Raw genomic sequence first — 56,782 nt, 5'->3', positions numbered from 1 at the left:
ATGCGCCGAGTGTTGGCCGGTTCTACGCTGCCCCAAATTCGCGTCGAGCGCTGAGCCCGAGAGCCGTCACGCGAGAATATCGCGCATCTGGTGGGCACGGCGCGCTCCTGCACACCGGTACCCCACCGCCACTGATCGACGCCGAGGTCGCACCCGTCGAGGGACGCTACGCCGCGCTGCTTGACACCCCCTGAGTGCGCAACGCGCAGCCAAGCGCATCGGCTGCCTGCTCGGTACAGACGCCGGCGGTGACGGCGAGTGGCGCGTCCGTACCGGTGACTACCGCATCGTCTACGAGATTCGCGACCAGGTTCTCTTGGTCTTGGTGCTCGCCGTCGGACACTGCCGCGAGATCTACCAGCGCCGCTAGGGATCTCGGCCGGCTCTGTAGGAAACGCAGCGGGATCCGGTCGCCGCTGGCCGCGCGGACAGACCGCGATCCTCTCGCCGACTTCGATTGCGCTCAGTGATCGCCGGGGACGAGTTCCGGTGCCTAGGTGACTAAGGACCACGGACGAACGAAGAACCGAGGTGGACACCTGATGAGCACTTCCCAAGCAAGCGATCCGACCCCTTACTCCGGGCCTGGCGTGGTCACCTTCACCGCCGAGGGCGAACGAGCCCTGGACGACCTGGCCAGGCGCCTGGTGGACGAGTTCGACGGCACCACCGAGAGCATCGTCTCGCTCCTCGAGCGGGTCCTCACGACCGATGTCGCCGACTTGGCGGCTGCCCTCGACATCGCCGACCCTGGCCCCCGGAGCCAAGAGCGGCGCGAGCTGCTCGATGGGGTCAACGTCGACGAGACCACCCCGAGGCAGAGCCCGGACGAAGCCGCTAGACGCCGGCTAGGGGCTCACGCGGCCGAGTTCCTGCGGCGCACGCCCACGAGGGGTCGCGAGGTGGCAGGCCCCGACCGCTGAGTCCCGCCTGGACTCCGGCTGGTGTCCAGCTCTGCCCACTCGTCCAGATGCCAGCCGTGCCCGGCAGGAGTCGAGAGTCTGCCCGCACCAGGAACCTGCTCACCGGGCGGATGCGGGGCAGGCTGGTCCGAGCTCGTCGACGGAGCGCAGTCTCTCTAGGAGCCAACCCCTCGCCCAACGGGGCCGGGAGCCGCGCGTCGGCCAGCTGGTCCAGCAGCGCCTCGTCATCGCAAGAGGGATGGCAGGCGCCCTCGTCGGAGCGCTGTGGCGATCGACTACCCCAAGGCGGCCTCCGGGCGTCGGTAAGCCTCAACGTCGGCCGGAGCGTAGAACCACGCCGCCATCGCCACCCGCTGGGCGCACGCAGTCCGGACAGAAGTTTGCGGTGCAGTGATCGCTCCCGAACCGATGTGACCCCTTGGTGACCACAACACAGGCAGGACCCGTGATCGGTCGACCGAAGGAGCAACAGCCGTGGACGACGCCCAGGCACAGGGGCAGCCGGAGCCCCAGCCGTCTGCAGCGGCCCCGAAGACTGCAGCGCCATCGACAGAGGAGAGGTCGCTCGGTGACCGTGTGCGCGAGGTCCGAGAGCACCTTGAACAGGCGAGCGCTGCCCTGGCCGCTCTGGACCGGCTGCTGCCCGCCAGCACCCAGCCCGTCGACGAGCCCGAGGACCAGGCCGATAACCGGTGCCAGTTGTGACCACGTCGGTGCCGCGCGAGCTCGAGGCGGTCGACGCGGTGTTCGCGGCCGAGCAAGCGGTTCAGCGGGCCCGCCGCGTCGTTGAGGAGTTCCAGGAGGTCGTCACCTCAGCACTCCGGGTGCTCGACGACGCCGAGCTCGACTCGGCCAAGTCGCGCCTGAGCGATCGCGGAGGCTTCTACTTGGAGGCGGCCGCCGAGCACCTCGGCAGGCTCCAGACCCGCTGCAACGAGCTCCCGAACCTGGCCACCGAGCTCGACACCCATCTCGGCCGTGCCGCGGCTGCGGTCGACGAGGCCCGCGCTCGGCTGGCCGAGGTCGACACCAGCGATCCTGCGTTGGCCGCCGGCGTCGAGCAGCTTCAGCCGCGGGTCGCGATTCTGGGCGAGGTCGTCAACCTGGCCCGGCCGATCGCCCGCCTCGCCAGCGAGCACGTCGAGAGTGCACGCCAGGCGAGCCGTGAGGTCACGGCGCCCGGCCTGCTCGAGCCGCAGACCCTCGAGCGCAGCCTGCGGGCCGCCGGCAGCCAGCTGGACCGAGCCGACGAGGACGTACGCCTGCTGGAGACCGTCGTCGAGCGTGCGGCCAGCCAGGCCCATGAGTCGGTCGGGATTGCCACAGAGATCTCAGACAACGCCCGGGCGCGTATGGACGCCCACCGCGATCACCCCGGTGGCCATCCGGCGAGCCACAGCCCGGCCGCCGGCGGACTCTCCCGCTGATACCCGCTGACACCCGCTGCCCTCGCCGACGAGACAACCCGCGAGACCGAGAACACGGAAGAGAGCACGGCCATGACCCAGCACGAGTTCGGCGCCGCCACGGCCCCGGCCGGCTCCCCCGACCATGGCGGCCGACCCCTGGCGGCCACGGTGCTGGCGGCCGCGGGCTGCGGTGACCGTTCCGCGATCGCGGAGCTGACCGCCGCGCTCGACGTCGAGCAGCTCCGGAGCCTGGTCGCCACGCTGGCGGTGCAGGTCGACCAGGTGATGCCCGCCGCGGCCGCGAGCGGCCCGGCCGCGGTCTGTGAGCTGGCGATCAACGCCTCGGCCCCGCTGTTTGGGGTCACCCCGGAAGACATCCGAAGCCCCCAGCGCAGCCGCCCGATCTCCGATGCACGCGCGGTCGCGATGACCGCCGCCCGCGAGAACGGCCTGTCGCTCCCCGCGATCGCCGAGCAGTTCGGCAAGGACCACGGATCAGTTATCCATGCCGTACGCCGCACCCAGCAACGGCCGCGCCTGGCAGACGCGGCCGCCCGGGTCACCCAGCACGTCAGCGACCGCTACACCGAACGCCTGCCCCGCATCCAAGAGACGGCCGCGCCCGTTCCTCAGTCGACGTTCGAGCCGCACGACCTGGTCGACCACGCCGTGGTCGCAACAGCGCGGGCCTTCGACACGACACCCGAGACGCTGATCGGCGCCGACCGGACTCGCGCGACCGCCGATGCCCGCGGGGTCGCGATGACCGCTGCGCGGATGCGTGGGCAGAGCCTTCCCCAGATCGCCCGCCACTTCGACCGCGATCACACCACCGTCCTGCACGCGACTCGGCGGATCGAGAAGACACCTCCGTTGCGCGACCTCGCCGCGAAGATCGCCGGAGAGCTGCCCGATGAGCCTTCCGAGGCCGGAAACAACACCCGTACGGCGGCCGGGCTGGAGACGGTCGGTGCCGTCTCCAGCGAGCCGGCCGGGCCACGCTCACCTGGTGCGCAGCACGAACGCAGGCAGACGCCCGCAAGCACGGCCGATCGCCACCCGCAGGTGGCCCGGTGAGAGCCCGCCACCCAATCGCGCTCGCAGCGACGCTCGCCGTGGCGGCCGCCGCCAGCGCGGTGCTGGCCGGCACCTCACTCGCCGCGCTCCTCAGCGACCCCGGCTCGAGCGACTACCACCCCGCAGCCGCCGGCACGCCAGCCGCCTCGTCAATGGTCACCGCGCGAGTCACCGACGTCGTCGACGGCGACACCGTGCGCGTCCAGACACGCGGCGGCCGCGACCTCGGCCGAGTCCGCCTGCTCGGGATCGACGCCCCCGAGATCGCCCACGGCAGCAAAGCGGCCGACTGCTACGGCGACACCGCGACCGAACTCCTGGCCCGTCTGACACCGCCAGGCGCCACAGTGACTCTCACCGCCGACCCCCGGCAGTCCGACCGCGACGTCTACGGCCGGCTATTGCGCTACGTCGACCACCAGGGCGAGGACCTCTCCACGACGATGCTCGCCGTCGGCGCCGCCAGGCTCTACGACTCCGAACTACCCCTCGTGCGGGCCTCGGAGCACCAGTTGGCGTCCCAGGCCGCCCAGGACGACGCACGGGGGCTGTGGGACGCCTGCTGAGGCACACACAGGTCCGAGACAAGTGGTCGCACGTGATCGCTCCCACCGCCCTGGGGGACCTAGGAGACCAGTACCGGCTGGCCCGTCCAGGTGCCGGCCACAACTCCAGGCACGGAGGGCGGAACATAATGAGCGACGACTCAGCTCGTCACGAGGCCGAGCTGGAGGAAGCGGCCCGCAGGAGCTCAGCGGAGATCAGCGCCGGCGAGGCAGCCGCGGAGCGAGCCGACGGCATGGACGAGGACCGCTCCCCTGACGCCGAGATCGCCGAGGTGCAGCGCTCGGGCCGGCAGCACGACTACACCGACACCGCCGCCTACCACCAGCAGCAGCCCGCCAGCTTCGACCGGCGTCGCCGCGGCGGCCCGCGCCGCTAGGAGACCGCCATGCTGACCACCGCTCACCTGGCGCCGTCTCAGACCACGGCCACCCGCCCGTGCCTCCCCGCCCGGCTCAGCCGGTCCGGACGGTCCCGCACCAGGTGGGTGGAATGTTCCCACACCCTCTCCGGGCTGCCGTGCATGAACCACCAGCCTCACGCCGGCGACGGCCGCGGCTGCGTCCACTACTCGACCTCAGGCGTGCCCGACCGCCACGACTACGGGGACGACGAGTAGCCGAGCCCACCAGGATTCGAGAGGGGCGGAAGGAAGAGCCCGCCACCGTCGGTGTGCTCGCGCATACCGAACCGCTCCCGATACCAAGCCCGCAATTGGAAGGTGCGGGGCCAAGCGATGATGCAACTCTCGCCGAGCACGCCACTGCGCTCGGCAAGGAGCTGGTCCAACAGCGCCGTCCCGTGTCCGGACCGGTGGGGCCACGCAGCAAGAGCACCGAGCCTCCATACTGGAGCGCCGGGATGCTCGCCACCAAGCGACGACGCCAGCGCGCGCATCCTGCGCGGGGAGCCTGAGGCCCACACCGGGGCCACCACCAGCGCTCCCACCAGCGTAGGAATGCTCATGATCACTACGGCAACAGCGGCGCTGACTTGGGGGCCAATCCCCAAACGTAGAGCCGCCACTGCGCAACCAGTCGCCACGGCTCCCCAAGCAGATACAACGACCGCGATCGCGGCTAGACCTGCAAGCGCCGGCCACCGCAGCTCGGCGAGCCCGCGGCGCCGGTCCACACGTTCTAACGCAACCAGGGCGTGTCCATCGAGCGCAATCAGTTGACGAGCGGCCCGCAGGCTTACCAGCGAAGGCAGCCACACCACGACCGAGCAGACTCCGGCAGCAACTGCGAACCCGACATGCCCTCGACCAGGGGCGTACGCGCGGGCTGCGACCCACACCAGGCGCGGAACTTCATGCCAGCTCGGCTCCAGCGTCGCGCGTAGCCCCGCGGGCAGCGCCGATGTTCGAGCAGACGTCACAGAGCTTCTCCGCTTCAGTTCAACGAGAGCGACGTCAGGGGCAGCTGCGTCGCCAACGGCACTGACGGGCCCGGCACGGGCGGCGGTGGCTGCTGCTCGAGGTGGCGGAGCCGCTCCACGGTGGTCGGGTGCTCGTAGCGGGTCAGGAACCGGGCGAGCACGCCGCCCATGCGCTGGTCGACAACGAACTGGTCCCCGATCGCCTCGGTGCGCGCCTGCAGCGCTCGCCCGGCCGCCGGCACCAGATAGGTCAGGGCGATCACGGCGCCGCCTAGCAACCCGACAGCTGCTCGTCCCTCGACCACCGACTGCAGCACGCAGATCACCGCGACCACACCGCGCAGCGCCCAGGCCATCCCCATGAACGGCAGCCATGCGAACGCCGCACCCACCCCTCGGAAGACCATGACAACCGCGCGCCACGGGCTCGTGGCCACCAGGCCCGCGAGCTCGGCGCGAGGACGCCGCGCACGCCGCGCCGCGACTGCTTGCGCTACCAGCGCCACGACCTCGTCGGCGGACACCCAGCCGCGGTACACGGCCTCGACCAACCCAGGAGTCAGCACCAGCGAGCGTCGGCCGAGAACCGTCACCGCCGGCGTCGAGGCACGTTGGCGACGGCGCACCAGCAACTCGAGGTCGGTCACCCCGACCCGTGCCAGGCCGTCGACGACGACCCCCATCACCTGCCGCTCCCCCGCGGTCGCGGCCCGGGCGACGGTCAGCAGCTCAACCGTGGGCTCCTCAAGTCGACCACTGGCCAGCGCCACCAGCACGGCCGTCACCGCCAGCACCAGCGGCAGCGACAAGGACGGTGGCACGAGCGCCACGACCAACATGAACAGCACGAAGCTGACCAGCGCAGCCGGCCAAAACGTCGTCGCCTTCAAGACCGTCATCGGGATCTTCATCATCATCAGCCTCCTGTCGCCCGTGGCCTGCCGCCACTAGTGCTTATTGGCCGACTTGTCATGTCGGTGATCGTCCGACGACCTCGGCGCGACCTAGGCGACCGTGACCAGTTTGTGCCCAGCCACCGACATCAACCCGGTTATCCACAGGCCCGATTTGCTGGCCGGCGCCGGGGCCTCCCGACGTGGCTTGATGAGGACGGCGGCTCGCCCGGGCCGCCGACCCACACGAGTTCCGGAGGCACGGCCATGAACCCCAGCAAGAACCCCACGAGTCCGGTCCTGGGCCAGGTCCTCGAGCGCGGCTCCGATGAGACTCCTCAGGAGGTCCGGCGCCGCCTGGACTCGATGTCGCAGCTGCTCCACCAGGCCGCCAGAACCGTCTGGGCCCGCGCGGGCGAGGACGGCCCGACCTCGCCCCTGCACTCCCTCGGCCTTGGCATCTACCTCGCCCACGGCCAGACCCAGCTGCTCCTCCCCGAGGACCTCAGTGACGTCGAGTCAGACCATCAGTCAGGCCTCGAGATCGACTTAGACGAGCTCGACGAGCGCACCGCGGTGCAGCTGCTCACCGAGGTCGAGGAGCTGAGCCGGCCGCTGCCCGTGTGGCGCGCCGACCTGGTCCACGGCTCGCAGCTGGTAGTCGACGTGTGCGACCTGCTCCGAGAGGCACAGCACCTTGACTGCTGACCCGCGTCCACCCACCCCAGCTCCCTCCAGGGCCACCGCCGGCGGCGTCACGTTCGCCGCGGTCGAGGCGGAGCTATTCGACGCCGACGCAGTTCCCTTCACGACCGGCGACATCCGCACCGTGGGCGAGATGCTCACCGACGTCGACCACCAGGCGCGGCTCCTGCTACTCGACGTCGACGGAGACCACGCCGGCGGACTGGTGCGGGGCTGGCCGGCCCTCGTGACGGCCGCCAACGAACTCTGGGCAGCCCTGCCCCGCACCGGCTACGCCGACGAGCCGCACAGCCGGCCCATGGAGCGCCTGGTCGCCCACGCCGCCACCATCGACAACAGCCTCAGCGCCGGGTGGCCCGGCCGCGGAGACCCTGACCACCGCGTCGCGCACATGGCCGAGACGCTGCAAGCCGCAGGCAACCTGGTCCGCCGCTACGGGCCCGAGATCACCGGCCACGGCGCCGCGCTGCGCCAGGACCTCCAAGCAGCCCGGTCCAGGACCATGCACTCGCTCTACGTCGCCGCGCACGCCGGCAACGTCGCCCTGCACGCTCACGGCCACGATTTGTACCGCGAGGCCCGTCAGGCCGGCCGCAAGGTATCGCTGTCCACGGTCCACTCCCCGCACGTCGTCGCACCTACCGCGACGTGGGTCGGCCGATTCGCCACCGCGGAGGCGATCGCCGGTCGCTACCTCGCCGGCGGCCTCGTCGCCGGCGTCGCCGGCGAGGCGCGCCGCCCCACAGACGATCACAGCCGAATCCCACGCGCCCTGGCCGCCTGGGACATCCAGGCCCACCGAACCCTGGCCGCCCGATCCTCGGCCTCCGACAACGTCATCGTGAGCCGCACCCAAGCCCTCATCGCCGGCGTCGGACTACTCATGGTCGACGCCGACACGCACAACCGTGCAGCCACGGCCTCCGCCGCCCGCCCAGCGAGAGACCGGCTCACCGCGTCGATCGACGCAGTCGGCCGAGCCTGGAATAACCTGGCCAGCCGATGGGACGACCTTCCCGCCCCCACCGATCGACCCGACCCCAAGCTGCTCCGCGCGTCGGCCGAGCTCCGTGCCGCCTACCGCGAGATCACCCACGACACCACCACGACGATGTCCCCGGACGCGATCGCCCAGCACCCCGGCCTCGAGCGTGCACTAAGCGCAACACTGGCCGCGATCGAGAGCGCCCCAGAGCTAGCCGACGTCCTCGCCGAGAAGGCCAGCCAGCCCCGCCTCGTCGGCCGCTCACGCGCGCTCTCCCACCGCGCCCACAACGACATCGAGGCCGGCCTGGCCACACCAGACCCCTCCGGCGACGTCGTCTGGGTCTCCCCCGCCGATATCCGCGCCAAGCGCATGGTCGACCTCCCACGCCCGGTCGAGGAGACTCTGAGAGCTTCCACCGATCAGGCTCGGCGAGCGAGTGCGAAAGCCGCGTCGAGCGCAACCTGCAGCCCTCTTGATTGGCCCGTTGCCGGCGGCCGCGACCTCGAGCTGCGGCAGAGCGTTGGCCGGCTTCTTCCCGTCCAGACGAATCGGGGACCCAATGATCGCTCCGAGCAATCTCGCGCACCTAGGTGACCGTCAGACAACGAGAAACCCTTCTGCAGCGCTTGGGTCCGGACGCAACCGGAGTGAGGGACTGAACACCATGGCACGACCAACTGCAGCTCAAAGGCAGGCACAAGCTCGACTTGATGCACGAGAGACGTCGGTCGCGGCGAGAACAGAGCAGGCTCACTCCGCACAAACCCCGGGACCGACCGGCACGCTCAGCCGGCTCGCGACTTCCCCGACGACTGGTCGCATGTACGACCCGCTCTTGACCGTCGACCAGGTATCGGACTGGCTCGGCGTCCCGAAGGGCACGCTGTACCAATGGCGCAGCCGAAGCAGAGGACCGCGCGCGATTAAGGTCGGCAACGGGATCCGTTACCGGCGCAGCGAGATCGAGACCTACCTCGACCTCCACACCGACGCGCGCCCCGCCTGATCTCGTTAGAATCAGGAACCACCACCGGCTCGGAGGAGTCTCATGTCTCGATACTCATCTGCCCTGGAAATCAACTCGTCGCTTGTGCGTAAGGCCGACCTGTGAGCGGTCGGCCACCGCTGCCCCCTGGGACCTGGGGGAAGATCAGCGTGACGCGGACCACGACCGGGACCTACCAAGCCGAGGCTCGCTATGCCCTCTTCAGTGGGCGCGTAGCCAAACAGCGCGCTCGCGCTCACAGCGAGTCGGCCGCCCGAACCGCGCTCGTCCAAAAGCTGCAGGACCTAAAGGGCTCCGATGTCGGGGACGGCGAACTGACCGGACAGAAGTCGATCACCGAGCTGGCGACCTTCTGGCTGAAGGAGAAGGAGGTCGATAACAACGTCAGCGCCAACTCACTGCGCGCCTACCGGAGCGTGGTGAACAACCAGGTGCTCCCGGCCATCGGACAACGGAGAATCGCCGACTGCCGCACTAGTGTCATCGACCGAGTCATCAAAGACCGAGCCGCGACGGGCGCCGACGTGACAAAGCTGCGCAACGCGCTGCACCAGATGTTCGGCGTGGCAGTCCGGCATGACGCCATCCCAGCGAACCCCGTCAAAGAGGTCGCTCGGATCTCACGGCCGCGGAGGGAGATCACCTACCTCGACTTCGAGCAGGTCAACGAGGTCCGTGCGCTCATCGACACCGAGATGAATCGCAAGCGACCAGGCCCGCGAATGACAGCCGACCTCCGCGACATCGTCGACGTGATGCTCGCCACCGGATGCCGCATCGGAGAAGCCGCCGGCTTCATCTACCCCGAGATCGACCTCTCTTCGCAGACCCCCACCCTGACAGTGTCGGGCACAATCGTCACCGAGACCGGTAAGGGAACATTCCGCCAACCATGGACGAAGTCGGACGCGGGCTACCGGACCCTGTTTCTCCCCCCATTCGCCGTCGACATCTTGATGCGCCGGATGGTCGACAGTCCCGCGAACAAGAACGGCGCCGTCTTTACGACCCGCAACGGGACGTGGCGCCAAGTCTCCAACTGGGAACGGCTTTGGAACCGGGTAGTCGACGACACCGCCTACGACTGGGTCACCTTCCACACCTTCCGCAAGTCGGTCGCAACACTGATCGACCAGACGGTCGACTCGAAGGCGGCACAAGCGCAACTGGGTCACGCCAACGAGGACATCACCCTGGAGCACTACATCCACAAAGCCAAGGTGGCGCCCGACCTCACCGACTACCTCGAGCGGTTCCGGCCGCCCACGACGCCGGCGTCGTGACGCGGCGTCGGAGTCGCCGACGGCAGAGTGCCCTCGCCAACTTCACGGCGAGTGCGGCTGCGTCTTGCTCCCGTGGCGACGCGTCCATGCGACCACGCAGTGAGTCTTGTTAGCGGCAACTGTTCGAGTTCGGCGACCCAGCCTTCGCTGGGCTCCCTCAGCGGAGCGGCAGGTAGTCAGCCCGGCTCTGTCACTCCGGCCGGCTCGCTGGCGCCGGCGATCAGGATGAGCTCGTCGGTGATCACCGACCGCAGAACTCTCTCCGGGATCTCGATAACGCCGGGCATCGTCCGACTGGCGGCAACGCGCTCATAGGCGAGGTCGGCGAAAGTCGACTCGTTGTGCGTGACCACTATGCGGTCCTCCGCGTCAGCCCGCTAAAGGACCTGCAGGTGTCGACGGTCGCGCAGACCGACCTCCTGGAAGGTGACGATGTCGAGATCTAGCTCGCGCCGCTTGATGCCCGGGAGTGTCTTTGTGGTCAAGGTTCTCGTCAGCGAGGAACCTGATCGTCATCCGTTCGGTCGGTCGAGAAGCTTGGCGCGCGCGGCCTCTCCCCGGGGCGCAAACATGTCTCAACTCCGGCTCGCTGTGCACCGCGCTGCTGGGCGCGCAACGCGGTAGGCCTTGACCTCGTCGGGGTGACGCACGCGTCGACGGCGACAGGCGGATGCGTCAGTACTCCCCGTGGTGCAGCGGCCAAGCGCCCACCAAAAGCGCCCAATTTCCGCCCACTTACTGATTCAGGTCAGAAACCTGAAAGGCCCCCTGTCCAGCTTCTTGGCTGGTCAGAGGGCCTTTCCTAGTAGCGGGGGCAGGATTTGAACCTGCGACCTCTGGGTTATGAGCCCAGCGAGCTACCGAGCTGCTCCACCCCGCGTCGGTGATCACCAACTTACACAAGGCCCCGGGGCGCCTCCAAATCGGATGCGCCCCGGGGTCCGTGAGGTGGGTCTCAGCCCTCGCCGTCCGACTCCTCGGCGGTGCCGTCGCCGGCCCCGTCGCCCGTCTCGTCGCCCGTCTCGTCGGCGGTCTCGTCAGCGGTGCCGGTCAGCGCCAGCGCGTCGGCGATCGCGTCCTGGGCGATGGACACCTGGCGCTGGTACTCACCCAGGTCACGGTCGGCGATGGCCTCGTCGGCCGCGTTGAACGCGGTCTCGGCGCGCTGCAGCAGCCGGTCGATCTGCTCGGGCACGGTCCCGCTGGGAGCCTCGCCCCCGGTCTCGCCGCCGTCGCCGCCGCCGTTGTTCCCCCCGTTGCCGCCGTCGCCGGTGTTGCTCGGGGTCACGCCGGAGGAGCGGATCAGGTCCTCGAGCGAGTCGCGCAGCGTCGTGCCCAGCCCGATGTTGTCGCCGTACTTGGTCAGCACGTAGCGCAGGATCGGGAAGCTGGCGTCCGAGAGCTCACGCAGCGCGTAGACCGGCTGGACGTACATCAGCCCGTCGTTGACCGGCAGCGTCAGCAGGTTGCCGCGGATCACCCGGGCGCCCGAACGGTTGAACTGGGCGATGGCGTCGGCGACGTCCTGGTCGGAGGAGAACTGGTTGGCCACGAGCGCAGGACCCGGGGTCTGCTCGTTGGGCAGCTCCAGCACGCTCATCTCGCCGTACTGCTCGCTGGTCGCATCGGAGTTCACCGACACGAACGAGGCCAGGTTGTTCTTCTGGTAGGGCACGTAGACCGAGGTCAGTGCGAAGCTCTCGTCGCTGCCCTCCGCGGCCGGGTTGTCGACGAAGAGGCGGTACGGCGCCTGGAAGGTCCCGCTGACGTCGGGGTCCTCGGGCACCTCCCACCGGTTGTTGCTCTGGTACCAGTCACCGGGGTCGGTGACGTGGTAGCGGGCGAACTGGTAGCGCTGCGCCTTGAAGAAGTCCTCGGGGTAGCGCAGGTGGCTCATCAGCTCCTCGCTGATCTCCTCGCGCGGCTCGACCGTGCCCGGGAAGGCGCCCCGCCAGGCCTTGAGGATCGGGTCCTCGGTGTCCCACTCGTAGAGCGTGACGTTGCCGGTGTAGGCGTCGACGGTGGCCTTGACCGCGTTGCGCATGTAGTTGATCTCGTCGGTCGGCAGCGTCTGCAGGCCGGCGGTCTCCTGGGCCAGGGCGTCGTCGGTCATCTCCTCGAACGACTCCCGCTCCGAGCCGGGGTAGCGGTCGGTGACGGTGTAGCCGTCGAGGATCCAGACGATCCGCCCGTCCACCACGGCCGGGTAGGGGTCGGAGTCGACCGTCAGCCAGGGCGCGACCTTCTCGACGCGCTGGCTGGGGTTGCGGTCGTAGAGCACCTTCGAGCCGGAGTTGACCCGCTCGGAGAGCACGAAGTTCGGCTCCCCGAACTTGATGGCGAACATCAGCTTGTTGAAGAACCCGCCGACCGGCGCGTCGCCGTCACCCTGGTACGTCGTGACCGTGGCGTCGTCCTCGGCACCCACGACGGGCAGGTTGAGCTCCACGTCCGGGTCACCCTCCTCCGCCTTGCCGACCACCGAGTACGTCGGGCTCTGCTCGCCGTAGTAGACGCTCTGCTCGAAGCCGCCGGTGGCCTCCAGGAGGTCCTGCTCGTTGCTCTGGGTGCCCTGCGCCCACTCGATGCCGACCTCGTTGGCGCCGGCGTCCTCGGTGTCGACCTGCTCGCTGTCGGAGCGGTCGCGCTGGTTGGCGTAGGCGGCGATGATGCCGTTGCCGTGGGTGTAGACGGTGGCCAGGTTGGCCCAGTTCTGCTCCGGCACGCCCTCGGGGTTCAGCTCGCGCACGCCGAGCACCAGGGCGCGCTCGGTGCCGTCGATGTCGTAGCGGTCGACGTCGAGGACGTCGGCCACGGAGTAGTAGGCGCGCACCTGCTGGGTCTGCTCGAAGGCCGGGCGCACCACCTGCGGGTCGACCAGCGGGATCGACTTGGTCTCGCCGTCGAGCTGGGCCAGCGACGAGCCCAGGGTGTTGTCGGGCGAGAACGGCTCGACCTCCACGTCCTCGAGGTCGTAGGCCGCCCTGGTCGCCTCGATGTTGCGGGCGATGTAGTCGCGCTCGCGGTTGGGCTCGGAGGGGTTGACCTGGAACTGCTGGACGATGCCGGGCCAGATGACGCCCAGCAGGATCGCCGAGAGCGCGAGCAGCGCGATGCCGACCGAGGGCAGCATCCAGGTGCGGCGCCACACGTTGAGGAAGAACAGCACCGCGCAGATGACCGAGATGCCCAGCAGGATGTTCTTGGCCGGCAGCACCGCGTTGTCGTCGGTGTAGGTGATGCCGGTGATCAGCGCCCCGGACTGGCTGACCAGGTCGAAGCGGTCGAGCCAGTAGTCAGCGCCCTTGGCCAGCACGAAGAGGCCCAGCAGCAGCGAGAGCTGCGCCTGCGCGGCCCCGCTCAGCCGCTCCCCCGGCGACTGCAGCGAGATGCCGCCGTAGAGGTAGTGGGTCAGCGCCGCGGCCAGCAGCGAGACCACGAAGACCGCCATGGCGAAGTCGACCAGGAAGTGCAGCCAGGGCAGGTCGAAGACGAAGAAGCCGATGTCGCGGCCGAACTGCGCGTCCTGGGTGCCGAACTCGCTGCCGTTGCGCCACAGCAGGTAGGTGCGCCAGGCGCCGGCGCCCGAGGTGCCGGAGAAGAGGGCGAGGACCACGGCCACGCCCAGCACCACCCAGCGCCGGATCGGGGTGATCGCGTCGCGGTAGCGACCCATCCCGTTGGTGTCGCCCATGCCGGCGAAGACCGGGCGCAGCCGGTAGGCCAGCACCACGTTGAGCGCGACGACGGCCGCCATCACCAGGCCGAAGACCGCGAACAGCGCCACCCGGGTCCACAGCATCGTGGAGAAGACGCTGCCGTAGCCGCCGGAGGTGTACCAGAGGCGGTCGGTGTAGAAGCCCGAGAACGTCGTCAGCGCGAAGAACAGCGCGATGAGGACGCCGGCGGTGATCACCAGGGCGCGCGAGCGCCCGTTGGTCGCAGGTGCCTGGGGGGCGGCTGCCGGCGGCTCGGGGCCGAAGGTCTCGCTCACGGGTGGTGCCTCTCGTCGTTCATCTGGTGGGTCGTCACTGGTCGTCGTCGGTGAGGGTGGCGTCCAGCAGCTCCAGGAGCGCCGGCACGAGCTCGGCCCCGCCGACCACCTTGGTGTCGTCGTCGTGGCTGCGGAAGCGCATGGCGCAGTAGCGCGAGCCCTCGCGGGTCACCCCGGCCACCATCCGCAGCTCCTGGCGCGCCGGGTGCTCGCGGGCGTACGCCGCCGCCTCGTCGGGGTCCTCGGGCAGCTCGGCGTCGGCCTCGGGCGGCAGCACGAGCCGCTCGACGACCGCGGCGCAGCCGGTGACCTGGGCGGGCCAGGTGATGGTCTCGAGGACCCGCTCCAGCTGCTGGGAGGGGTCGAGCTGGTCCTGCTCGACCGAGGTCAGCGAGCCGCGCTCGGAGGAGTCGTCGAGGCCCATCGCGGCGGCCAGCTGGGGCTCGTGGGCCACCAGCTGGGCGGTGTCGACGAGCGCGAAGAGCCGGGCCGGCTGGTCCCAGCCGGCTTCGCTCGCGTGCTTCTCGATCTCGAGCACCGCCGCGGCCAGCGCGGGGTCGACGTCGAGGTCGGCCAGCTGGTCCGGGGGAACCGGGGTCTCGTCCACGGGCGTCTCGTCCACAGGGTCGGTCATCAGTCCTCGCAGCTCGGAAGGTCGGCGTCGGGGTCGTCGGCCCAGGCCTGGACCGCGCCCAGGGCGCTCTCGAAGGTCTCGGCGCGCACCAGGCGCGGGCTGCCGTCGTCGACACCCAGCGCCTCGTCGCAGTCGTCGGGGGGCACCAGGAAGAGCTCGGCGCCGTCGCGCTCGGCACCCGCGATCTTCTGCTGGATGCCGCCGATCGGGCCCACGGCCCCCTCGAGGTCGAGGGTGCCGGTGCCGGCCACGGTGCCGCCCCCGGTCAGGGAGCCCTCGGTGAGGGTGTCGTAGATGCCCAGCGCGAACATCAGCCCGGCGCTGGGCCCACCGATGTTGGGGTCGATGTTGACCGAGACGTCGAAGGGGTAGCGGAAGCCCTGGCCGGGGGTGAACCCGACGCGCTGCACGCCGTCCTCGGGGTCCTCCTCGGGGGTCAGCTCGACGTCTCGTCGCTCGTTGTCCCGCTCGACCTGCAGGGTCACCGACTCCCCCGAGGGCGTGTCGCGGATGGCGTCGACCAGCATCTGCGGCGACTCCACCGCCCGGCCGTCGACGCGCAGCACGACGTCGCGCACCTCGAGCTCGCCGTCGGCGGGGCTGTCGGGCACGACGTAGGCGACCTGCAGCGCCGACTCGACCTCGTAGTCGAGGGCCTCCAGGGCGTTGGCGATCGCCACGTCCTGCGAGGTCACCATCGACACCGCCCCCTGGCGCTCGTCCTCCTCGGCGGTGACGTCGTCGGGGTGCACGTAGTCGTAGGGCAGCACCGCCTCCTCCTCGTCGAACCACGCCCACATCAGCTCGGGCAGCGAGAGCCGCTTGCCCACCGGGCTGACGCTGACGGTGGTCAGGCGCAGCTCACCGGCGTCGCGGTAGGACTTCACGCCCCGCACCCGGATCGTCTCGGAGCCGTCGGGCTGGTCGAGCACGTCGACGGTCGGGCCGGGCTGGTAGGTGGCGTAGGGCAGGGAGGTGAACCAGGCCGCGACGAACAGCGCGAGCACCAACGGCGCCGCGACGAGGGCGGCGATCAGTCGCTGGCTCATGGCCACACCATCTCATCACGCCCCAAGAGCGCTGGTCAGCAGGTCATGAGGCCTTGCGAGCCCGGGAGGGGCGCACGGCGATGCCGGTGCTGCGGTCGCGCTCGGGGCGGGGGGCGGCGTAGCGCAGCGGCGTCTCCCTGGCCATCCCCTTGGCCAGGCGGCGCACCATCACCTCGCGGTCGACCTCCCGCGGGTCGCGCCCGGCCCAGCCGACCCAGCACATCGCCGCGACCGTGACCAGCACGGCCGGCAGCAGCCACAGCAGGATCTCCACCCCCCCAGGCTAGGGACCCCGCTCGGCTCCCCCCGGCTGCCACGCCGACCGTCGGTCGAGCAGCGAGGGCCGAAGGCTCGAGCGTCGCCGAGACCCCGCAACCGATCGGCGTACGCAGGGCGCGTCCCTCACCGGGTCTCGGCGACGCTCCTCGCTGGCGCTCGTCACTGCTCGACCGACGGAGGGTCAGGGGGTGCCGACCCACTCGTCCTGGCCGTCGGTGAAGCGCTGGTGCTTCCAGATCGGCACCTCGGACTTGAGGGTGTCGATGAGGTCGCGGGAGGCGGCGAAGGCCTGGCCGCGGTGGCTGGCGACGGTGGCCACCACGACGGCGACGTCGCCGATGGCCAGCGAGCCGGTGCGGTGCAGGGCGGCGACGCCCTGCACGTCGTGGTCGGCCGCGACCTGCTCGCACACCTGGCGCAGCCGGTCCAGGGCGGTGGGGTGGGCGGAGTAGTCGAGACCCACGACGCCCTTGCCGCCGTCGTGGTCGCGCACCCGGCCCACGAAGAGGGTCAGGCCGCCGGCGGCGTCGTCGTCGAGCGCGGCCAGCACCTCCTCGACCTCGAGCGGGGTCTCGCGCAGGTCGACGAGGCGGACGACAGGGGGCGTGCTGCTGGTCACGACCCGAGCCTACGGCGTGCCGGCGTGCCCCCACCGGGGCCTGCCGGCCTTGGGCGCCCCGGCGTAGCCTGGCCCCATGACTGACAAGCCTGCGGACGGCCCCGGAGACGGCGACGACGAGCAGCAGAACCCCTTCAAGGGCACGCCGTTCGAGCACCTCTTCGGTGCCGGCGGCCCGATGGGCGCCATGGGCGGCGCCGGCGGGCAGATGCCCGACCTGAGCGCGATGTTCGGCGGCAAGATGCCCGACCTCAACCAGATCATGAGCCAGATCCAGTCGCTGATGCAGCCCTACGACGGCCCGGTCAACTGGGACCTCGCGGTCGACACCGCCCGCAAGACCGTGGCCCAGCAGCCCGACCCCAGCCCGTCGCAGCGCCAGAAGGACGCGGTCGCCGACGCCCTGGGGCTGGCCGACCACTGGCTCGACGCCGCCACCGACCTGCCCTCGGCGATCACCAGCACCAGCGCCTGGAGCCGCGCCGAGTGGGTCGTGGGCACCCAGGAGGTCTGGCGCGGCCTGGTCGAGCCGGTCGCCGCGCAGTCCACCCAGTCGCTCTCGGGCGCCCTGCCCGAGGAGGCGCAGGCCATGGGCGGCCCGCTGCTGGGCATGCTCGGCACCTTCATGGGCTCGATGCTGGCCACCCAGGCCGGCTCGGGCATCGGCACCCTGGCCTCCGAGGTGCTCTCCGTCTCCGACGTCGGGCTGCCGCTCGCGCCCGCCGGCCGTGCGGCGCTGCTGCCGGCCAACATCGAGGCGTTCGCCGAGGGCCTCGACGTGGGCTACGACGACGTGCTGCTCTACCTGGCCCTGCGCGAGGCCGCCCACCAGCGCCTCTATGGCAGCGTGCCGTGGCTGCGCGAGCACGTGCTCGGTGCGGTCAAGGACTACGGGCGCGGCATCGACATCAACACCGAGGCCATCCAGGAGCGCCTCGAGGAGCAGATGCGCGGCGTCGACCCCAGCAACCCCGAGTCGGTGCAGCAGCTGCTCGAGGGCGGGCTCTTCGACCTGCCCAAGTCGCCGCTGCAGGTGGCCGCGCTCGAGCGCCTCGAGATCGTGCTCGCCCTCGTCGAGGGCTGGGTCGACGAGGTGGTGGGCCAGGCCACCGAGGCCAAGATGCCGGCCGCTGCCAAGCTGCAGGAGGCCGTACGCCGCCGCCGCGCCGCCGGCGGCCCCGCCGAGGAGACCTTCGCGGCGCTGGTCGGCCTCGAGCTGCGGCCGCGCCGGCTGCGCGACGCCTCCACCCTGTGGGGCTCGCTGCGCACCCGCCAGGGCCCCGAGGCCCGTGACGGCGTGTGGACCCACCCCGACCTGCTGCCGACCTCGGCCGACCTCGACGACCCGCTCGGCTTCCGCGACGAGGCGAGCGCGCCCGAGGCGCTGAGCGAGGCCGACTTCGACGCCGAGCTGGCCAAGCTGCTCGGTGGCGAGAAGTCGGACGACGAGCCGGACGACGAGCAGCGCGGCGACCAGCCCGAGTGAGCCTCCACGCCGACGCGCTGGCGCTGCTCTCGGGCTGGTCGGCCCCCGACGCCGGCCAGGAGGAGCTGCGTGAGCGCTACGTCGCGCAGCTGCGCGCCGACCCCGACGCGCTGCGCCGCGAGGGGCGCCCCGACCACCTGACGGCCAGCACCCTGGTGCTCAGCGCCGACCGCCAACGGGTGCTGCTGACCCTGCACGCCAAGGCGCGGCGCTGGTTCCAGCTCGGCGGGCACTGCGAGGACGCCGACCCGAGCCTGGCCGCGGCCGCGCTGCGCGAGGCCACCGAGGAGTCCGGGCTGGGCGACCTGCGCCTCGACCCGGTCCCGGTGCAGCTCAGCGCCCACCCGGTCCCCTTCTGCGGCGGCCCGTCCGAGCGCCCGGTGCACCACCTCGACGTACGGTTCGTGGCGCTCGCCGCCGACGAGCAGCACGCGCTCAGCGAGGAGTCCCTCGACCTGCGGTGGTGGCCGGTCGACGCGCTGCCCGACCCCGAGGCCGACCTGGTCGAGCTGGTGCGGCTGGCCCGTGCGCGCCTGGGCGCTCAGTCGGGCTCGTCGCCCTCGTCGCGCGCCGCCGACCAGCCCATCAGGTAGCCCTTCGCGCGCTCGGCCTGCGGGTAGTTGTCGACCCAGGCCCAGAACCGCTCGTTGTGGTGGGTCTCCACCAGGTGCGCCAGCTCGTGCACGATGACGTAGTCGACGACCCACTGCGGCATGTGCTGCAGCCGCGAGGAGATCCTGATGGTCCGCTCCCCCGGCGTGCACGACCCCCAGCGCGTCGACTGGTTCTCCACCCAGCGCACCGACTCGGGCACCGCGAGCCCGCCGAGGTAGCGGTCCGACAGGTTGCGCGCGCGATCCATCAGGTCGTCGTCGCTGGGCCGGCGCCGCTGCTCGGAGCGCTCGATGCGCGCCACCATGGTCGCGACCCAGTCGGCCTCCTCGGCGCGGGTCAGCGAGGCCGGCACCAGCACCACGATCCGGCCGCCGTCGCGGTACGCCGACACGGTGCGGCGGCGTCGGGCCGAGCGGCGTACCTCGACCTCGGGCGGGCAGGACGGGACCGACCCCGAGCGCGGGTCGTCGTCTGGCCGGGAGTCCGGCAGGACCGCCATGCCCCGAAGGTTAGCTGCTCGCCCACTCCAGGAGGCGCTGCTTGGGCCAGGTGTTGACGATCCGCTCCGGATCGATCCCGGCCGCCTCGGCGCGCTGGGCGCCGTAGGCCAGGAAGTCGAGCTGTCCCGGGGCGTGGGCGTCGGTGTCGATGGAGAACAGGCAGCCCAGGTCGCGGGCCAGCTCGAGGAGCCGGGTCGGGGGGTCGCGCCGCTCGGGGCGGGAGTTGATCTCGACGGCGGTGCCGCTCTCGGCGCAGGCCTCGAAGACCGCGCGCGCGTCGAAGGTCGACTCGGCGCGGGTGCCGCGTCCGCCGGTGACCAGGCGGCCGGTGCAGTGGCCCAGCACGTCGACGCGCGGGTTGCGCACCGCTGCCACCATCCGGCGCGTCATCGCCTCGGGCTCCATCTTCAGCTTGGAGTGCACGCTGGCCACCCGCACGTCGAGGCGGTCGAGCATCTCGTCGCTCTGGTCGAGCGAGCCGTCGTCGAGGATGTCGACCTCGATGCCCTTGAGCAGCGTGAAGCCGGTGCCGGCCAGGTGGTCGTTGACCGCGTCGACCACGTCGAGCTGGCGGGCGAGCCGCTCGGCGGAGAGCCCACGGGCGACCTTGAGGCGGGGCGAGTGGTCGGTGAGCACCTGGTACTCCCGGCCGAGCTCGATGGCGCTGAAGGCCATCTCCTCGATCGGCGAGCCCCCGTCGGACCAGTCGGAGTGCGAGTGCAGGTCGCCGCGCAGCAGCGCGTGCAGCTCCTCGCCGCCCTCCACCAGCGGCCCGCCGTGCTCGGCCTCGGCCCGCACCAGCCGGTCGGGACGCTGCCCGCGCACCGCCTGCTCGATGACCGTCGCGGTGCTGGCACCCACGCCGTCGACGCGGCGCAGGGTGCCGTCGGCGACCGCGGCGGCCACCGCGTCCTCGCCCATCGGCAGGATCGCCGCGGCCGCGCCGCGGTACGCCTTGACCTTGTAGGTGTCCTCGCGACCACGCTCGAGCAGGAAGGCGATCCGGCGCAGCGCGGCGACCGGTCCTTCGTCGTACGGCTCCTGGCTGGTCTGGTCGGCCACACCGGGCAGCCTAGGTGCCGTAGGGTCGTGGCGGCCCGGCGGCACCCGCCGCGGCGACCCGAGTCAGACAACGAGGAGGCCGTCATGGCGGAGACCTGGAGCGGCGAGTTCTACTGCGTGAAGTGCAAGGAGAAGCGCGAGGCGGAGGGCGAGGTCAAGGTCAACGACAAGGGCACCCGCATGGCCAAGGCCGTGTGCCCGGTCTGCGGCACCAACCTCAACCGCATCCTCGGGAAGGCCTGACCCAGACCGGCCCAGACCGGCCCAGACCGGCCCAGACCGGCCCTGTGGAGAGCCGGGGCGGCGCCGGCGCGGAGTCGGTAGGAATGGCACATGAGCCTGCCACCGGTACTGCCATCGGTACTGCCCGCGCGGCCCCGGCTGCTGCCCGGCGTCGGCGTCTACCGCCGCGACGACCGGCACCTCCAGGTCGGACTGGCCGCGCCGCGGCGCGTGGTGCTGGAGGACCACCCCGAGGTGCGCACCCTGCTGCGCTCGCTCGAGGCCCCCGGGCCGGGTGCCGCTCCGCCGCCCTGTCCACGCCGGGCGAGCGCGCTGGCGCTGCTGGCCGCGGCCGGGCTGCTGGTCGACGCCGACGAGCTCGCCGCCGGCCTGCGGGAGGCGCGGGAGGGCGGCGGACCCGACGCGGCCGGGGTGGCCGCGTCGTTCTGCGAGGCCCCGGTCGACGCACCCCGGCGCCTGCGCGAGCGCGCGCGGGTCCGGGTGCAGGTGCTGGGCGAGCCGGGCACCTGCGCCGAGGTCGTCGCAGTGCTGCGCGAGTCGGGCGTCGGGGTGTGCTCCCCCGGCGGCGGGCCGCCGACCCTGGCCCTGCTGGTCGGCTCCGAGCCCGACCGTGAGCTGGTCGACGACCTGGTGCGCGAGCAGGTGGCACACCTCCTGGTGACCGCGCACCTCGAGACCTACGTGGTCGGGCCGTTCGTGGTGCCGGGGCGCACGGCCTGCCTGCGCTGCCTCGACGCGCACGCCGGCGACCGCGACCCGCGCCGGGCGGTCGTGCTGGCCCAGCACGCCCAGCGCGCGCGGGCGCCTGCTGCTGCTCCCGAGCCCAGCGACCCCGTGCTGCGGCGGCTGGCGGTGGCGTGGGCGGTGCGTGACGTGGTGCGCCACCTCGACGGGCAGCGGCCCTCGACCTGGTCGGCGACCACGGCCCTGGGCCCCGACCTGGTGCCGGTCCGCTCGGCCCTGCTGCGCCACCCGCACTGCGGCTGCGCGTGGGACGAGCTGTCCTCGGCCTGAGCGGCCCTGCTCACCACCACTCGGAGTCGAGCTTGCCCTCCATGGCGCGCAGATGCTCGCGCGAGCAGGTGTCGCAGAAGACGCGGGTGCGCCCACGCTCGACGGCGGTCGACCACGACAAGGTGGCGGCCTCGTCGTCCTCCTGCCGGCCGCAGAAGTCACACGTGCGCATGGCCTCCACCCTAGGTGGCGCGACGCGGACGCGCAGGAGCCGGGCACGACAGGTGTCGTGCCCGGCTCCGTGCTGCTACAGCGCCCGGGCGAGGGCCAGGCGCGCCTGCTGGGCGGCGGCCTCGGCCTTGCGGCTCAGTCGCTGGGCCCGGGCCAGCTGGTGGCCGCGGCGAAGGGAATGCGCCTCTCCCAGGCGCGCGGCCATTTGTGCGCGGGCCAGATCTTCGTTCATCAAGCTCATGTCGTTGCTCCGGTTCGTGTGCGTGGTCATGGTGTCTCTGTCTCCCAGACGAGGTGGTGGCGCTCAGAGCGCCCGGGCGAAGGCGGTGCGGGCCTGGGCCGCGGCACGCTCAGCACGTCGGCTGAAGCGGTGCGCGCGAGCCAGCTCGTGATGGCGTCGCCGTCGTCCTGCCTCGTCGAGCCGGGCGCTGATCTGCGCCGCGGCGAGGGTGTCTGGCTGGATGTGCATGGTGGTCGTCTCTCTGTGACTGGTGCATGGGTGCTGCGGGAAAGGGTGCTGCTGGGGGCTCAGGCCGCCTGCTCGTCCTTGCGGGGCCTGCCTCGGGGCCGCTTGCGCGGGATCACGACGCCTTGGAGGAAGAGCTCACCGCCCCACACGCCCCAGGGCTCACGCCGTTCGAGGGCCCCGGCCAGGCACAGCTGGCGCACGGGGCAGTCGAGACAGAGCGCCTTGGCACGCTCGACGTCCTGGGGGGACTCGGCGAACCAGAGCTCGGGGTTGGCGACCCGGCAGGGCATCTGCTCGGCGGGCAGGGCCTCGGCGACGCGGTCGAGAACGCTGATGGTCATGGATGTCACCTCCTTGTCGACCTGGTAGCGGGTGGGAAACAACTGGGTGGGCCGCTGGTGGCAAAGACAAAGGCCGCGGATCCCGGTTTCGGGTTCCGCGGCCTGGAGGCTCTCGACGACTGCTCTCAGCAGGTCGGTGGTCTCCAGGCAGAGGTCCCCCGGGCGGCGGCGAAGCCGGCCTGGCCCTTCACGGCGCCGATGACGCCACGACGGTCACGATCGACGACGTGACCGGACGTGGGCAGGAGGGTGCCGTACGGGCGCGCAGTCGTCGCGGCGGTCATGGCCGTCATCGCGATCTGAGTGCTGAACATCTGCTCCACCTCCTCGTGGTCTCGTGCGCGGGCGTCGTCACTGCCCAGGTGCGCGTTTGCTGGTGCTGAGTAAACTAGCCGCCCCCTCGTGTAAGGGGCAAACCATTTATTGACTATTTCTCGAGAACTTTCTGCGGACCCCGTCAGCAGGGCGTGAAACGCCCGCTCAGCCCACGAGGCCGAGCACGTCCTCGCCGTAGCGGTCAAGCTTCTGGCGCCCGATCCCGCTGATGCGCAGCAGCGCCTCGGGGGTCTGCGGCTTCTGCTCGGCGATCAGCTCGAGGGTGGCGTCGGAGAAGACCACGAAGGCCGGCACCTTCTCCTCGCCGGCGCGCTCCTTGCGCCACTCGCGCAGCCGCTCGTAGAGCTCCTCGTCGTAGGAGGCCGGGCAGTCCTCGCACCGCGCCCGCTTCTTGTCGGCCGGGGTGCGCAGCGGGGTCCCGCACTCGCGGCAGCTCATCGCGCGACCGGCCCGCGTCGACCCCGCGGGCCGCGGTCGGGCCTCGTCGGGCAGCAGCGGGTCGAGGAACCGCGAGGGCTTGCGGGAGCCCCGGCCGCCGGGGTTGCGCGCCAGCGACCACGAGCACGAGAGCTCGAGCCGTGCGCGGGTCATGCCGACGTAGAGCAGCCGGCGCTCCTCCTCGACCGCCGCCGGGGTGTCGGCGTAGGTGATGGGCAGGGTGCCGTCCTGCAGCCCGCAGAGGAAGACGTGGTCCCACTCCAGGCCCTTCGCGGCGTGGAAGGTGGCCAGGGTGACGCCCTCGGCCACCGGGGCGTGCTGCTCGGCGGCGCGGCGGTCGAGGTCGTCGACGAAGGCGCCGGCGGGGTCGGCGTGGCCCTTGCCCTCCCCTGCCGCGAACTCCTCGGCCTGGTCGACCAGCGCCTGCCAGGACTCCCAGCGGTCCCGGGTCTGGCCCCGCCCGGTCGGCGGCGCCGAGGTCCAGCCCATCCCGGCCAGCGTCGAGCGCACGAGCTCGACGAGCTCCTCCCCCTCGCCGCTGCGCGCGGCGCCGCGGATGCGGGTCACCGCCTCGCGCACCTCGGGGCGGTCGAAGAAGCGGGCCGCGCCCCGGATCACGTAGGGGATCTTGCGCGCGGCCAGCGCCTCCTCGAAGGTCTCGGACTGGGCGTTGATGCGGAACAGGATGGCGACCTCGCCCAGGGAGGTGCCCGCTTCGCGCAGCTGCAGGATCCGCGCGGCGACCGCCTCGGCCTCGGCGACCTCGTCGGAGGCCGAGCGGTAGTCGACCGCGCGGCCCGAGGGGCGCTGGGAGCGCAGCGAGACGCTGGTGGTGGCCGAGCCCTCGAGGAGCGCGTTGGCCGCGGAGACGACCTCGGGGGTCGAGCGGTAGTTGCGGACCAGCTCGACCGACGTGGTGCCGGCGTGCTTGGTGGGGAAGTCGCGCAGGTAGTCGGCGTCGGCCCCGGCGAAGGAGTAGATGGTCTGCGCGGGGTCGCCGACCACGCACAGCTCGTCGCGCCCGCCGAGCCACAGGTCCAGCAGCGCCGACTGCAGCGGCGAGACGTCCTGGAACTCGTCGACGACGAAGTACTTGTACTGACGGCGAACCTGCGCGGCCACCCGCTCGTCCTCGGCGAGCATCCCGGCGGTCAGCAGCAGGATGTCCTCCATGTCCATGCGGCCCTCGCCGCGCTTGACGTCCTCGTAGGCGGCGAAGACCCGCGCGACGGTCTCGGCGTCGTGACCGGTGACGCTGCGCCCGCGTCGGGTGGCGACCCGGGCGTAGTCGTCGGGGTGGACGTTGCTGACCTTGGCCCACTCGACCTCGGAGGCCAGGTCGCGCAGCAGCGCCTGGTCGACCCGCAGCCGCTGGCGGCGCGCGGCGCCGGCCAGCAGCGGGATCTTCGACTCCGTCAGGCGGGGCAGCTCGGTGCCGTGCACGTGGGGCCAGAAGTAGCGCAGCTGGCGCAGCGCGGCGGCGTGGAAGGTGCGCGCCTGCACCGCACCGGCGCCCATCGAGCGCAGCCGCTGGCGCATCTCGCCGGCCGCGCGGGTCGTGAAGGTGACCGCGAGGACCTCGGTGGGGGTGTAGACCCCCGAGGCGACGCCGTAGGCGATGCGGTGGGTGATCGCCCGGGTCTTGCCGGTGCCGGCACCGGCCAGCACCCGCACCGGGCCGCGCAGCGCCTCCGCGACCTGGCGCTGCTCGGGGTCGAGCGCGGTGAGCAGGGCGTCGGGGTCGGGCATCAGGGGGAACAACTCCGCTTCGGACGTGGTTGGTGTGGGGACCGATCACACCCTAGATGCCGGAGGCGACAGCCCGAGATGAGCACCGAAGCACCTGTGGAGACCACCCCCACGACCGGGTTCACGATGTACAGCACCCCGTGGTGCGGCTACTGCCACCGCCTGAAGTCGCAGCTCGACCGCGAGGGCATCCCCTTCACCATCGTCGACATCGAGCAGGACCCCGCGGCCGCCGACGTCGTCATGGAGGTCAACAACGGCAACCAGACGGTGCCGACGCTGGTCTTCTCCGACGGCAGCGCGATGACCAACCCCTCCCTGGTGCAGGTCAAGGACAAGCTGGCTGCCCTGGCCTGACCGCGCGGCCAGGCCGGGCGCGCCTCACCAGTGGCCGGGCAGCGGGCCGCCGTACCAGTGCTCGACCAGCGAGCGGCTGATGGAGACCCCGCCCGGCAGCACCAGCCTGCCGGCCTCGGCCTGCTCGCGCATCTCGGCACGGGTGAACCAGCGCGCGTCCTCGAGCTCGTCGTGGTCGACCTCGATGGCGGTGCTGGTCGCCCGGGCCGTGAAGCCGACCATCAGGCTCGCCGGCAGCGGCCACGGCTGGTTGCCGAAGTAGGTGACCTCGCCGACGTGGACGCCGGTCTCCTCGAGGACCTCGCGGCGCACCGCGTCCTCGAGGCTCTCGCCGGGCTCGCAGAAGCCGGCCAGCGTGGAGAACCGGCCCTCGGGCCACACCGACTGGCGCCCCAGCAGGCAGCGCTCGTCGTCGCTGCCCGGCTCGCCGTGCGCGACGACCATGATCACCGCGGGGTCGGTGCGCGGGAACTGCGTCTTGCCGCAGCGCGTGCACACCAGCTCGTGGCCGGACTTGCGGGGTTCGAGGTCGCCCGCGCAGCGCGGGCAGAAGCGGGTCACGAAGAGCCACTCGGCCAGGCCCAGCGCGTGGAAGACCAAGGGGGCGTAGGCCAGCGCGTCGTCGGCCAGCGAGGGCAGCAGCCCGCGTAGCGGCACCCAGCCCTCGCCCTGGCGCGAGAGGCCCGCGTCGGTCACGACCGCGAACCAGGCCCGGCCCTCCCACTCCCCCAGCAGCACCCGCAGGCCCTCGGGTGCCTCAGCCGGCGCCACCCACTCGACGCGGCCCTCGACAGGGCGGATGCGGGTGCCCGAGACCACCAGGACCCGGCTCCCCGGGTCGGCCCAGCGCTCGTCGAGCCAGGCGTCGTCGGTGCGGTGCAGCGCGACGCGGTCGTGCGGGTCGGCGGCCATCATCTGGTGCGGGTAGCTCACGGGCGCGACGGTAGCGCGCGGGACGGGCCGGAACACCGGGACCCCGGGGCGCGTTCCACCGGGGTGGAGATCTGGGACAGCATCGTGGTCGGCGCCGGCCAGGCGGGGCTCTCGGCCTCCTTCCACCTGGGCAGGCGCGGCGTCCGGCACCTGGTGCTCGACGCCGCCGCGGCCCCGGGCGGCGCGTGGCAGCACCGCTGGGACTCGCTGTCGATGGCCGACGTGCACGGCGTGCACGAGCTCCCGCACGACCCTCGCGCCCCGGCGACCGGGCCCGGGGCGCCCGGCCGCGACGACCGGCCGGCCAACCGTGCGGTGCCGGCCTACTTCGCCGACTACGAGCGCCGGCACGCGCTGCCGGTGCTGCGCCCGGTGCGCGTCGACCGGGTCACCGACGGCCCCGGGGCACTGCTGAGCGTGCACGCCGGCGAGCGCACCTGGCTGACCCGCACGCTGGTCAACGCCTCGGGCACGTGGTCGCAGCCCTACGTGCCGGCCTACCCCGGCGCCGCCGGGTTCGCCGGGCTCCAGGTGCACACGCGCGGCTACCCCGGCGCGGAGGCGTTCCGCGGCCGCCGCACCGTCGTCGTCGGCGGCGGCGCCTCGGCGGTGCAGCTGCTCGGCGAGGTCGCGCTGGTCACCGACACCCTGTGGGTCACCCGGCGAGAGCCGGTGTGGCGCACCGACGACTTCACCAGCGAGGCCGGGCGGGCCGCGGTGGCGCTGGTCGAGGACCGGGTGCGCCGCGGACTGCCGCCCGCCAGCGTGGTGGGCGTGACCGGGCTGGCCCTGCGCGAGCAGGAGCGGGCCGCGGCCGCGCTCGGCGCCTACGACCGGCAGCCGATGTTCGCCTCGCTCGAGCGCGACGGCGTGCGCTGGGCCGGCGGCCGCTTCGAGCCGGCCCAGGCAGTGCTGTGGGCCACCGGCTTCCGCCCGGCGGTGCGCCACCTCGCGCCGCTGCACCTGCGCACCCGCGAGGGCGGGATCCGGCTCGACGGGCGCGGCACCACCGCGGTCGACGACCCGCGGGTGCAGCTGGTCGGCTACGGCCCCTCGGCCAGCACCATCGGGGCCAACCGCGCGGGGCGGCACGCGGCCGCCGGTGTCGTCTCCGCCCTGCGTGTGGGCCGCGACGGCGCGGCTCAGGCCGGGTAGGACACCTCGGGGCGCCAGTCCGCGGCCTCCTGGTGGGCGGCCTGCCAGATCGCCTCGGCGACCGCGTCGTGGCTGAAGGTGCCCTCGCGGGCCAGCGCGCCGCGCACGGTCACCGAGACCGCGCGCACCCCCTCAGGGGCCAGGGTCGCGTCGAGGGAGCGCACCAGGTTGCGCACGCCGGCCTTCTGCACGCCCAACGACGCGGCTGCGGCCGACGGCTCGTCGGCGGCCATCGAGCCGGTGACGGTGACCCGCGAGCCCGGGCGCAGGTAGGGGTGCGCGGCCTGCACGGCCACCAGCAGCGCCCCGACGCCGAGCCGCACGTCGTCGAGCAGCCCCTCGACGTCGAGGTGCAGCGGGTCGGCCTCGCGGTAGGCGCTCGGGTTGACGTGCAGCAGGTCGATGCGCCCCAGCCGGCGCCCCAGGTCGGCGACCGCCCCGCCCCCGGTCACCGGATCGGAGACGTCGGCGACCCGGCGCTCGACCCGCGCCGGCACCAGCGTCGAGGCCAGGTCCTCGAGGGCGCTCTCGTCGTTGCCGACCAGGCCGACCGCCCAGCCGTCGGCGGCGCAGCGACGCGCCAGCGACCCGCTGACGCCCGGCCCGGCCCCGACCACGACGACGACCCGCTGCTCCACGCTCATCCCCCGACTCTACGACCCTCTACGCCCCCCTCCGACCCGGTCAGCAGCGCCTCGAGCCGTTCCCGGCCCGGCAGGTCGAGGGGCTCGACGAGGTCGCCGGTGCGCACGTAGTAGAAGCCGGCGCGGACCTCGTCGGGCGCCAGGCCCTCGAGCTCGGCCCACGCGGTGCGGTAGAGCGCGAGCTGGAGCGGGTCGGCGTCGGCGCGGCGGTTGGTCTTCCAGTCCACGAGCAGGAACGAGCCGTCCGGCTCGCGGAAGACCGCGTCGATGCGGCCGCGCACCACCTGCCCGGCGAGCACCAGCGCGAACGGCGCCTCGACCGCGTAGGGCACCCGGTCGGCGAAGGGGCCCTCCTCGAAGCGGCGCACCAGCTCCTCGAGGTCGGCCGCGTCGTCGATGCCCTCGTCTCCGCGCCCGGGCAGCTCGTCGGGGTCGAGCAGCGGCTGCTGGCCGAAGCGGGCCTCGACCCAGGCGTGGAAGCGGGTGCCGAAGCGGGCCGCCGGCGACGGCGGGCGCGGCATCGGGCGGACCAGCTCGCGCGCGAACGTCTCGGGGTCGTCGCGCAGCCGCGACAGCGCGGTCACGGAGATGCTGCCCGGAAGCGGCACCTCGACCTCGGGGCTGCGCTCGCGCCGTGCCTCGGCCAGGAGCCGCTCGAGCTCGTCGTCCCAGGTGTCGAGGACCGAGCGCTCGACCAGGTCGGCCTGCTGGTCCCACGCGCCGCCGCGCCCGGACTCGAGCTCGTCGACGGCCTCGGCGACGAGCTCGGCGGCCGCGAGCCGGCGCAGCGCCTCGGCGGTGTGCTCGGTGACCGGCCAGGGGTGCTCGGGCACCTCGGCCTGCAGCAGGGGGTTGACCTCGCTCTTGTCGGGGCACTCGCGCCAGGCCAGGGGCGCCACGTCGGCCAGCGCCAGGAAGTCGCGCACGACGACCTGGTAGGGCGAGGGGCCCAGGCCGCCCTTGCGCCCCTCGGTCCACACGTAGGACGAGACGACCAACCGGTGCCGCGCGCGGGTGAAGGCCACGTAGCCCAGCCGCAGCTCCTCGGTGGCCTCGTGCTCCTTGGTGTCGGTCTCGAGGCGCTTGAGCGCCTCGGCGTCGTGGCCGCGCAGCTGGGGCAGGTCGCGCTCGTCGCCGCGCAGCGGCGTCGGCAGCATCTCGAGGCGGCGCGGCCACAGGCCGCGGCTGCGGGTGTGCGGGAACTTGTCGCGGCAGGTGCCGACGAGGAAGACCACGTCCCACTCCAGGCCCTTGGCGCGGTGCACCGTGAGCAGCTTGACCGAGTCGGCCTCCGACGGGGTGGCGGCGTCGAGACCGTTGCCGAGCTCGTCCTCGGCCTGCAGCCAGGCCAGCAGCGAGGTCAGGCTCACCGAGCCGTCGATGGCCTGGAAGTCCGCGACCGCCTTGACGAAGATGTCGAGGTTGTCGCGGCGGGCCCGCGCGGCCTCGCTGACCGAGGCGGCCAGCTCGAGGTCGATGCCGCAGGTCTCGATGATGCGGCGCACCAGCTCGAGCAGCGGCTCGCCGACGTGCCCGCGCAGCATCCGCAGCTCGGCGGCCAGCAGGGCGAAGCGCTCACGGGCCGCGGCCGAGTAGGGCCGCTCGCCCGGGTCGTCGAGCGCGTCGCACAGCGCCGGCACCTCGGTGGGGTCGGCGCCCGAGACCGCCTGCTCGAGCTCCTGGCCCAGCGCCTGGTCGCCGGCGCCCGCGCGCCCGCGCCGGGCCCCGGCGAGCTCCTCGGCGCGCTGGCCCAACAGCGCCAGGTCGCGCGGGCCCACCGCCCAGCGCGGGCCCGTCAGCAAGGTCAGCAGGTCGGCGTTGGCGGTGAGGTCCTCCAGCAGGGTCAGCGTCGCGAGCACCTCGGCGACCTCCGGCAGCCGCAGCAGGCCGCTGAGGCCCACGATCTCCACCGGCACCTCGGCGGCGCTGAGCGCGTCGAAGACGTCGGCGGCGTGGGCGTTGTCGCGCACCAGCACCCCGACCTCACGCCACGGCGTCCCGGCCCGGTGGGCCGCCTGCACCTGCTCGGCGAGCCAGCCCAGCTCCTCGGCGTACGTCTCGTGCACGGCCACGTCGACGACGCCCTGGGCGGTGGTGCCCGAGCGCAGCGGCGCCACCATCGGGAACTGGCGGTAGAGCGGGTCGGCCAGCGCGTTGGCGACGTCGAGGATGCGAGTGTCGGAGCGGCGGTTGACGCTGAGCCGGAACCGCGCCACCTCGCCCCCGTCGCCGCGGGGGAAGTCCTCGCCGAAGCGCAGGATGTTGGAGACCGACGCGCCGCGCCAGCCGTAGATCGCCTGGTTGGGGTCGCCCACCGCCATCACCGGGTGGCCGCCCCCGAAGAGCCGGCGCAGCATCCGGGCCTGGGCCACCGAGGTGTCCTGGTACTCGTCGAGCAGCACCACCTTGAACTTCTCGCGCTCCTGCTCGCCGACCTCGGCGTGGCTCTCGGCCAACCGGGCGGCCAGCGCGATCTGGTCGGAGAAGTCCATCAGCCCCAGCGCGTGCTTGAGCCGGCGGTACTCCTCGACCAGGTCGAGGGCCTCGGCGCGGCGGGCGAAGGCGCTGGCGACGTCGTCGCGGGTCTTCTTCGTCCCGGCCAGCAGCGCCTCGGCGAAGCGGGGCGCCTGCGCGGCGTCGAAGGCGCGCAGGGCAGCGACGTCGACCAGGTGCTCGCTCAGCGCGCCCTCGAGGCGCAGCACGTAGTCGATCACGTGGCGCGGGCTGTCGGAGAGCAGCTCGACGCGGCCGGTGTGCCGGTCGATGACCCGGGCGGCCAGCTGGTAGCGCGACGCGTCGGCCATCACCCGGGTGTCGGGCTCGTGGCCGATGCGCAGACCGTGCTCGGAGAGCAGCGCCGAGGCATAGGCGTTGTACGTCGACACCGTGGGCTCGAGCAGCTCGACGGCCTCCTCGTCCTGCGCCTCGCGCCCCCCGCCGTCGTGGCCGTCGTGGCCGCCCGGGCCGAAGCCGGCGCGCTCGAGGGCGTCGCGGATGCGCTGGCGCAGCTCGCTGGCGGCCTTGGTGGTGAAGGTCAGGCCGAGGACCTCGTCGGGGCGCACCTGGCCGGTCACCACGAGGTAGACCACGCGCGCGGCCATCAGCGTCGTCTTGCCCGAGCCGGCGCCGGCCACCACGACGGCCGGCTCGAGGGGCGCGCGGATCGCCTCCCACTGCTCGGGGCTGGGCGGGAAGTCGGCCTGCATGATCTGGCGCAGGTCCTCGGGGGTGTGCACCTCACGGATGCACGGCGCGCTCACGACGGCGCTCTCGACGGCGCTCTCGACGGTGCTCACGACAGGACCGTCCCCGAGGTCTTGGCCGGGCAGAGGGGCTGGAAGTCGCAGAAGTCGCAGTGCTTGCCGGGCCGGGCCACGAAGTCCTCCTCGCGCACCGCTCGCGCGGCCGCCATCAGCTGGTGCTCGATCGTGCGGACGCCCTGCTCGTCGGGCTCCTGGGGCGCCTGGGTCTGGACGGTCAGCCGGCCGCGCGCCTCGTGGCGCAGCTGCCACAGCTCGGCGCCGCCGGGCGGGGCGGTCGAGGGCTCGCCGCGTCGCTCGGTCAGGACCTCGTCGACCGCGCCGTGCTCGACGGCGAGCTGGTAGAGGCCCAGCTGGGGGTGCACCGTGATCTCCTCCCCCGTCGGCTTGTACTTGCTGGTCTTGAGGTCGATGACGACCACCCGGCCCTCCGCGTCGACCTCGAGCCGGTCGGCGTAGCCGTGCAGGTGCACCTGCTGGCCGTCGGGCAGCTCGACCCTGGTGCTGATCCGCTGCTCGGTGGCCAGCACCTCGCGCGCCTCGGGGCGCTGGTGCCAGGCCAGGAACCGGGTCAGGGCCTTGCGCACCTCCTCGCGCTCGCGCCCGCCCGACCAGGGGGTGCGGAAGGGCAGGCGCGACCAGACGGCGTCGACGTGCTCCATCAGCGCCTCGACGGGGTCGGGACCCGACAGGTCGACCTCGCCGCGGCTGATCCGGTCGGCCAGGGCGTGCACGACGTTGCCGAAGCCCTGGGCCTGGGTGGCGGCCCGCGCGCCCCCGGCCTCGGACTCCAGGAACCACTTCGCCGGGCACTGCTCGAGCGTGGTCAGCGCGCTGGCGGAGAGCCGCACCGGCTCGTCGGGCTCGCGCACCGGCTGCGCGGAGGCGGTGAAGGCGCGGGTGCCCCACCAGGTGGCGGGGTCGGCGGCCGGCACCCACGCCGTGCCCTCGCGGTGCTGGGCGCCCAGGCGGGCCAGGCGCTCGGCGGCCGCGTGGCGCAGCACCTCGGACTGGGTGTCGTCGGCGACGGTGCGCCGCAGCTCGGCGACCAGCCCGGCCAGCGACAGCGGCCGCCGGGGCCGCCCCTGCACGTGCTGGGGGGTCGGGCCGAGCTCAGCGAGGAAGCGCGAGGCCTGCTCCCCGTCCTCGTCGGGCGAGGCGACCGCCGTCACGACCAGGCGCTCGCGGGCCCGGGTGCAGGCGACGTAGAAGAGCCGTCGCTCGTCGGCGAGCAGCTCGCGCGCCGATGTCGGGGGCACCAGGTGGCCGCTGCCGATCCGGTCGGCCTGCAGCAGCGTGGAGCGGCGGCGCAGGTCGGGCCAGCCCTCCTCCTGCACGTGTGCCACGACCACCAGGCGCCACTCGAGGCCCTTGGAGCGGTGGGCGGTCAGCAGCCGCACGGCCTCGCCGCGGATGCCCTGCTCGGCCAGGGTGTCGGCGGGGATCTGCTGGGCCACCAGGGTGGAGAGGAAGGAGGCCAGGCCGGTGTGCCCGCGGCGCTCCTCGACCCGGGCCGCCTCGTCGAAGAGGGCGCACACGGCGTCGAGGTCGCGGTGGGCGGTGCGCCCGCCCTGGCCGCCGCGGGTGGAGGCGGACTGCAGGCGGGCCGGCCAGTCGGTGCCCGACCACAGGTGCCAGAGCAGCTCCTCGGCCGAGGCACCCTCCTCCACCAGGACGCGCGCCTCGCGCAGCAGGCGCGCCAGTCGCGCGGCCCGCGCCACCGCAGGCAGGTCGGCGCCAGGGGCACCGGCGAGGTCGTCGAGCACGCCCTCGTCGACGACGGCCGCGCGCAGCAGCTCGGGAGAGCTGCGCGGGGCCGCGCCCTCGTCGGCCTCGGCGACCCGCTGCTTCTCGCGCGTGCGCAGCAGCCGGGCCAGCACCCGCACGTCGGCCGCGTCGAGACCGGCCAGGTGGGAGTGGAGCAGGGCCTGCGCGTGCTGCGCGTCGAGGTGGTCGACGCTGCGCGGGTCGTCGTCGTCGAGGTGCAGCACCGCCGTCAGCGCGTCGACGAGGGTGCGAACGGCGGGCTCGCCGACCAGCGGGGTGTCGTCGCCGGCGACCTCCACCGGCACGCCGGCGGCCAGCAGCGAGCGGCGCAGCCCGGGGATCGAGGTGCGCCCCGAGCGCACCAGCACGGCCATGTCGTCCCATGCGACGCCGCCCTCGAGGTGGGCACGGCGCAGCAGGTCGGCGAGGTGCTCGGCCTCGGCCCGCTCGGTGTCGTAGGTCAGCACCTGCACCCGGCCGTCGCCGTGGTCGCCGACCGGCACCGGGGCCAGGAAGTCGTCGCGGGCCCCGCTCTCGATGGTGCCGATCAGCGGCAGCCGCGCCGCGACCCGCTGCGAGCAGCGCAGCAGCGAGGCGCCGAAGCGGCGCGTGCCGCGCAGCACGACCGTGCCCGCGGGGCTGCCGTCGCGCCGGGGGAAGGTGGTGGGGAACTCCAGGATGCCGCGCACCTCGGCCCCGCGGAAGGCGTAGATCGACTGGTGCGGGTCGCCGACCACGGTGATGTCGCGCCCGTCGCCGGCCAGCGCCTGGAGCAGCGCCACCTGGCCGGGGTCGGTGTCCTGGTACTCGTCGACGAAGACGTGGCGGTAGGTGGCGCGCAGCTCGTCGCGGTGCTCCTCGGCCAGGATCGCGGCCCGCCGGATGAGGTCGGCGTAGTCGATGGCCCCGCGCGAGTCGAGCACGTCGAGGTACTGGTCGAGGAACCACCCGGCCGCGACCAGCTCAGCGCGCCCGGACTCGGCTCCCAGACGGCGCAGCTCCTCGCCGTCGAGCCCCTTCTCGCGGGCCCGGGCCAGCACGGCGTGCACCTCGCCTGCGAAGCCGCGGGTGCCGACGGCGTGGCGCAGCCCCTCGGGCCAGCGCACCGACTCGGGGGCGTCGGTGAGCAGCTGCTGGAGCACGACGTCCTGCTCGGGGGCGCTGAGCAGCTGCAGCGGGCCCTCGTAGAGCTCGGCCGGCTGGTGCTGGCGGATCAGGCCGTAGGCGAAGGAGTGGAAGGTGGTGCCGATCGCCACCGCCGAGGTCAGGCCCAGGCGGGCGGTGACCCGGTCGCGCAGCTGCTCGGCGGCCTTGCGCGAGAACGTCAGCGCCAGCACCTGCTCGGGCCGGGCGCCCTGCTCGATGCGGTGCACGATCGTCTCGACCAGCGTCGTGGTCTTGCCCGTGCCCGGCCCCGCCAGCACCAGCAGCGGCCCGCCCGGGTGCTCCAGCACCCGGCGCTGGTGCTCGTCGAGCGTCGGCACCGCCGCCGCCTGCTGCGGCGCGGCGAGCCGGTAGGTGGTGGTCGCGGCGGGGCTCCTCATGGCGACCATTCGACCACCCGGCACCGACAGCCGCCGCGGCCCGGCCCGGCGTGGCAGGCTCGGCGCATGGACGGCCCCCTGAGCGACGTGATCGTGATCGACCTGACCCGCGCGCTGGCCGGGCCGCACGCGGCGATGATGCTGGCCGACCAGGGTGCCCGGGTGATCAAGGTCGAGCCGCCCGCCGGCGACGACACCCGCGCCTGGGGACCGCCGTTCGTGGGACCCGACGAGGCGCGCGAGTCGACGTACTTCCTCTCCGCCAACCGCAACAAGGAGTCGGTGGTCCTCGACCTCAAGGACCCCGCGGACTCGCAGGTGCTGGCCCGCCTGGTCGAGCGGGCCGACGTGCTGATGGAGAACTACCGGGGCGGGGTGCTGGAGCGCCTGGGCTTCGGCACCGAGCGACTGCACGCGCTCAACCCGCGCCTGGTGGTGCTCTCGATCACCGGCTTCGGCCACGACGGCCCCGAGGCGCAGCGCGCCGGCTACGACCAGATCGCGCAGGGCGAGGGCGGGCTGATGTCGCTGACCGGCAGCGGGACCCCCACCAAGGTCGGGGTGCCGATCGCCGACCTGGTCGCCGGCATGAACGGCGCCTTCGGCGTGCTGGCCGCGCTGCACGAGCGCGAGCGCACCGGTCGCGGACGGGTCGTGCGCACCTCGCTGCTGGCCGGCATGGTGGGGGTGCACGCCTTCCAGGGCACCCGCTGGACCGTGGCCGGCGAGGTGCCGGGACCGGCCGGTGCCCACCACCCCTCGATCTCGCCCTACGGGCTCTTCGAGACCGGCACCGCGGCGATCCAGATCGCCTGCGGCTCCGAGGGGCTCTGGCGTGCCCTCTGCGCGGCGCTCGACCTCGACGCCACCGACCCCCGCTTCGCCACCAACGCCGACCGGGTGGCGCACCGCGACGCGCTGACCGGCCTGCTCGAGGCGCACTTCGCGACCGACCCCGCCGAGCACTGGCTCGAGGTGCTGGCCACCGCCGGGGTGCCCAGCGGCAAGGTGCGCACCCTCGACGACGTCTACTCCTGGGAGCAGACCCGCTCGCAGGGCCTGCTGCTCGACGTCGAGCACCCCACCCTGGGCCGCCTCCGGCTGCCGGGGTCGCCGCTGCGCTTCGACGACGCCGCCCACTCGGGCGGACGCTCCACGCACCTGCCCCCGCCACGGCTCGGCGAGCACACCGAGGCCGTCAAGGCCTGGCTCGACTCCTGATCGCGGCTCAGCCCAGGTCGACGATCGCCGCGACGGGCCCGCCGCCGTCGGGACCCTGGTGGGCGGCGGAGACGGAGACGAAGACGGCCGGGTCGCCGGTGACGGCGGCGGTGACCCCACCCACGGCGGCCTTGATCTGGCGGTGCCAGTGCACGTCGGAGTCGTCGAGCATCGCGTTGCGCCGACCGCGCACGGTGCCGTCCTGCGACGCCTCGCACTTGAGGAACAGGTTGACCAGGCGGCCGTCGAGGTCGCTGTGGTGCGGGCGCTCGGGCAGGTCGAGCCCGGCGTCGCGGATCGCCTCCCACAGCCCGTCGGCGTCGAGGGCGTCGCGCATCACCGAGTGGCCGATGCGGTAGCGGCCACCGACCCCGGCCGCGTTGCCGACCACCACCACCTGGGCGCGGTCGAGCTCGACGCCCGAGGAGCAGGAGGCCACCGAGGAGTAGAGCGAGCGGTCCTTGAGCACCTGCTCGTCGGCGGGCATCTCGATCTCTCCGAGGGCCACGGCGACGCCCAGCGCGGTGCCGCCGTTGGAGACGTCCATCGAGTAGAGCGTGTCCTCGGTGAACACGTCGTGGCCGCGCGCCTTGGCGTCGGCGATGGTGCTCAGCGTCAGCAGCGGGGTCTTGGTCTGCACGTAGTGCACGTCGGCGGGGTCGCTGATGCCGGCCCGCTCCATCGCCACCCGCACCGCGTCGGCGACCTTGGTGACCATCCCGGCCCGGCCGATCTCCTCGGGGGCCAGCACCTCGCTCATGGCGAAGCCGACCGTCAGCCGCTTCTCCTCGGGGTCCCGGGGCGGCTCGACGGCCCCCTCCGGAAGGGTCGCGAAGATCGTCGCGTGCGGGCTGATCACGCCGTCGGTGCCGCCGGACCACACGATCGGCACCTGGGCGACGGCCTCGGGCGCGGCGCCGCGCGCGACCAGCACCTCGCGGAAGGCACGGTCGGCGATGATGCGGGTGTAGTCGTTGACGCCGCCGTTGCCCTCGGTCTTGCCGATGATCGCGACGACGCGCGAGGCCTCGAGCACCCCCTCGTCGAGCAGCCTCTCCAGCTCGCTGGCGTCGGCGACGGAGTGGATCGGGACCTTGCGGACCTCGATGGCGTGCGGCATGGCGGTTCCTCTCAGGGACGGGTGGGTACGACGACGGTGCCGGCGCCGCCCTCGGCGGCGGGCACGAGGTGGGCGAGGTCGGTGATCGCGGCGTGCCGGCCCCCGGCCTCGACGAAGCGGCAGGCGGCCTCGACCTTGGGGCCCATCGAGCCGCTGGCGAAGTGGCCCTCGGCGGCGTGGGCGCGCAGCGCCCGGGTGTCGACCCGTCCCAGCGGGCGCGGGTCGGGGCCCTCGAAGCCGAGCACCGCGGCGGGCACGTCGGTGCCGATGACGAGCACGTCGGCGCCCAGGGCCCGGGCCAGCACGGCTGCGGCCAGGTCCTTGTCGACGACGGCCTCGACGCCGCGCAGGCTGCCGTCGGCCTCCCGCACCACCGGCACTCCCCCGCCGCCGGCGACCACGACGACGTACCCCGCGGCCGCGAGGGCGGCGGCCGCCGGCGCGTCGAGGACCTGCACCGGCTCGGGCGAGGCGACCACCCGGCGCCACCCGCGCTCGCCGCGGGGCTCCCAGGTCTCGCCGTGCTCGACGAGCACCCGGGCGTCGGTCTCGGGAAGGAAGCGGCCGATGGGCTTGGTGGGCCGCGCCCAGCAGGGGTCGTCGCGCTCGACCAGGGTGCGGGTGACCAGGGCTGCCGTCGGGGTGGAGAGGCCGTGCTCGGCCAGGGCCGCCTCGAGGGCGTTCACGAGCACGAAGCCGAGCGTGGCCTGGGTCTGCGCGCCGCACCAGTCGAGCGGCACCGGCGGCACCACGCTCGCCGCCAGCTCGTTCTTGACCAGCAGGTTGCCGACCTGGGGGCCGTTGCCGTGGGTGAGCAGCACCTGGTGGCCCGCGGCGACCAGGGCGGCCACGGCGGCGGCGGCCCCCCGGGCGGCGGCGATCTGGTCGCCGGGTCGCGCCGAGCCGTCGGGCCCGGTCATCGCGTTGCCGCCGAGCGCGACCAGGACCCTCATGCCCCGACCCTAGGGACGACGCCCGGGGCGGGCACCGTGCGTTGCCACCACGATGGACGGACCCGCCTGGCAGGAGTTGCCAAGCGGGTCCGTCGTCATCTGGTGCTCGGGGCTCAGCCCAGGCGCAGCACCACGGGGGCCGAGACGCTGCGCTTGGCGACGTCGTCGCCCTTGCGCACGGCCTTCAGCTTGTGGCGTCCCGTGCCGAGCTTCAGGGTCACCGTGACGGTGCCGTCGTCGCCGGGCTCGAGGGTGAGCACGTCGACGCGCTCGCCCCTGTCCTTGACGACCACGGTGCCGGTGCCGGGGGCCCCGTCGATCTCGACGCCGACGGTCACGACCGCCTTGCGCTTGTTCTTGGCCTCCGCCTCGAGCGTGGTCACCGAGTCGGGCCGGACCGCCTCGGGGGCCTCGACCGCCTCACCGGCCGGGGCGGCCCACATCAGTGCCCGGGCGGCCTGGCTGAGGCCGCCCTTGGGGTGGGTGCGGAAGAAGACCGAGGTGCCGAAGACCAGCGACTTGGCGCCCGTCTCGGCGTTCTCGGAGGAGACCACCGAGGCGTTGCCGGCCGCGGACTCGGGGCCGTTGGTCGCGTTGGTGGCGCGCCAGTGGCCGGCCAGGAACGGCTGCTCGGCGTCGTAGGCCTGCTCGACGGTGACGCCCTCACCGAGACCGGTGAAGGAGTAGGCCGGGTAGATGAAGGCGTGGTCCTGGGCGTAGGGCGCCAGCACCGAGCCGTCGGGGGTGTCGACGGCCACGATGCCGTTGCCGGATCCGTTGCCAGACACGAGCGTGCCGCTGAGCAGGCCGAAGGAGACAGCCGCCTCGAAGCCGCGGTTGGTGCGCCCGAGCAGCGCACCACCCTCGTCGACGAAGGACTGCACCGCCGCCCTGGCTGCCGAGCCGGCCGCGGGGTTGAAGGTGGAGGCCACCCACAGCACGTCGACGTCGTCCATCAGCGACGGGTCGGCCTCGAGCGTGCTCGAGGAGAGCTGCACGAGGTCGTCGAAGCCGAGCTCGGTCAGCGAGAGCCGGTCGTCCTGGGAGCCGACGTAGCCGATGGTCAGGTCGCTGAGCGCGGCGGTGGTCTCGTCGTCGAGGGCGTCGAGGTCGGCCGGGGTGGCGGCCTCGAGGACGATGCCGTGCTCGCGGGCCACGTCGGCGGCGGCGTCGAAGTCGTCGACACCGACGACGACCGAGCCGTCGGCCAGCATCGAGACCGGCACGCTGTCCTCGAGCAGCGAGTTCAGCGCCTGGAAGTCCACGACACCGGCGACGTCGAAGGTGGTGTGGCTCGGCGTCGAGGGCACGGAGGCGACGTCCGTGGGGGCGCTGACCGGGGTGGTGGCACCCAGGGGCGCGTCGCTGGTCAGGCCGACCTTGTCGACGTCGGCGCCCCAGAGGTAGGCGTAGCTCCACGCGGAGACGTCGTACATCGTCGGCAGCTTGCTGGAGATGTCGTCGCCGAGGTCGAGCAGGCTGTTGGCCAGCCCGCGCAGCGGCTGGTGCATGTCGACCACGTAGGAGCCGGCGGGGTAGGTCGTGCCACCGATCGTGGTGTCGGCGTCGAGGGTGCCGACCTCGATCTCGTGCAGCAGCAGCTGCTCGACCAGCGAGGTCGCGTCGCTCGTGGAGCGCTGGCCCTCGCCGACCGGGATCACGTAGGCGCGCGGCAGGGTCACCGGCTCCTGGTCGTCGGCGATGTCCCAGAGGTCCTTCCACTGCTCGGGGCCGGGCACCTCGGCGATGTTCTCGCCGGTCAGCGACACCTTGGGCTCGCCGGCCACGCCGCGGCGGAAGGTCTCGATCTGGTTCTCGAGCATCTCGCGGGCCGTAGTGGGGTCGTTGAGGTAGTCGACCATGCTCTCCAGGGTCTGCACGGCGACCGCGGTGTTGACCGCCGCACGCTCGGGGGTCTGGCGACCACCGCTGGCTCCCCGCGTCAGGGGCAGCTCGACCGTGGTCGTCGCCGCGCCGTAGAACGCGGCGTACTGGGCGGTGAAGATGGGCGGGAAGTCGTCCCACCCGGACGGGGTGTCGCGGTAGGGGATCTTGATGTGGGCGGTCGCCTCGTCGGTGATCTCCGTGACGATCTCGCCGGTCTCGACGTTGCGGTAGGTGTTGCCGGGGATCGCCGCGTCGACGACGTCCTGCTCGACCTTGAGCGCCATGGCGTAGTTGTGCGGCAGGATCAGGTCGAACTCGTAGTTCGAGCCGTGCGGCGGGCCGGCCGGCTCGATCTGCAGCACCCGGGTGTAGCCGTGGAAGTCGGCGGCGTAGAGCGCCTGGACGGCCTGGGCGGTGCGGATGAACGAGCGCGTCTCGGGGGTCTGGTTGGTGATCAGGTCGCGGTTGGGGTCCAGGCCCAGCGCGGTCGCCCGGGTGGCGCCGGTGCGCCCGTCGGGGTTGAGCGACGGGGAGAAGTAGAGCCGGTTGTTGCGCAGGATGCTGCCGACCTCCGACATCGGCGCGGTGGCCAGGTACTCGATGTACTGCATCGCAGCATCGGTGCCCTCCCACTCGTTGCCGTGGATGTTGTGGCTCATCCACACGGGGGTCTTGTACTGCGCGAGGAGCTCGGCGTCGTCAGCCGCGGCGGCCGGGTCGTTCTTGATGGCCTCGCGCCAGGCGGTCTGCTGGGCGGTGTCCTGCTCGCGCTCCGGGGCGGTCACGGTCACCAGGTAGAGGTCGCGGCCCTCGGTGGACTGGCCCACCACCTGGGCGGAGACCCGGTCGCTCCTCGCCATCAGCTCCATCAGCTTGGGTGCGATCTCCGGGTGGCCCATCAGCTCGGCGGTGTGCGCCGCGTCGTCGGGGTTGTCGCGGTAGAGGCGCAGCGCGGGCTGGTAGGGGTAGGAGGTCGGCATCTCGATCGGGTCGCCGGCGACGGCCGTCTCGGCGGCGCGCTGGACGATCTCCGCCTTGGTCGGCTCCTCGACCCGGGTGGCGCTGGCGGGGCCACGGCCGCTGCTCTGGTCGAAGCGGGGCGCCGACGTGGGGTCGGCCGCAGCAGGCAGGCCCGAGCCGGCCAGGGCGGTGGTGGCGGCGAGGGCCAGGCCCAGCGGGGCGACCAGCGCGCGTGTTGTCCTCACAGATGTGCTCATTTCTCTGACGGGGGACCCCACCCATCGGCGTCCCAGACCGTCACCCTGGCCGAAGATCGCCGCCTCTGGTGGGAGGAAACAGAAAATTAATGCATTGTCTCAGCAATCGACGAGATTACTTGCGCAATCGGCGGGCGGTGCGCTAGGGAGGGCTGATCATCCCAGGTCGGCTGGCGGCCCCACCAGGTCGACGTCGGCGTGCGCGGCCCCGCCGGCGAGCGAGGCGTAGCCGGGGCCCCGGTCGAAGAACGCCGGGCCCCGCGGTGGGCGCGCGGCGCGCTCGGCCCGCGTCGCGTCCGCGTCGTGGCCCAGCCGGTGACCGGGCTCGTCGAGCGACCCGGCCAGCACCACGCCGTACGCCGCCAGCGCGGCCTCGGGCGAGACCTTGCGCCAGACCACGTCGCGCACCACCAGCGCCGGGTCGCGCTCCAGCGGGTCGCCCCAGCCGCCGCCACCGGTGGTGCGGATGCGGATCACCTCGCCGGCGCGTACCGGCTCGGCGTCGGCCAGCGCGTCGACCTCGCGCTCGTGCGGGCCCCCGGGGTCGATGGTGACCTGGAACGGCGCGCCCGCGAGCCCGCCGCGGACCCCCCAGCAGGCGAGGATGGAGCGGTCGGCGATCGACATGAAGTGCGCGTCGCGCAGCATCCGCACGTGCTTCTCGTAGCCCAGCCCGCCGCGGAACCTCCCGGCGCCGCCGCTGTCGACGGCCAGCGAGAGCCGCTCGACCAGGAACGGGAAGCGGGCCTCGGTGAACTCGGTGGGCAGGTTGCGGGAGTCGGGCACGACGTGGATGGTGTCCTCGCCGTCGCCGTGCGGGCGCCCGCCCGAGCCGCCGCCCAGGACCTCGCGCATCAGGTAGGGACGGCCCTCGGCGTCGTCGCCGTAGACGCCGGTGTAGCGGATCGTCTCCTGGTCGGCGGGCATCTGGCCGTCCACCGCCTTGGCCACCGCCCCGGCGAGCACGCCCAGCAGGCGCAGGATGACGAAGGTGCGGGCGTTGGTCGGGGCCGGGAAGACCGGGGTGAGCAGGGTGCCCGGCTCGGGGAAGCGCATCTCGATGAGCGGCACCACGCCCTCGTTGACGTCGAGCTCGGCCATCCGCTCGGGCGTCGCGGCGAGGTTGCGCAGCACCGGGGCCAGCCACTTCTTCAAGAACACGCCGTCGGAGTAGTCGCCGCAGTGGTTGATCGGGCCCCGGGCCTGCGGGCCGGTGCCGTCGAAGTCGATGACCAGCCGCTCGCCGTCGGGGTCGTCGGCGGGGGTGCGGGTCAGGGTGATCCGCTGGGTGTGCAGCCGCGGCTCGTCGACGCCGTCGTGCTCGGCGTAGTCCTCCCACGTCCACGACCCGACGGGGATCCGGCCCAGGACCTCGCGGCGGTACGTCGTGGTGGTGCGGTCGATGATCGCGTCGAAGGCCGACTCCACGACCTCGACGCCGTAGCGGTCGAACAGCTCGCCCAGCCGACGGGCCCCCATCAGGCAGGCCGAGCACTCGGCGTCGAGGTCGGCGGCCAGCGACTCGGGCATCCGCGAGTTGCGGGTCATGATCGCCAGCGCCGCGCGGTTGGGCACCCCCGCGTCCCACAGCTTGATCGGCGGCACCATCAGGCCCTCCTCGAAGACGCTGGTCGCGCCCGAGGGCATCGAGCCCGGCACCGCTCCCCCGATGTCGTCGTGGTGGCCGAAGGCCTGCACGAACGCGACCACACGGGGGGCTCCGCCCCCCGTGGACCCCCCAGAGGCATCCGCGGAGGGTCCTCTGCTGAACACAGGAACGGTGACGCACAGGTCGGGCAGGTGCCCGATGCCGCCCTCGGAGCGGTAGACGTCGTTGTGGAAGAAGACGTCGCCCTCGCGCATCTGCTCGACCGGGAAGTCGCGCGCCACCGGGTGCACCAGCGCCGAGTAGGAGCGCCCGGTGAGCTTGCGCAGCAGCCGGTCGTGGATGCCGGCGCGGAAGTCGTGGGCGTCGCGGATCATCGGGCTGCGGCTGGTGCGGGCGATGGCGGTCTCGACCTCGGCCTCGACGCTGGCCAGCGTGCCCTGGACGATCTCGACGAGCACCGGGTCGGCGCTCGCCCCGTGGTCGGCGGTGAGGAAGCCGAAGGGGAAGTCGGTGGGTGCGCGGCGGCTCATCGGGTCCCCTCCCGGGTGACGACCAGGTTGAGGTGCTCGTCGACGCGGGCGTTGAAGCCCGGGTGCAGCGGCACGGTGGACCCGAACTCCTCCAGGACGGCCGGCCCGGTCACGACCGTGCCCGGGGCCAGGTCGGCGCGCTGGTGCACCGGGGTGTCGACGTACGCCGCGGCCGCGTCGAAGCACACCGGGCGCCGCCTCGACGCGACCGGGGCGGGCGGTGGCGGCTCGGGCACCGGGTGCCGCCGGATCTCGGGGCGCCGGATCGGGCCGATGCCCGAGACGCGCAGGTTGACCCACTCGACCTGCTGGGTGGGGTCGCCGGCGAAGTCGTAGCCGTAGAGCGCGCGGTGCTCGGCGTGGAAGCCGCGGGCCACCTCGTCGAGGGTCGTCTCGTCGACCGGGCCGTCGGGCACCGGCACCCGGACCTCGAAGGCCTGGCCGAAGTAGCGCAGGTCGGCGGTGCGCACGAAGCAGTGCTCGGTCTCGTCGAAGCCCTCGCCGCGCAGCGCCCGGGCGGCCCGGGCGGTGAGGTCGTCGAGGACCCGGGCCACGTCGCCCGCGGCCAGCTGCTCGGCCAGGCGCACGTGGGTCTGCACGTAGTCGTTCTTGACGTCGACGGTGAGCAGCCCGAAGGCCGAGACGTTGCCGGGGTCGGGCGGCACCAGCACCGTCTCGATGCCCAGCACGTCCATCAGCCGGCACAGCAGCAGCGACCCGGAGCCGCCGAACGTGGTGAGGGTGAAGTCGCGGACGTCGAGCCCGCGCTTGACGGTGACCTGGCGCAGCGCGTTGGCCTGGTTCCAGGCCGAGATCTCCAGGACCCCGCACGCACAGGCCTCGGGGCTGAGCCCGAGCAGCTCGGCCAGCGCCTCGACGCCGGCCCGGGCCGCGTCGACGTCGAGCGGGATCTCGCCGCCCAGGAGGTGGGGCGGGATGCGGCCGAGCACGACGTGGGCGTCGGTGATCGTCACCTCGCGCCCGCCCCGGCCGTAGCACAGCGGGCCCGGGTCGGCGCCCGCCGACTGCGGGCCGACCTTGAGCGTGCCCTCGGGCGAGAGCCAGGCGATCGAGCCGCCACCGGCCCCGACCGTCACGACGTCGATCATCGGGATCTTCGAGGGGTAGGCGCCCACCGAGCCCTCGGTCGTCAGGGTCGGCTCGCCGTCGATGACGACGGAGACGTCGGTGGAGGTGCCGCCGCCGTCGGAGGTCAGCACCCGGTCGAAACCGGCGACCTGGGCGATCATCGCGGCGCCGAGCGCACCGGCGGCCGGCCCCGACAGCACGGTGGTGATCGGCTGGTGCACGACCTCGTCGGCCGAGAGCACCCCGCCGTTGGACTTCATCACGTAGAACGGAAACGCACGGGGGGCTCCGCCCCCCGTGGACCCCCCGGACGACGACAGAGCCCGGGGGGCTCCGCCCCCCGTGGACCCCCCGAGGCCCCGCAGCCGCTCGGTGATGTTGGCGACGTACGCCGACAGGCGCGGCTTGACCGCCGCGTCGACGAGGGTCGTCATCGCCCGCTCGTACTCGCGGTACTCGCGCAGCACCTGGCTGGAGATCGACACGACCGCGTCGGGGTGCTCCTCGGCGAGCACCTCGCGCATCGCCTCCTCGTGGGCGGGGTCGGCGTAGGAGTGCAGGAAGCAGACCGCGAGGGTGTCGACGCCCCGCTCGCGGAACCACCGGGCGACCCGGCGCGCGCCCTCGGCGTCGAAGGGACGGACCTCGGCGCCGGTGTGGTCGAGCCGCCCGCCGACGCCCTTGACCAGGTCGCGCGGCACGATGCGGTCGGGCTTGACCCAGAAGTAGGAGTTGCCGTAGCCGTCGGGCACCGACTGGCGGGCGATCTCGAGCATCGCCTCGTAGCCCTCGGTGGTGATGAACCCCAGCCGCTCGACCTTGCCCTCGAGCAGCTGGTTGGTGGCCACCGTGGTGCCGTGGCTGACCGCGTCGACGTCGCCGGCGCCGCGGCCCAGCAGGGCCAGCACCTTGTCGATGCCCGCCAGGAAGCCGTCGGCGGGGTTGGCCGGGGTCGAGGGGGTCTTGGTGGTCACCACCTCCCCCGACACCTCGTCGAAGGCGACCACGTCGGTGAAGGTGCCACCGGTGTCGATGCCGATCCGGATGCTCCGCGTCACGCGCCGATTCAACCGGCGCCGCGCGCGCCCCGGCCACGGCGGAACCTGCCGACCGGGGGTGCGGGCGTTGGCAGGTCTTGCGCCCTCAGGCGCCGGGCGCCCGGTCGTTGTAGACGCCGGCCTCGTCCTGGCCGCTCAGGGCCGCGACGGCCGCCATCACCTCGTCGGTCAGCTCGCGGCGGGCCCGCCCGAGCGGGACGCCCTCGAAGCGGCCGCCGGCGCGCACCGGCGGCCCGAAGCGCACCGTGACCCGCACCGGCCGGGGCAGGCTCGAGCCGACGGGCTGGAGCCGGTCGGTGCCGACCAGGCCGACGGGCACCACGGGCACGCCCGCGGTCAGCGCGAGGTGCCCGACGCCGGTGCGGCCGCGGTAGAGCCGACCGTCGCGCGAGCGCGAGCCCTCGGGGTAGAGGCCGAAGGCCTCGCCGCGCGCCAGCACCTCGAGCGCGGTGTCGAGGCTGGCGATCGCGGCGCGCGGGTCGTCGCGGTCGACCGGCAGCATCCCCAGCCCCTCGAACCAGGCGCGCTGCGCGGCCCCGCGCAGGCCGGAACCGGTGAAGTAGTCGGACTTGGCCAGGAAGACGACCTTGCGCGGCACCACGACGGGGATGACCACCGAGTCGATGAAGGAGAGGTGGTTGCTGGCCAGCAGCACCCCGCCGGTGGCCGGCACGTGCTCGAGGCCCTCGACGTGCGGGCGCCACAGCGCCCGGGCCACCGGGGGCACGACCGCGTGCAGGGCCCGGTACATCCGGTCGCTGGGCTCGGTGGACGACGGCGCGGAGGGGGGCACGTGGTCAGTGTGCTGGTTACCGGCCGGTCCGCCGATCCGGCGTCAGAGGAGGCCGGCCTTGCGCCCGAGCTTCTCGGCGACGTCGCCGGGCGTGATCTCGTCGGCCAGCAGCCGGCTGGTCGTCCACCCGGAGGTGTCGAGGCCCGAGGCCTCGCTGAAGGCGCGGTGGTCGTCGGCGAAGCGGTCGCGCAGCACCGCGATGTCGTCGGCGGTCGGCGCGTCGGCCTCGAAGTCGGTCTGCGAGGCGCTGCGCGCCAGCGGCTCGAAGCGCTGCTTGTACGGCGGCAGCCCCAGGCGCGCCACCAGGTCCTCGGCGGTGTCGTGCTGGGCCCGGACCATCTGGTGGAAGTCGACCAGGTGCACCTGCTCGCGGGGGAAGATCGAGTGCACGCGGGCGAGCTGGGCGCCGTAGAAGCCGCGGGCGACCACGGTGCGGGTGCGCAGCGACTTGGCGTCCCAGCCCTCGGGGCGGCTGCCGACCCACGAGGGGTCGAAGTCGATGCGCACCGACTCGGCGAAGGTGATCCGCTCCTCGGCGGGCAGCCGGCGCGTCCAGTTCATCACCCAGTGCGAGAAGGCGCGCTCGATCGGGTCGCGGAAGCAGAAGATGAGCGGCACGTCGGGGTTCCAGGCGTGGATCCGCTCCAGCGCCCCGGGCCAGAAGAGGTACGACGGGGTCGCGTCGACGCCCATGGTCGCCTTCGAGCGCGCCGAGCGGACGGCGACCTGGTAGCCGCTGAAGTCGGGGCGCTCCCAGTCGAGGGAGTCGTCGTCGAAGAAGTGCCACTCCTTCTGCGGGGCGCGGGTGATGTGCTGGTGGCTGACCAGGACGCGGTAGAGCGTGCTGGTGGCGGCCTTCTGCACACCACCGAGGACCAGCCCGATCGGGACGGTGCCGTGGGGTGCCTCGCCGGTGGCCTGGGCGGCGCTGGGTGCGGTGATCGTGTGCCTCCTCACGGTGCGCCCGGGGTGCCTCCCGGACGGTTGGCGAGCATACGACAACCGCGCCGCCGGACGGTCAGGCGCGGGCCCGCAGCACCAGCAGCACCAGGTCGTCCTCGTGCTCGCCCACCGCGTCGAGCAGGTGGTCGCAGAGGTCCTCGGGGTCGGCGCCGCCCCAGCCGCTCACCGCCTCCACCAGCCAGGCCAGGCCGTCGGAGAGCCCGGCGTCGCGGCGCTCGACCAGGCCGTCGGTGTAGAGCAGCAGGGTGTCGCCGGGGCGCAGCCGCAGCCGGTGGTCGGCACGGGGGGTGTCGGGGTCGAGCCCCAGGAGCAGGTCGGGGACCTCCTCCAGCAGCTGCGCCGTCCCCTCGGCGGTCACCAGCACCGGCGGCGGGTGGCCGGCGTTGCTCCAGTGCAGCAGCTGGCCGTCGGGGCCGCCGTCCTCGACCACGGCCAGCACGGCGGTGGCGACCTCGTCGACGCCGAGGCCGGCCATCGCCCGGTCGAGGTCGCTGAGCACCCGGGCGGGCATCGCCAGCCGGGCGCTGTAGGCCACCCCGCGCGTGAGGTTGCGCAGCTGGCCCATGGCGGCCGCGGCGTCCTGGTCGTGGCCGGCGACGTCGCCCACCATCACCGCGAGCGCGCCGTCGGGCAGCACGTAGGCGTCGTACCAGTCGCCGCCGACCCGGGCCTTCTCGGCGGCGGGCTGGTAGCGCACCGCGACCTGCAGCGCGGGTCCGTGGGCGGGGCGGGTCAGCAGGCTGCGCTGCAGCGCCTCGGAGAGCTGACGGTCGCTCTCGCGCGCGGCGAGCAGCTCGAGCGACTGCTGCAGCGCCCCGGCCAGGGAGCGCAGGAAGTCGACGTACTCGCCGTCGAGCGCCAGGCGGTCGCTGAGCCGCAGCCGGAGGTGGTGCTGGGCCGCGCGGGGGTCCGGCGCGGGCAGGGCGATCCGGGCCAGGGTGCCCTGGCCGGGGCCACCGACGCTCTCGAGCACCACGGGGTCGGCCAGCGCGCCGCTGCAGACCACGACCTCGGGGAGGTCGCCGGGGTCCTCACGCAGCTCGCGCACCGCGAGGTCGACCAGCGCGGCGGCGCTCGAGACCCCGGCCAGCGCCTGGTCGAGGCGGGTCAGCACCTGCAGCCGGCGCCGGGCCACGACCTGGCGGGTCGTCTCGGTGACGATGTCGACGACGCCCTCGACCCGGCCCTCGGGGCCGCGCACGGGAGAGTAGGAGAAGGTGAAGTAGCACTCCTCGAGGAAGCCCGAGCGCTGGAGCGGCACCTCGGCGTCGACGACCCAGGTGGGGGCGGCGTCCTCGACGACCGAGCGCATCATCGGCCCGATCTGGTCCCAGGCCTCGGCGAAGACGTCCTGGGTGCGTCGGCCGAGCGCGGCGGGGTGCTTGTCGGCGATCAGCTGGACGAACGCCTCGTTGTAGAGCAGCACCAGGTCGGGGCCCCAGAAGAGCGCCATCGCGAACCGGGTCTCGAGGGCCAGGGCCAGGGTGCTGCGCAGCGCCGGGCTCCAGGTGCAGGGCTCGCCGAGACCGGTGGCCTCCCAGTCGATGCCGGCGTACGCCGCTCGCAGCGGGCCGGCGAGCTCGAAGAGCGGGTCCTCAGCCATGTCCGCCGGCCTCGGAGGCGGCCGCCGCCTCGAAGGCGGCCGCGACCTCGAGCAGGCGCCGGTCGCTGCCGTGCGGGCCCACCAGCTGCACCCCGACGGGCAGGCCGTCCGGCGTGCGGCCGGCCGGCACCGCGATCGCCGGGCACCCGGTGACGCTGACCAGGTAGGCCGATCGCATCCAGTCGAGGTAGGAGCCCATCGGTCGCCCGGCGACCTGGGTGGGGTACTCCTGCTCGGCGGGGAACGGCGCCACCTGCGAGACCGGCAGCACCAGCAGGTCGTGCTGGGTGAAGAACTGGCGCATCCGCTCGCCGAGGGTGGTGCGCTGGGTGTAGGCGCGTGCCACGTCGGTGCCGCTCAGCGGCGCGCCCGCCCGGATGTTGTCGGCGAGACTGGCCTTGAGCTCGCCCGGGTGCTCGGCGAGCAGCGGCCCGAGCTTGGCGTGCAGGTGCCAGGCGCGCAGGGTGCGGAAGGTGTCGTCGCCCTCGGCGAGGTCGGGGTGGGCGCCGTGCACCCGGGCGCCGTGGCGCGCCATCAGCCGCCCGGCCTGCTCGGTGACGACCGCGACCTCCTCGTCGACGGCGAAGGCGCCGCCGAGGTCGAGCGACCAGGCCACCCGCAGCCCGTGCAGGGCGCGGGGGGTGGGATCGAGCGGAGCCGCGAGGAGGTGCCCCGGGTCGCCCAGGGCCATCGGCGCACGGGGGTCGGGGCCGGCCATGACCGAGAGCAGCAGGGCGAGGTCGCCGACGTCGCGGGCCAGCGGTCCCCCGACCGACGTGGTCTCCCACTGGTTGTACAGCGGCCACTCGGGCACCCGGCCCAGGCTGGGGCGCATCCCGACGACGCCGCAGAACGAGGCGGGGTTGCGCAGCGAGCCGCCCATGTCGGAGCCGTCGGCGAGCGGCACCATGCCGCTGGCCAGCGCGGCCGCGGCCCCGCCGCTGGAGCCGCCGGCGCTGCGGCTGGGGTCGTGGGGGTTGCGGGTGGTGCCGAAGAGCCGGTTGAAGGTGTGCGACCCGGCGGCGAACTCCGGCACGTTGGTGCGCCCGACGACCACCACGCCGGCGCGGCGCACCCGCTCGACGAGCAGCTCGTCGTGCTGGGGCACGTGGTCGGCGAAGAGCCGGGAGCCGTAGGTGGTCGGCCAGCCGGCCACCGCGTGGGTGTCCTTGAAGGCGAAGGGCAGCCCGTGCAGCGGCCCCAGGGGCCCGCCGCGGGCCAGGTGCTGGTCGGCCGCGGCGGCCCCGGCCCGGGCCCGCCCGACGTCGAGGTTGACGACCGCGTTGAGCTCGGGGTTGCGCTCCTCGATGCGCTCCAGGTGCAGCTCGAGCAGCTCGCGGGCCGAGATCCGGCGGCTGCGCACGGCCGCCGCCATCGCCCGGGCGCTGGAGTGGACGCCCAGGTCGGGGGCGGGCTGCTGGCTGCTCACCCCCTGATCATGGCCGACGAGTCCAGCGTGCGCCCGCGAACACCCCCAGGAGCACCAGTCCGGCTCCGGTCGCGACGCCCTGCCAGAAGGCGTTGCCCGCGGCGAACGCGTCCGGGCCCGGGCCGGTGGTCGTGTAGACGGTGCCCGGCTGCTCGCGCTCGGCGGCGCCGGCGACGCTCGGTGCGACCGCGGCCGGGGTGGGGCCGCCGGCCAGCGCGGTCGCGACGTTGCCGAAGAACTCCCCCGCCATCCGCCGCGACACCGAGGTCAGCATCCGCTGGCCGACCCCGCCGACCATCCCGCCCACGGTGGCGTCGGCGTCGTAGGTGATCCGGGTGCCGCCGTCCGCGTCCTCGAAGCGCACCGCCACCCGCGCGTCCACGGTGCCCGGGGCGCCCGCGCCCTGCAGGTGCATGGTCAGCGACTCGTGCTCGACGAGGTCGCGCAGGGTGCAGGTGCCGTCGTAGGTGCCCTTGATGGCGGCCACGCCCGCGTTGACGGTCATGGCGTAGGCGTGCTCGCCGTCGGCGCCGGCGAGACGCTCGAGGCGGGAGCAGCCCGGGATGGTGCCCACGAGCACGACCGGGTCGAGCAGGGCCTCCCACACCCGCGCCACCGGCTGCGCCACCAGGTGCTCTGCGCTGATCCTCACGAGGGGTGCTCCTGTCGCTGGTGGGCGTTCCTGAGGTCGAAGAGGTCGGAGGGCGACATCGGCATCCGGGTGACCGGGATGCCCTCGGCGTCCTCGATCGCGGCCGCGAAGACCGCGGCCGAGGGGATCACCCCGGCCTCGCCGGCGCCCTTGATGCCCAGGGGGTTGAGCGGGCTCGGGGTCTCCTGGTGGTCGATCGCGATCCCGTCGGGGACCTCGGTGACGTAGGGCATCAGGAAGTCCATGAAGGAGGCGTTGAGCAGCTGGCCCGACTCGTCGTAGGCCATCCGCTCGTAGAGCGCGCCCGCGACCCCCTGGGCCACGCCGCCGTGGATCTGCCCCTCCACGATCATGGGATTGATGAGCGTGCCGCAGTCGTGCACGACGGCGTAGGTCAGCACGCGGATCTCGGCGGTGTCGGGGTCGGTCTCGACGACCACGGCGTGGATGCCTGAGGCGAAGGTGGCCCGCTCGGGGCTGTAGAAGTCCTTGCCCTCCAGGCCCGGCTCGTCGTCCTCGGCGACCGGCGGCCGGCCGGGGTCGCCGACGGAGAACTGGGTGGCGGCCTTGGATGCCTCGTCGAAGGCGTAGCGCAGCGGGTTGGAGAGCACCGCGACGGTGCCGAGGTCGATGGCCGAGCCGGGCGAGCCCTTGACCCGCACGCTGCCCTCGACGATCTCGAGGTCGGCCTCGTCGGCCTCGAGCGCGTCGGCGGCGATGCGCAGCGCCTTCTCCTTGGTGCGCCTGGCGGCCAGGTGGATCGCCGAGCCGCTCATCACCGCGGCGCGCGAGGCGAAGGTGCCCACGGCGTACGGCATCCGGCGGGTGTCGCCGGTGACGACCTCGACGTCCTCGAAGCGGCAGCCGAGCTCGTCGGCGACGAGCTGGGCGAAGACGGTCTGGTGGCCCTGGCCCTGGGTGGTCAGGCCGGTGGCGACCTTGACCTTGCCGCTGGTCTCGACGTGCACGTGGGCGCCCTCGTAGGGACCCACCCCGGTGCCCTCGACGTAGCAGGCCAGGCCGATGCCGACCCGGCGCCCCTGGGTCGCCATCTCGGCCCGGAAGGTCTCGAAGTCGTCCCAGCCCACCAGCGCCTTGGCCTTCTCGAGCAGCGCCGGGTAGTCGCCGGAGTCGTACTCGAGCTCACGACCGTCCTGGAAGACCAGGCCCTGGTCGTAGGGGAACTCGTCGGGCTGGATGAAGTTGGCGGCGCGCACCTCGGTGCGGTCGCGGCCCAGGTGGGCGGCGATCGCGTCCATGGTGCGCTCCATCGCGTAGCAGCCCTGCGGGCGCCCGGCGCCGCGGTAGGGCGTGACCATCGTGGTGTTGGTGTAGAGCGACTCGAAGACCACCCGGTAGAGCTCGGGCTTGTAAGGCCCCAGCAGCTGGGTGCTGGTGATGATCGGCACGATCAGCCCGTACGGCGTGTAGGCGCCGTGGTCGTGCCAGAGCTCCACGTCGAGGGCCAGCAGCCGCCCGTCGTCGTCGAAGCCGACCTCGACGTGCTGGAGCTGGCCGCGCTCGTGGGCGGAGGCCACGAAGTGCTCGCGGCGGTCCTCGGTGAACTTCACGACCCGGCCCAGCGCACGCGCGGCCGCCGGCACCAGCAGCTCCTCGGGCCACGGGTGGTTGATCTTGACCCCGAACCCGCCGCCGACGTCGGGGGTGATCACGTCGACCTGGCCCAGGTCGAGGCCCAGCCTGGCGGCCACCGCGGCCCGCACGCCGGTGGAGGTCTGGGTCGAGGTCCACACCTGCAGCCGGTCGGAGTCGGGGTCCCAGCGCGCGACCGTGCCGCGGCCCTCGAGCGGGGTGCACGCCGAGCGCTCGACCTCGAGGTCGAGGCTGAGCCGGTGGGGCGCGGCGTCGAGGGCGGCGGCCATCGTCCGCGCGTCGGCGGTGCCCTGCTCGAGACGGGCGCCGACGTTGCCGGGCACGTCGTCGTGCACCAGCCGCTCACCGGCGCGGGCCTGCTCGAGACCGACCACCGGGGGCAGCACCTCCCAGGTCACCCGGATCCGCTCGACGGCGTCCTCGGCGACGTAGCGGTCGTCGGCGACCACGAACGCGACCGCCTCGCCCACGTGGTTGACCTCCTCGCGGGCCAGCGCGTGCTGGGTGCGTCCGTGGGTCAGCGCCGGGTGCGGGATCAGCAGCGGCAGCGGGTCGGCCAGTGGCGCCGACAGCGCCGCGAGGTCCTCGTGGGTCCAGACCAGGTGCACCCCCTCGAGGTCGAGCACGGCGTCGACGTCGATGTCGACGATGCGTGCGTGGGCGTGCGGGCTGCGCAGCACGGCGGCGTGCAGGGTGCCCGGGCCGACCAGCACGTCGTCGACGAAGCGACCGGTGCCGGTGAGCAGGCGCCGGTCCTCGGTGCGCTGCACCGGCGTGCCCGTCAGCCGCGTCGTCATGCCCGCTCCCGGGCCAGCTCGGCCGCGCGCTCCACCGAGCGCACGATGTTCTGGTAGCCCGTGCAGCGGCACAGGTTGCCCGCGACCATCTCGCGGGCCTCCTCGTGGGAGGGGTCGGGGTTGTCGCGCAGGCCCGCGGTGACCGTGGTCAGGAAGCCCGGCGTGCAGAAGCCGCACTGCAGGCCGTGGCACTGGGCGAAGCCCTCCTGCACCGCGCTCAGGGTGCCGTCGGGGCCGGCGAGCCCCTCGACGGTGGTGATCTCGTGGCCGTCGACGGTGACCGCCAGCAGCAGGCAGGCCCGCACCGGGCGCCCGTCGAGCAGCACGGTGCAGGCGCCGCACACCCCGTGCTCGCAGCCGACGTGGGTGCCGGTCAGCCCGAGGTCGTGGCGCAGCGCGTCGCTGAGCAGGCGCCGGGCGGGCACCCGCGCGTCGTACGTCGTGCCGTTGACCACGAGGTGGACCTCGTGGAGCTCCTCGCTCATGTCGCGCTCCCCTCCCCGCGGTCGCCGGCGTGCCGCACGGCCTCCCGCACGACCCGGATGGTCAGGACCCGGGCGAGGTGGGCACGGTACTGCGCGGTGGCGTGGATGTCGCCGCACGGCGAGAGCGCGGAGAGCGCCAGGTCGGCGGCGGCGTCGAGGTGCGCGCCGTCGGTCCCGTCGGTCCCGTCGGCCAGCGCCGGCAGCAGGTCGACGACGGTGGGGGTGTCGTCGACCGCGAGGTACGCAGCGCGCGCCTCGACGACGTACCCGTCGACGAGGCGGACCAGCGCTGCCACGCCGCACAGCGCGTAGTCGCCCTGGCGGCGCGAGATCTCGGCGAACCCGGCGCCCTGGCCGGCAGCCAGCGCGGGGAACCACGCGGAGGTGGCGATCTCGTCGTGGGCCAGCGAGCTCTCCAGCGGGCCGACGACGAGGTCGGCGCCGGCCACGGTGCGGGCACCCCGGGTGGAGAGCACCTCGACGGAGCCGCCGAGCAGCGCCAGCACCGCCGGCATCTCGGCCGCCGCGTCGGCGTGCACCAGCGAGCCGACGGTGGTGCCGCGGTTGCGGATCGGGGCGTGGGCGACGTGGCTCAGCGCCATCCGCAGCAGTGGCTGAGCCCTGGCCGCGCCGTCGTGGGCGAGCAGGTCGGCATGGCGCACCAGCGCCCCGACCCGCACTCCCCCGTCGGTCCGGTCGGTCCCGTCGAGCACCTCGACCTCGGCCAGCCCGGGGAGCGCGTTGATGTCGACGAGGCTGCTGGGCGCGGCGAGCCGCATCGACAGCAGCGGCACCAGGCTCTGCCCGCCCGCCAGCACCTTGGCCTCCGGGTCGTCCGCCAGCGCCCGGCAGGCCTCCTCGAGGCTGCTGGGTCGCACGTAGCCGACGGGGGCGGGCTTCACGTCGGGCTCACCCGCGGTGCCTGCCCTCGGGGTCGGGGTGGGCCTGGGGGCCGTCGTGGTGCACGCCCTCGGTGCCGACCGAGAGCATCGTGCCGTCGGGCTCGGGCGGGGCGATGGCCCGGGCCAGGTGGTAGCCCGCGACGATGATGATGGTGCCGGCGGCGATGCCGCCGAGGGTGAAGTCGTCGGTGACCGGGAAGAACTGGTCGGTGCCCAGGCCGATGCCCATCACCAGGCCCGCCGCGACAGGGACGAGGTTGACCGGGTTGCCGAAGTCGACCCCGTTCTCCTTCCAGATCTTCGCGCCGAGCAGGCCGATCATCCCGTAGAGCACCAGGGTGATGCCGCCCAGCACGGCAGCGGGGGTGGCGTTGACGATCGCCCCGAACTTGGGGACCAGGCCGAGCAGGATCGCGGTCACCGCGGCCACGTAGTAGGCGGCCGTGGAGTAGACCCGGGTCGTGGCCATCACGCCGATGTTCTCGGCGTACGTCGTGGTCGGCGAGCCGCCGATCGAGGTGGCGATCACCGTGGCGACGCCGTCGGCGCCGACCGCGCGGCCCATCTCGGGGTCGAGGTCGCGCCCGGTCATCTCGGCGACGGCCTTGACGTGCCCGACGTTCTCGGCGACCAGCGCGATGACGGCGGGGATGACCAGGAGCGTGAAGGTGATGGAGAAGGAGGGCAGGTGCCAGCCGACCGCGTCGGAGGTCGTCTCGGGCGGGAAGCCGAACCAGTCGGCCGAGGAGACCAGCGACCAGTCGACGCGGTCGTGCTCGACGGCCTCGCCCTGGGAAGCGGGGGTGACAGAGGTGATCGGGCCGAGCGTGAGGTCGGCGAGCCAGGAGACGACGTACCCGAAGATCAGGCCGAGGAAGATCGCGATCCGCCCCAGGAAGCCGCGCAGCCCCACGGCCATCACGATCACCGCGGTCATCGTCAGCAGGGCGATCCAGTAGTCGGCCGGCATGTAGGTCGAGGTGGCGACCGGGGCCAGGTTGAACCCGATGAGCAGCACGACGGCGCCGGTGACCACCGGCGGCAGCACGGCGTTGACCGCGCCGGTGCCGGCCACGTGGATGAGCAGACCGACCAGCGCCAGGATCACGCCGGAGACGAGGATCGCGCCGGTGACGTCGGAGGGGCCGCCGCCCTGGTTGTAGATCGCGGCCGCGCCGCCCACGAACGAGGCGCTGGTGCCCAGGTAGCTGGGCACCTTGTTGCGCACGATCAGCAGGAAGCAGATCGTCGCGATGCCGCTCATCATGATCGCGAGGTTGGCGTTGAGCCCCATGATGAGCGGGAAGACGAAGGTCGCGCCGAACATCGCCACGACGTGCTGGGCACCGATCCCGGCGGTGCGTCCCCAGTCGAGCCGCTCGTCGGGTGCCACCGCCTCGCCCTGCCCGGGCTTGACCACGGTCCACCTGAACATCGACATCACGTCACCTCTGTTCCTCCGGCCCGCCCGCTGCGAGGGACCTCAACCTAGTGAGACCTCACCGCCGGTCTCGTCGGCAAGTCTCGCCGAAGGCGGCCCCCGATGGACGGCAATCGCTGGCACACGGGCGTGCCGAGCCGCTGTCGGCCAGCAGCAACGGCGCGCGTCAGCGCCGTTGGTCGAGCAGGGAGGAGCGCCAGCGACGAGCGACGCCGAGACCCCGTGAGCTGCCCGCTCGTCGCAGGCCGTCGAGTCGCGGGGGTTTCGAGACGGTTGCTGCGCAACCTCCTCAACCAACGGACGCGCGGCAGCACCGTTGGTCGAGCAGGGAGGAGCGCCAGCGACGAGCGACGCCGAGACCCGGTGAGGTGCCTGCCCACGGCAACCACTCGCCGTACGCCACGGGCTCACCGGGTTTCGAGACGGTTGCTGCGCAACCTCCTCAACCAACGACGCCGTTGGTCGAGCAGGGAGGAGCGCCAGCGACGAGCGACGCCGAGACCCGGTGAGGTGCCTGCCCACGGCAACCACT

50 protein-coding genes and 1 tRNA gene are annotated in these 56,782 nt (G+C 73.2%); 17 read left to right on the top strand and 34 right to left on the bottom strand.

From position 1 onward, the window contains the following. The first annotated feature begins 647 nt into the window (after window positions 1-647). From ABKW28_RS08845 to ABKW28_RS08820, 6 genes are all read left to right on the top strand, one after another. Entirely contained in the window at window positions 648-923 is a 276-nt protein-coding gene (locus ABKW28_RS08845; protein WP_348608383.1) for a hypothetical protein, read from the top strand. A 474-nt stretch (window positions 924-1,397) separates the two neighbouring features. After that, entirely contained in the window at window positions 1,398-1,628 is a 231-nt protein-coding gene (locus ABKW28_RS08840) for a hypothetical protein (protein WP_348608380.1), read from the top strand. 8 nt (window positions 1,629-1,636) lie between these two features. After that, window positions 1,637-2,350: a hypothetical protein gene (locus ABKW28_RS08835; RefSeq protein WP_348608377.1), complete on the top strand. Its 714-nt coding sequence runs from the start codon at window positions 1,637-1,639 to the stop codon at window positions 2,348-2,350. Window positions 2,351-2,500: 150 nt separating this feature from the next. After that, window positions 2,501-3,409, top strand: a complete 909-nt coding sequence (locus ABKW28_RS08830) for a helix-turn-helix domain-containing protein (RefSeq protein WP_348608374.1) — start codon at window positions 2,501-2,503, stop codon at window positions 3,407-3,409. Beyond that, window positions 3,406-3,975: a thermonuclease family protein gene (locus tag ABKW28_RS08825; protein WP_348608371.1), complete on the top strand. Its 570-nt coding sequence runs from the start codon at window positions 3,406-3,408 to the stop codon at window positions 3,973-3,975. The genes ABKW28_RS08830 and ABKW28_RS08825 overlap by 4 nt, the downstream gene beginning before the upstream one ends. 128 nt (window positions 3,976-4,103) lie before the next feature. Next, on the top strand, window positions 4,104-4,352 hold the full coding sequence (locus tag ABKW28_RS08820) for a hypothetical protein (protein ID WP_348608368.1): 249 nt from the start codon (window positions 4,104-4,106) through the stop codon (window positions 4,350-4,352). A gap of 1,015 nt (window positions 4,353-5,367) precedes the next feature. On the opposite strand, the gene ABKW28_RS08815 is transcribed toward ABKW28_RS08820, so the two are convergent. Continuing rightward, the gene (locus ABKW28_RS08815; RefSeq protein ID WP_348608365.1) at window positions 5,368-6,267 is read right to left on the bottom strand and encodes a hypothetical protein; all 900 of its coding nucleotides are present in this window, start codon (window positions 6,265-6,267) and stop codon (window positions 5,368-5,370) included. Window positions 6,268-6,513: 246 nt separating this feature from the next. Between ABKW28_RS08815 and ABKW28_RS08810 the strand changes: the two genes are divergently transcribed. The 4 genes from ABKW28_RS08810 to ABKW28_RS08795 all read left to right on the top strand — a co-directional run bounded on the left by ABKW28_RS08810 (window position 6,514) and on the right by ABKW28_RS08795 (window position 10,228). Beyond that, a complete protein-coding gene (locus ABKW28_RS08810) occupies window positions 6,514-6,954 on the top strand; it encodes a hypothetical protein (protein ID WP_348608362.1) in 441 nt (146 codons plus the stop codon). A gap of 130 nt (window positions 6,955-7,084) precedes the next feature. Next, window positions 7,085-8,533, top strand: coding sequence for a hypothetical protein (locus ABKW28_RS08805; RefSeq protein ID WP_348608359.1), 1,449 nt, complete (start codon window positions 7,085-7,087; stop codon window positions 8,531-8,533). A 226-nt stretch (window positions 8,534-8,759) separates the two neighbouring features. Next, a complete protein-coding gene (locus ABKW28_RS08800) occupies window positions 8,760-8,945 on the top strand; it encodes a helix-turn-helix domain-containing protein (RefSeq protein WP_296210502.1) in 186 nt (61 codons plus the stop codon). Window positions 8,946-9,094: 149 nt separating this feature from the next. Continuing rightward, window positions 9,095-10,228 carry a site-specific integrase gene (locus ABKW28_RS08795; RefSeq protein ID WP_348608356.1) on the top strand — a complete coding sequence of 378 codons (1,134 nt, stop codon included), beginning with the start codon at window positions 9,095-9,097 and terminating at the stop codon, window positions 10,226-10,228. Window positions 10,229-10,404: 176 nt separating this feature from the next. On the opposite strand, the gene ABKW28_RS08790 is transcribed toward ABKW28_RS08795, so the two are convergent. From ABKW28_RS08790 to ABKW28_RS08760, 7 genes are all read right to left on the bottom strand, one after another. Beyond that, window positions 10,405-10,581 (bottom strand): hypothetical protein, encoded by a 177-nt coding sequence (locus ABKW28_RS08790; RefSeq protein WP_348608353.1) that lies wholly within the window; start codon window positions 10,579-10,581, stop codon window positions 10,405-10,407. Between the two features lie 453 nt (window positions 10,582-11,034). Beyond that, window positions 11,035-11,108: transfer RNA gene (locus tag ABKW28_RS08785), tRNA-Met, on the bottom strand. A gap of 75 nt (window positions 11,109-11,183) precedes the next feature. After that, window positions 11,184-14,222 (bottom strand): UPF0182 family protein, encoded by a 3,039-nt coding sequence (locus tag ABKW28_RS08780; protein ID WP_348608351.1) that lies wholly within the window; start codon window positions 14,220-14,222, stop codon window positions 11,184-11,186. A 34-nt stretch (window positions 14,223-14,256) separates the two neighbouring features. Beyond that, window positions 14,257-14,829 carry a PPA1309 family protein gene (locus ABKW28_RS08775; protein WP_307823068.1) on the bottom strand — a complete coding sequence of 191 codons (573 nt, stop codon included), beginning with the start codon at window positions 14,827-14,829 and terminating at the stop codon, window positions 14,257-14,259. Between the two features lie 26 nt (window positions 14,830-14,855). Beyond that, the gene (locus ABKW28_RS08770; RefSeq protein ID WP_193667259.1) at window positions 14,856-15,905 is read right to left on the bottom strand and encodes a PDZ domain-containing protein; all 1,050 of its coding nucleotides are present in this window, start codon (window positions 15,903-15,905) and stop codon (window positions 14,856-14,858) included. A 43-nt stretch (window positions 15,906-15,948) separates the two neighbouring features. Beyond that, window positions 15,949-16,179: a hypothetical protein gene (locus tag ABKW28_RS08765; RefSeq protein WP_193667258.1), complete on the bottom strand. Its 231-nt coding sequence runs from the start codon at window positions 16,177-16,179 to the stop codon at window positions 15,949-15,951. A gap of 186 nt (window positions 16,180-16,365) precedes the next feature. Beyond that, on the bottom strand, window positions 16,366-16,803 hold the full coding sequence (locus ABKW28_RS08760) for a molybdenum cofactor biosynthesis protein MoaE (protein WP_193667257.1): 438 nt from the start codon (window positions 16,801-16,803) through the stop codon (window positions 16,366-16,368). A gap of 76 nt (window positions 16,804-16,879) precedes the next feature. Between ABKW28_RS08760 and ABKW28_RS08755 the strand changes: the two genes are divergently transcribed. Further along, window positions 16,880-18,289, top strand: coding sequence for a zinc-dependent metalloprotease (locus ABKW28_RS08755; protein WP_348608349.1), 1,410 nt, complete (start codon window positions 16,880-16,882; stop codon window positions 18,287-18,289). Beyond that, window positions 18,286-18,882 carry an NUDIX hydrolase gene (locus ABKW28_RS08750; protein WP_193667255.1) on the top strand — a complete coding sequence of 199 codons (597 nt, stop codon included), beginning with the start codon at window positions 18,286-18,288 and terminating at the stop codon, window positions 18,880-18,882. The genes ABKW28_RS08755 and ABKW28_RS08750 overlap by 4 nt, the downstream gene beginning before the upstream one ends. On the opposite strand, the gene ABKW28_RS08745 is transcribed toward ABKW28_RS08750, so the two are convergent. Next, a complete protein-coding gene (locus tag ABKW28_RS08745) occupies window positions 18,831-19,403 on the bottom strand; it encodes a M48 family metallopeptidase (protein ID WP_193667254.1) in 573 nt (190 codons plus the stop codon). The genes ABKW28_RS08750 and ABKW28_RS08745 overlap by 52 nt on opposite strands. Before the next feature lie 10 nt (window positions 19,404-19,413). Then, window positions 19,414-20,466: a PHP domain-containing protein gene (locus tag ABKW28_RS08740; RefSeq protein WP_348608347.1), complete on the bottom strand. Its 1,053-nt coding sequence runs from the start codon at window positions 20,464-20,466 to the stop codon at window positions 19,414-19,416. An 84-nt stretch (window positions 20,467-20,550) separates the two neighbouring features. Here ABKW28_RS08740 and ABKW28_RS08735 point away from each other — a divergent pair, with 84 nt between their 5' ends. Both ABKW28_RS08735 and ABKW28_RS08730 read left to right on the top strand, forming a co-directional pair. Further along, window positions 20,551-20,709, top strand: a complete 159-nt coding sequence (locus tag ABKW28_RS08735) for a DUF5679 domain-containing protein (RefSeq protein ID WP_011754982.1) — start codon at window positions 20,551-20,553, stop codon at window positions 20,707-20,709. A gap of 90 nt (window positions 20,710-20,799) precedes the next feature. Further along, window positions 20,800-21,723 carry a hypothetical protein gene (locus tag ABKW28_RS08730; RefSeq protein ID WP_348608344.1) on the top strand — a complete coding sequence of 308 codons (924 nt, stop codon included), beginning with the start codon at window positions 20,800-20,802 and terminating at the stop codon, window positions 21,721-21,723. Window positions 21,724-21,733: 10 nt separating this feature from the next. Here ABKW28_RS08730 and ABKW28_RS08725 read toward each other — a convergent pair whose 3' ends face one another. The 6 genes from ABKW28_RS08725 to ABKW28_RS08700 all read right to left on the bottom strand — a co-directional run bounded on the left by ABKW28_RS08725 (window position 21,734) and on the right by ABKW28_RS08700 (window position 25,227). Continuing rightward, on the bottom strand, window positions 21,734-21,895 hold the full coding sequence (locus tag ABKW28_RS08725) for a hypothetical protein (RefSeq protein WP_193667252.1): 162 nt from the start codon (window positions 21,893-21,895) through the stop codon (window positions 21,734-21,736). Window positions 21,896-21,970: 75 nt separating this feature from the next. After that, entirely contained in the window at window positions 21,971-22,165 is a 195-nt protein-coding gene (locus ABKW28_RS08720) for a hypothetical protein (protein ID WP_193667251.1), read from the bottom strand. 33 nt (window positions 22,166-22,198) lie between these two features. After that, a complete protein-coding gene (locus ABKW28_RS08715; protein WP_193667250.1) occupies window positions 22,199-22,363 on the bottom strand; it encodes a hypothetical protein in 165 nt (54 codons plus the stop codon). A gap of 59 nt (window positions 22,364-22,422) precedes the next feature. Then, entirely contained in the window at window positions 22,423-22,704 is a 282-nt protein-coding gene (locus ABKW28_RS08710) for a WhiB family transcriptional regulator (protein ID WP_193667249.1), read from the bottom strand. A 125-nt stretch (window positions 22,705-22,829) separates the two neighbouring features. Continuing rightward, a complete protein-coding gene (locus tag ABKW28_RS08705) occupies window positions 22,830-23,027 on the bottom strand; it encodes a hypothetical protein (protein WP_193667248.1) in 198 nt (65 codons plus the stop codon). A gap of 157 nt (window positions 23,028-23,184) precedes the next feature. After that, window positions 23,185-25,227, bottom strand: coding sequence for an ATP-dependent DNA helicase UvrD2 (locus ABKW28_RS08700; RefSeq protein ID WP_193667247.1), 2,043 nt, complete (start codon window positions 25,225-25,227; stop codon window positions 23,185-23,187). A gap of 78 nt (window positions 25,228-25,305) precedes the next feature. On the opposite strand from ABKW28_RS08700, the gene ABKW28_RS08695 reads away from it, so the two are divergent. Further along, on the top strand, window positions 25,306-25,584 hold the full coding sequence (locus ABKW28_RS08695) for a mycoredoxin (RefSeq protein WP_193667246.1): 279 nt from the start codon (window positions 25,306-25,308) through the stop codon (window positions 25,582-25,584). Between the two features lie 24 nt (window positions 25,585-25,608). Here ABKW28_RS08695 and nudC read toward each other — a convergent pair whose 3' ends face one another. Beyond that, entirely contained in the window at window positions 25,609-26,517 is a 909-nt protein-coding gene (nudC, locus tag ABKW28_RS08690; protein ID WP_348608341.1) for an NAD(+) diphosphatase, read from the bottom strand. A gap of 63 nt (window positions 26,518-26,580) precedes the next feature. On the opposite strand from nudC, the gene ABKW28_RS08685 reads away from it, so the two are divergent. After that, window positions 26,581-27,672 (top strand): NAD(P)-binding domain-containing protein, encoded by a 1,092-nt coding sequence (locus ABKW28_RS08685; protein ID WP_348608338.1) that lies wholly within the window; start codon window positions 26,581-26,583, stop codon window positions 27,670-27,672. Here the strand turns inward: ABKW28_RS08685 and ABKW28_RS08680 are convergent. Genes ABKW28_RS08680 through ABKW28_RS08670 form a run of 3 tightly spaced genes read right to left on the bottom strand, consistent with a single transcriptional unit; the run spans window position 27,660 to window position 34,887 of the window. Continuing rightward, window positions 27,660-28,316, bottom strand: a complete 657-nt coding sequence (locus ABKW28_RS08680) for an SDR family NAD(P)-dependent oxidoreductase (protein ID WP_348608335.1) — start codon at window positions 28,314-28,316, stop codon at window positions 27,660-27,662. The genes ABKW28_RS08685 and ABKW28_RS08680 overlap by 13 nt on opposite strands. Then, window positions 28,313-31,612, bottom strand: coding sequence for an ATP-dependent DNA helicase (locus ABKW28_RS08675; protein ID WP_348608332.1), 3,300 nt, complete (start codon window positions 31,610-31,612; stop codon window positions 28,313-28,315). The genes ABKW28_RS08680 and ABKW28_RS08675 overlap by 4 nt, the downstream gene beginning before the upstream one ends. Further along, window positions 31,609-34,887: an ATP-dependent DNA helicase gene (locus tag ABKW28_RS08670; RefSeq protein WP_348608329.1), complete on the bottom strand. Its 3,279-nt coding sequence runs from the start codon at window positions 34,885-34,887 to the stop codon at window positions 31,609-31,611. Before ABKW28_RS08670 ends, ABKW28_RS08675 begins: the two co-directional genes overlap by 4 nt. A gap of 66 nt (window positions 34,888-34,953) precedes the next feature. On the opposite strand from ABKW28_RS08670, the gene ABKW28_RS08665 reads away from it, so the two are divergent. Next, window positions 34,954-36,108 carry a CoA transferase gene (locus ABKW28_RS08665; protein WP_348608326.1) on the top strand — a complete coding sequence of 385 codons (1,155 nt, stop codon included), beginning with the start codon at window positions 34,954-34,956 and terminating at the stop codon, window positions 36,106-36,108. Window positions 36,109-36,115: 7 nt separating this feature from the next. Here ABKW28_RS08665 and ABKW28_RS08660 read toward each other — a convergent pair whose 3' ends face one another. The 14 genes from ABKW28_RS08660 to ABKW28_RS08595 form a co-directional block, all read right to left on the bottom strand. Beyond that, window positions 36,116-37,228 carry a ring-opening amidohydrolase gene (locus ABKW28_RS08660; protein WP_348608323.1) on the bottom strand — a complete coding sequence of 371 codons (1,113 nt, stop codon included), beginning with the start codon at window positions 37,226-37,228 and terminating at the stop codon, window positions 36,116-36,118. A gap of 11 nt (window positions 37,229-37,239) precedes the next feature. Beyond that, entirely contained in the window at window positions 37,240-38,181 is a 942-nt protein-coding gene (locus ABKW28_RS08655; RefSeq protein ID WP_348608320.1) for a carbamate kinase, read from the bottom strand. Window positions 38,182-38,294: 113 nt separating this feature from the next. Continuing rightward, on the bottom strand, window positions 38,295-41,273 hold the full coding sequence (locus ABKW28_RS08650) for a M14 family zinc carboxypeptidase (protein WP_348608317.1): 2,979 nt from the start codon (window positions 41,271-41,273) through the stop codon (window positions 38,295-38,297). 168 nt (window positions 41,274-41,441) lie between these two features. After that, entirely contained in the window at window positions 41,442-43,424 is a 1,983-nt protein-coding gene (locus tag ABKW28_RS08645) for a hydantoinase B/oxoprolinase family protein (RefSeq protein ID WP_348608314.1), read from the bottom strand. Further along, window positions 43,421-45,571 carry a hydantoinase/oxoprolinase family protein gene (locus ABKW28_RS08640; protein ID WP_348608306.1) on the bottom strand — a complete coding sequence of 717 codons (2,151 nt, stop codon included), beginning with the start codon at window positions 45,569-45,571 and terminating at the stop codon, window positions 43,421-43,423. Before ABKW28_RS08640 ends, ABKW28_RS08645 begins: the two co-directional genes overlap by 4 nt. An 85-nt stretch (window positions 45,572-45,656) precedes the next feature. Next, window positions 45,657-46,364, bottom strand: coding sequence for a lysophospholipid acyltransferase family protein (locus ABKW28_RS08635; protein WP_307823064.1), 708 nt, complete (start codon window positions 46,362-46,364; stop codon window positions 45,657-45,659). A 42-nt stretch (window positions 46,365-46,406) separates the two neighbouring features. Further along, window positions 46,407-47,321, bottom strand: a complete 915-nt coding sequence (locus ABKW28_RS08630) for a sulfotransferase (RefSeq protein ID WP_348608303.1) — start codon at window positions 47,319-47,321, stop codon at window positions 46,407-46,409. Between the two features lie 61 nt (window positions 47,322-47,382). Beyond that, window positions 47,383-48,930: a SpoIIE family protein phosphatase gene (locus tag ABKW28_RS08625; RefSeq protein ID WP_348608297.1), complete on the bottom strand. Its 1,548-nt coding sequence runs from the start codon at window positions 48,928-48,930 to the stop codon at window positions 47,383-47,385. Beyond that, on the bottom strand, window positions 48,923-50,359 hold the full coding sequence (locus ABKW28_RS08620; RefSeq protein WP_348608294.1) for an amidase: 1,437 nt from the start codon (window positions 50,357-50,359) through the stop codon (window positions 48,923-48,925). Before ABKW28_RS08620 ends, ABKW28_RS08625 begins: the two co-directional genes overlap by 8 nt. A gap of 7 nt (window positions 50,360-50,366) precedes the next feature. Continuing rightward, the gene (locus tag ABKW28_RS08615; protein WP_193667234.1) at window positions 50,367-51,011 is read right to left on the bottom strand and encodes a carbon monoxide dehydrogenase subunit G; all 645 of its coding nucleotides are present in this window, start codon (window positions 51,009-51,011) and stop codon (window positions 50,367-50,369) included. Continuing rightward, window positions 51,008-53,422, bottom strand: a complete 2,415-nt coding sequence (cutA, locus tag ABKW28_RS08610) for an aerobic carbon-monoxide dehydrogenase large subunit (RefSeq protein ID WP_348608291.1) — start codon at window positions 53,420-53,422, stop codon at window positions 51,008-51,010. The genes ABKW28_RS08615 and cutA overlap by 4 nt, the downstream gene beginning before the upstream one ends. Continuing rightward, entirely contained in the window at window positions 53,419-53,907 is a 489-nt protein-coding gene (locus ABKW28_RS08605) for a (2Fe-2S)-binding protein (RefSeq protein ID WP_348608288.1), read from the bottom strand. The genes cutA and ABKW28_RS08605 overlap by 4 nt, the downstream gene beginning before the upstream one ends. Continuing rightward, complete coding sequence (locus tag ABKW28_RS08600; RefSeq protein ID WP_348608285.1) at window positions 53,904-54,809, bottom strand: FAD binding domain-containing protein; 906 nt, start codon at window positions 54,807-54,809, stop codon at window positions 53,904-53,906. Before ABKW28_RS08600 ends, ABKW28_RS08605 begins: the two co-directional genes overlap by 4 nt. Before the next feature lie 7 nt (window positions 54,810-54,816). Further along, window positions 54,817-56,250 carry a solute carrier family 23 protein gene (locus ABKW28_RS08595; RefSeq protein WP_348608282.1) on the bottom strand — a complete coding sequence of 478 codons (1,434 nt, stop codon included), beginning with the start codon at window positions 56,248-56,250 and terminating at the stop codon, window positions 54,817-54,819. Window positions 56,251-56,782: the final 532 nt, after the last annotated feature.

The sequence above is a fragment of the Nocardioides sp. 31GB23 genome (assembly GCF_040012395.1).
In the GTDB taxonomy this organism is placed as follows: domain Bacteria; phylum Actinomycetota; class Actinomycetes; order Propionibacteriales; family Nocardioidaceae; genus Nocardioides; species Nocardioides salarius.
The sequence above is the reverse complement of the archived record's forward strand: the minus strand, read 5'-3'. Positions and strand labels throughout refer to the sequence as shown.

What these genes read in the sequence shown, in the direction of transcription:
- ABKW28_RS08745 (WP_193667254.1), bottom strand. Translation starts at nt 19,403, where the DNA reads ATGGCGGTCCTGCCGGACTCCCGGCCAGACGACGACCCGCGCTCGGGG.
- ABKW28_RS08800 (WP_296210502.1), top strand. Translation starts at nt 8,760, where the DNA reads ATGTACGACCCGCTCTTGACCGTCGACCAGGTATCGGACTGGCTCGGC.
- ABKW28_RS08815 (WP_348608365.1), bottom strand. Translation starts at nt 6,267, where the DNA reads ATGATGAAGATCCCGATGACGGTCTTGAAGGCGACGACGTTTTGGCCG.
- ABKW28_RS08770 (WP_193667259.1), bottom strand. Translation starts at nt 15,905, where the DNA reads ATGAGCCAGCGACTGATCGCCGCCCTCGTCGCGGCGCCGTTGGTGCTC.
- ABKW28_RS08810 (WP_348608362.1), top strand. Translation starts at nt 6,514, where the DNA reads ATGAACCCCAGCAAGAACCCCACGAGTCCGGTCCTGGGCCAGGTCCTC.
- ABKW28_RS08805 (WP_348608359.1), top strand. Translation starts at nt 7,085, where the DNA reads ATGCTCACCGACGTCGACCACCAGGCGCGGCTCCTGCTACTCGACGTC.
- ABKW28_RS08680 (WP_348608335.1), bottom strand. Translation starts at nt 28,316, where the DNA reads ATGAGCGTGGAGCAGCGGGTCGTCGTCGTGGTCGGGGCCGGGCCGGGC.
- ABKW28_RS08725 (WP_193667252.1), bottom strand. Translation starts at nt 21,895, where the DNA reads ATGCGCACGTGTGACTTCTGCGGCCGGCAGGAGGACGACGAGGCCGCC.
- ABKW28_RS08695 (WP_193667246.1), top strand. Translation starts at nt 25,306, where the DNA reads ATGAGCACCGAAGCACCTGTGGAGACCACCCCCACGACCGGGTTCACG.
- ABKW28_RS08715 (WP_193667250.1), bottom strand. Translation starts at nt 22,363, where the DNA reads ATGCACATCCAGCCAGACACCCTCGCCGCGGCGCAGATCAGCGCCCGG.
- ABKW28_RS08700 (WP_193667247.1), bottom strand. Translation starts at nt 25,227, where the DNA reads ATGCCCGACCCCGACGCCCTGCTCACCGCGCTCGACCCCGAGCAGCGC.
- ABKW28_RS08655 (WP_348608320.1), bottom strand. Translation starts at nt 38,181, where the DNA reads ATGAGGGTCCTGGTCGCGCTCGGCGGCAACGCGATGACCGGGCCCGAC.
- ABKW28_RS08660 (WP_348608323.1), bottom strand. Translation starts at nt 37,228, where the DNA reads ATGCCGCACGCCATCGAGGTCCGCAAGGTCCCGATCCACTCCGTCGCC.
- ABKW28_RS08605 (WP_348608288.1), bottom strand. Translation starts at nt 53,907, where the DNA reads ATGAGCGAGGAGCTCCACGAGGTCCACCTCGTGGTCAACGGCACGACG.
- ABKW28_RS08670 (WP_348608329.1), bottom strand. Translation starts at nt 34,887, where the DNA reads ATGAGGAGCCCCGCCGCGACCACCACCTACCGGCTCGCCGCGCCGCAG.
- ABKW28_RS08645 (WP_348608314.1), bottom strand. Translation starts at nt 43,424, where the DNA reads ATGAGCCGCCGCGCACCCACCGACTTCCCCTTCGGCTTCCTCACCGCC.
- cutA (WP_348608291.1), bottom strand. Translation starts at nt 53,422, where the DNA reads ATGACGACGCGGCTGACGGGCACGCCGGTGCAGCGCACCGAGGACCGG.
- ABKW28_RS08665 (WP_348608326.1), top strand. Translation starts at nt 34,954, where the DNA reads ATGGACGGCCCCCTGAGCGACGTGATCGTGATCGACCTGACCCGCGCG.
- ABKW28_RS08730 (WP_348608344.1), top strand. Translation starts at nt 20,800, where the DNA reads ATGAGCCTGCCACCGGTACTGCCATCGGTACTGCCCGCGCGGCCCCGG.
- ABKW28_RS08820 (WP_348608368.1), top strand. Translation starts at nt 4,104, where the DNA reads ATGAGCGACGACTCAGCTCGTCACGAGGCCGAGCTGGAGGAAGCGGCC.
- ABKW28_RS08735 (WP_011754982.1), top strand. Translation starts at nt 20,551, where the DNA reads ATGGCGGAGACCTGGAGCGGCGAGTTCTACTGCGTGAAGTGCAAGGAG.
- ABKW28_RS08720 (WP_193667251.1), bottom strand. Translation starts at nt 22,165, where the DNA reads ATGACCACGCACACGAACCGGAGCAACGACATGAGCTTGATGAACGAA.
- ABKW28_RS08755 (WP_348608349.1), top strand. Translation starts at nt 16,880, where the DNA reads ATGACTGACAAGCCTGCGGACGGCCCCGGAGACGGCGACGACGAGCAG.
- ABKW28_RS08595 (WP_348608282.1), bottom strand. Translation starts at nt 56,250, where the DNA reads ATGTCGATGTTCAGGTGGACCGTGGTCAAGCCCGGGCAGGGCGAGGCG.
- ABKW28_RS08625 (WP_348608297.1), bottom strand. Translation starts at nt 48,930, where the DNA reads ATGGCTGAGGACCCGCTCTTCGAGCTCGCCGGCCCGCTGCGAGCGGCG.
- ABKW28_RS08710 (WP_193667249.1), bottom strand. Translation starts at nt 22,704, where the DNA reads ATGACCATCAGCGTTCTCGACCGCGTCGCCGAGGCCCTGCCCGCCGAG.